Source organism: Flagellimonas iocasae (assembly GCF_042682725.1).
In the GTDB taxonomy this organism is placed as follows: Bacteria; Bacteroidota; Bacteroidia; order Flavobacteriales; family Flavobacteriaceae; genus Flagellimonas; species Flagellimonas iocasae.
Genome location: NZ_JBHUHU010000005.1, coordinates 1 through 57,671, shown reverse-complemented (window position 1 = coordinate 57,671; position 57,671 = coordinate 1). Strand labels below are relative to the sequence as shown.

Below are 57,671 nucleotides of genomic sequence, written 5' to 3'. Positions count from 1 at the left end.
CGGAACTTTGCCATTTTTGCCCCGACCGGGGAGGGGAAATCCTTTTTGGCCAATAATATTCTACGTCAATACTTTGAGGCCGATGTACGACTGGTCATTATCGATCTAGGGGGTTCCTATGCCAAATTTGCCCAATTGTATCCCGATGATCATATCATATTGCGATACGAACAGGGGAAGAATCTGGGCATCAATCCCTTTTACATTTCAGAACAGTCCGATTTGAATCCCGAACGCTTGGAAGATCTGGCCCTGTTCCTTTTGGAGCTCTTGGCGGAAAGCCATGTGACCAAATCCAAGGAAGTGGCCTTGAAAAAAGTGTTGTTGCACTATTATAATAAGATCATGGAGGGGCATTCCTTGGCTTCCCTATATCAGTTCGTTGATAGGAACAAAGATACTTTGATCGAGGATACACGGGTTCAGGAATCGGATTTCAATGTCTATGGATTTTTGCACATCCTTTCCGAATATGTGGACGGGGGACTGTACAGTTTTCTGTTTCATATGGCAGAAGATCAGACCTATAAAATTGAGGACAAGCGTTTAATTGTCTTTGAGTTGGACGAGGTGCGCGACAATAGGGAAATCCTGTCCGTAATGCTCAAATTGATCAAGTCGGCCATCCAACGCACCATTTGGCGAAACCGTTCGGAAAGGGGCATTATTCTTTTCGATGAGTTTGCCAAGCAGCTCAAGTTTCCCAATGTCCTGGAGAGTGTGGAGTTCTATTACCAGGCCATCCGAAAACAGAACGGGGCCATTGGGATCATCCTGCAATCCATCAACCAGTTACCTGAAAATGCCACTTCGGCAAGTATCCTGGAGAATACCCAAGTAATTTATAGCCTGCGGAACGAGAAGGGCTATCATGAATTGGTTAGACGGTTGCACCTCTCCAACCATGATCTCAATCAATTAAAGTCCCTTAGAAACAATCTTACCGGGGTGCGCAAATACACCGAGATCTTTATCAAGATCGGGAAGGAAAGCAATGTCTTTCGCTTGGAGGTACCCCCAGAGGTCTATGCGGCCTATCTCACCGATGGGATGGAACATGGTCAGATCATGGAACTCTTTGCACAGTTCGGGGATATGGAACGGGCCATTACGGAATTTATAAATCAACAAAAGAAAATGATATGAAAATAGATTGGAAACAAACCTTATGGAACAATCCCCGATTGTGGATCTTGGCGCTGATCTTGGCCATTTCCTTGTCCGGCCGTGCTACGGCCCAGGGGATGCCGGTGTATGACAACACGAACTTTATCAGTATGACGAAGTCCTTGTTGGAATCGGCCAAACAGACCTCTGAACTGCTAAAGACCGTGGAGTTTTTAAAGGAACAGAAGGACAATATTGTCAAGGTCAATAACACCATCAAACAACTGAAGGCGCTTCGGGAATTGGCACGTAACAACGAGATTTTATTTCGAACGGTACAGAACGATCTTCGTGATATTCTGAACTCCCCCTATATCAAGGCGGGGGAAGTGGAACAGGTATCCAAAGCCTTTGAGCAGATCATGGATACGGCCATTGATGACCTGGATTTTGTCAACCAGATCTTGTCCAGTGATTTTTTGAAGATGACCGATGCGGAGCGTACCGCCATTTTGATGGAAAAGAAAGTCCAGTCCCAGGAAATGGTGGCCGAGCTTGAGGTCAAGACCCGTCGCTATCGAGAGATCATCTCCTTTCGGAGGATGCAGGATATTATCAATAATCGGGAAACGGAATACTGATGGCGGGATACTTTTTGGGCATAGGATTGGAATATGTGGATGCGGTCTTTCAGACCATCAAGGACAGTGATTTCTCCCAATATACCATTGTGGGGATGAAGACCTTGGCCGTCCTGTTCTTTTTGATAAATATATTGAAGAAATACAATGAGGGCATCGCCACCATCGATGGCCATACCTGGGGATTGACCCCAACGGAACTGGCCAAGAATTTTTTGGTGGTGCTGCTGGTCATTTTCTCCACAGAGGTATTGGGAGTCTTCGATGGCATTTTGGTGGCCATTGAGGTCCAATACCGGGACACGGCTCCGGCACTCCTCCCATTGCAGCTGCAGGATGTAGATCTGGAACGGGATGTGGGTGCCTTGGAAGCCGCCAAAAAGGCCATGGCACTGTTGTATGAGGCCCTGGTGACCCCTTTGTACGGTTTGAAGGTCTTGGCCTTTATCATCGGGGTCATTCTTTGGTTGATGGACCTGTTCATCTATCCTTTGTTCCTTGCGGAGCGGTATTTCCTGTTGGGAATCCTACAGGCCTTTTTTCCCTTGGTCATCAGTTTGGCCGTCTTTGAGAAATTCAGGCCCTTGGCCTATCAGTTTTTTAAGTTGTATGCAGCTGTATATATGCTGGTGCCCGCCTTCTTTTTGGTCAATGTCTTCGTCAACAACCTTTATACGGAGATCAGTACCAACTTCTGGGGGAACCTCTTTGGTTTTGATTTTGGGCGTGAATTCTTTGCCCCGATCATTGAACTCGGGACCATTGGCTTTATTGTCTTGCTCAAATTTAAATTGTACCGAAGGGCGACCAGTTTTACCCTTCGATTGTTCACCGGTTAAATTGAAGTCTATGAAAACACCTTTTAAAAGTATTGTTCATGTGCTGCGGCTCAACCGTTTTGTGGTTCTTGCCGTGGTTATCGCCTCGGTTTTGGTCTGTATGGTTGCTATGGTCCTAGTGGGCAGGATATACCGTGAATCGTTGAACGGGGCCTTCGTGGTCAATGGGGAAGGGGAGGTCATACCGCTTTCCTGGGCCGAACAACGGGATCATCTGGAAGTGGAGGCCCTGGCCCATTTGGAACAGTTTCATAGGTGGTTTTATGGGGTGGATGCCGGCAGTTATGAGAAGAACATGGAGAAGGCCCTTTGGTTGGGCAATGCCTCCGTTGGTGCTGTCTTTCAACAGAAAAAGGCAGACGGTTTCTATAACCGGTTGTTGCAATATTCCCTTGTGCAAGAGGTCATCCGAATCGATACAGAGCTGGATTGGGATGGGTCTTCCTTTGCGTTTAGGACCCAATTGCATATACGGATCAATCGGGGAACCGTCACCGATACCTATGAACTGGTGACCTCGGGACATTTGATCCAGGTGGAACGGAATTTTCCCCATAATCCTCATGGATTGTTGATCACTGATTTTTTTGAAAACTCACTTCGTAAACTAGAAACTCATGAAAACACAGAAGAATAAAATAGTTTTTGTGCTGGTACTGGCATGTATGGTACTCTTTATCACCATATATAGCATCGTCACTTTTGGTAAGCCAAAAAAGGAAAGCCTTGATGTAGGGAGGATCCCCATGCCGGATCTGGAGGACACTTCGGTGGAGTTTGAAACCAAACTGGAAGCCGTGGAAGCCATCAAGGTGGAAAAACAATCCACGGCACCCCAAGTGTATCCCGACCACATGGTGGATGATAAAGGGTATTTCAATCCCGATTATATGGAATATGAAAAGCAGCGTATCATAGACAGCGTCTATGATATCAATGCCTTTACTGCAAAAAAAAATTCTGTATCGGATGCAGGTGTAATGCCCAAGTTGGGGACTGTAAAGAAGGTAAAGGTAGACGATGAAAAGTTGACAATGGGTTCCCCAAGGACGGAAACGGAGCTAGGATTGGTACATCAACTGTTCTTTGCCTCCAATCCAAAAAGGAACCGTTCCGATGGAAATTTACCAACTACTGCTGTGGCCAAGGTGTATGTGGATGGGGACCAGACCCTTCGGGATGGACAACGATTGGACTTGCGACTCGCCCATGACTATGTTGTGGATGGGAAAAGGATGCCAGGAGGTACCCGCCTCTATGGCTTTGTAAAGATAAGGCCCAACCGGGTGATGGTGGAACTTACCCGATTGGGGACAACCCTTATGGATATGCAAGCCTATGATGCCCAGGATGGGCAGGAAGGGATTTATGTGAAGAACCATCTGCGGGGTGAAGTGGTGGATCGGTCTTTGGATGAGGGCCTTGGAGAGATCAATGTGCCGGGTGTGCCCCAGTTCAATGGGATCAAACGCATATTTCAGCGTGATCAACGTACCGTTAAAGTTCAGATTTCCGACCATTATCAATTTTTCTTAATACCTAGATCATGAAAACACTAAACGTCATCATTGCAGTAATGCTAATGGCCTATGGGCACACCGTATCGGGCCAAAAGGTTTTGGACACCATCCAAGCCAATTCACAAATGAACGTGGCCCTCTTTTTTCCCAGTCCCATCAAACAGGCTATAACGGGAAACACTAAAGCGATCTTTACCTATAACCGGGAAGAAGCTCAATATTTTGGGCTATTGCAGTCCACAGCCAACACCATTACCAACCTTTTGGTGGTCACCATGGACGGACAAGCATATGAATTTAAGGTGGCCTATAGGGAAAACGTTGCCCAAACCCATTTTTTTGTGGACAAGGCGCATAGCATTGGTCCAGTACAGCCATTACCTGGTAAAAAAGGGGATTCCTTGGCTTCCCACACAGCTCGATTTGCTTTTTTAAGTGGATTGCCATCAAGTGATGGGAATGGTGCCTTGGCATCGGTGCGAAGAAAGGGAATCCGATTGCTGTTGAAAAGGTTGGTCTACCGAAACGCTCAAGTATTTATGGTTGTAGAGGTGCGCAACCGATCAGGCATTGATTTTGAAGTAGGCACCCTTGAGGCCCTAAGGATAAATGGCAGCTTGAAACGGAGATCCTCGTATCAAGAAACCAGGTTGGAACCCCACTATATCTTTGAACGACCCAAAATTATTAAAACCGGGACTTCCCAACGATTTGTACTTGTGCTACCCAAATTTGTCCTATCCCATAAGGAGCATCTAAGACTGATTCTCTTGGAAAGCCGTGGAGGCAGAAGGTTGGAGCTCAACTATTGACCTATCGATAAAGAGAAGTGGAATCCCTTATAGGGTATATAATTTAACATGAAAACAAAATTTTGCCATAACAAAGGTTATAGTGTTGGCCAAGAAAGGAAATGAAATAGGAATGGTACACCTCAGGAAAAATGGAACTGGCTTCCAGCTGTATTAAAAGCATTGGCACATCAGCATATCATTGTCATCCAACCGTCCGATTCAAGTCATGGATAGTTTGTTAGTGAAGGAATGAAAGGGACATCAGTCGCAACAACCTGATCCATTGCTGGAAGTGTAGATGGCGACTTTAGAATTCCTAAAGATTTGAGATCTATTTTTATACCATAAATTTATGGTATGAAGATCCTTATTGCAGAAGACGAGACCGAACTCCAGAAATCCATTGCCACCTATTTGGAAAGGGATGGCAATGTCTGTGAAATGGCTTCAGACTACCACGAGGCCCTCTATAAGATTGACCTCTATGAATATGATCTGTTGGTCCTGGACATCAACCTGATCACCGGTAGTGGATTGGATATCCTAAAACTGTTGAAGCGCAACCGTTCGGAGACCCCGACCATCATCATCTCCGCCAACAATTCCTTGGACGATAAACTGGAAGGATTGGATCTGGGTGCCGATGACTATTTGACCAAACCCTTTCATTTGGCCGAACTCAATTCGAGGATAAAGGCGGTTTTGAGAAGGGGCAAGTTTGGGGGCAATGACCGTTTGGAGTTCCACGAGATTTCCATTGATACGCGCTCTAGGACCGCTTATGTCAATGAGCAAGCCCTTTCCTTGACCCGTAAGGAATTCGATCTCTTGCTTTTTTTTGTCACCAATAAGGGACGGGTGCTTTCCAAAGAGATCATCGCCGAACATTTATGGGGGGATCATAGCGATCTTGCGGATAATTTTGATTTTATTTATGTCCATATCAACAACCTGCGCAAAAAATTGACCGAAGCAGGGGCCAAGTATATCAAAACGGCCTACGGAAGTGGGTATAAGTTCGTGGAAGAGTGATCTATGGGGGATACCTTGAAAAAAATACGATTGATCAGAAAGACCTCCAAAACTTTTTTGGGGATCAGTGCCCTGTTGATGTTGGTCAGTACGGTGGCCCTTTATTTCTATCTGAGGAACCTGCTCCAGTCTGAAGTGGAGGAAGAGCTCCGTTCGACAGAGGCACGGATCGAAAGTTCCCTGATCGAAAATCCGGAGCCTTTTCAATTGTCCCCGGTGGTCGAGATCCAAAAGGTATCCCGGTTGGGCAATGAGGTGCTAAAGGATACCATCATCTATGATCCCTCACAAGATGAAATGGAAGAGTTCAGGGAACTGTCCACCTTCTCCGCCATCAATGGTGAAAATTATAGGATCACGGTCCGCGCACTTGTGGTGGAATCGGAGAATATCCTGATCGCCGTGGTCATTTCCTATTTGGTGATCATCCTTTTGGTATTCCTGTTCCTGTTTTATGTGAATCGTTCGAGGAACCAAAAACTGTGGACCCCTTTTTTCCACAACCTGGAGCAAATGAAACGGTTTTCGCTCAGCTCCGATGCTCCCATCGCCCTGATGGACAGTGGAATCCTGGAGTTCTCCGAATTGAATTCAGAGATCAAGATCTTGACCAATAAGGTCCGTTCGGATTATCGGAACCTGAAACAATATACGGAGGATGTATCCCATGAGATGCAGACCCCCTTGGCCATTATACAGGCAAAGATCGAGAACGTGATCAATATGGAGGAACCATTGGACGACCAGCAGTTCGAACAACTCACTTCCATCCAAAGGGATATACAGCGACTCTCCCAAATGACCAAGCGCTTGACCTTGTTGACCAAGATCGAGAACAACCAGTTCGCCAATATCGAGCAACTGGAAACCCAGATCCAAGGGGTGGTCATCAGTAGTATAATTGAAAGGGAGCAGGTAGTGAATATCCGGTTGGTATTTCCCGGCACCAACACCAATTCGGTTTCCGATATCCAACAAATGACCCTGCAATTGCCCAGTGGGGATATTGTACCCTTACAAAAAGTGGCGAAAATTGAAATAGGGAAGGGAGTGGCAGAGATCAATCGGGAAAACCAAAAATCCATAGGGGTCGTTACGGCTCGCTTGAACAACAGGGACCTTGGGTCTACCTTGACCGATATCCGAAACAATCTGTCCACGAAGATCAGCCTTCCCCCGGGGTATCATATTGAATATGGAGGGGAATACCAGCAACAACAACAGGCTTTTAAGGAATTGATGCTCATTTTGATTGCCGCGGTACTGTTGGTCTTTACCGTCATATTGTTTCTGTTCAGAAAGATCAAGATTGCTCTTGCCATCATATTCATTGCCATTTTAGGGGTTGCAGGTTGTCTGTTGAGTCTATTATTGACAGGAACACCTTTGAATGTAGGAAGTTACACAGGTATCATTATGATAGTTGGGATTATCGGGGAGAATGCCATTTTTACCTATCAACAGTACCAAGAATGTGATGTTTCGTTATCACACCCACAAAAGATCGAATATTCCATAGCGCAACGATTGCGGCCCAAATTAATGACAGCCACTGCCGCAATCATGGCCTTGATCCCCTTGGCCCTGGGTATCGGAGCAGGGGCCCAGTTGCACCAGCCCTTGGCGATTGCCGTCATCGGAGGGTTGGTCTTCGCATTGCCATTGTTATTGGTGGTACTTCCAATTATACTTAAATTGTTGAAGGAGTAAAAACAATTTAAAAGATGCCATTGATTGGAATTGCTTTGTCAGGAGGAGGTGCAAGGGGAGCTGCCCATATAGGGGTCCTTCAGGCCCTTAACGACCACGGGATATTTCCGGAAGATGTTTCCGGATCCAGTGCGGGAAGTATCATCGCGGCATTGTACTGGTTTGGATATACCCCGTTGGAGATTCTAGACCTGTCGCACAAAAAGGAGTTTTTGAAGATCTTTAAATTGGGAATCTTCAATAAGAGATTCACTTTACTGAAGTAACACAAATATGATTTATGTTTTTGTATTAATAGTTATTCTTCTATTTTTTGTTTATAACTATAGAAAGTCGCAACGGCGTAAACCTCGGCCTTTTCCTGGTCACTGGCATGAGCTGGCAATGGCTTATGTGGTTTACTACCGAAATCTTCCTGGAAACAAGCAAATGCTATTTCAACGCAGAATGATGGAATTTCTAAGTGAAGTCTACATTGAAGGTGTGCGATTGGAATTACAAGATCTTGATAAGGTTTTGATTGCGGCAAGTGCAATTATACCTGTTTTTGGATTTGAAGAGTGGCATTATACCAATTTAAGTGGAATCTTGTTATATCCCGATTACTTCAATGCGGACATGCAATTCAATGGTAAGGCAAAAACACGGAATATTGGTGGAATTGTTGGTAACGGACGTTTTGAAAAACAGATGATATTATCAAAAAAGGCATTATACCATGGTTTTGTGAACCAAAGTGATAAAAGCAATACCGGCATACACGAATTTGTACACCTTTTAGATAAGCTTGATGATTTTGCAGATGGTATTCCGGAAAGATTATTAGAGCATCAATATACCATACCTTGGATAAATTTGATCCATAAGGAAATGGAAGCGATAAACAGTGACCATTCTGATATTCGAAAATATGGTGGAACAAACGCTGTTGAATTTTTTGCAGTTGCTTCAGAGTATTTTTTTGAACGTCCAGATTTACTCAAAAAAAAACATCCAGAACTTTATAACATGTTGGTTGTGTGCTTTATGCAGAATCCTGAGGCCTGAATTCATAATTGAATTATATCATTTGCAATTGATCAATTTTAAAAGCTGATTCGTAGATGCCCCAATCTTTTTATGCTTACCTCCCAAACCAGGATCGTTTAATAGTATAATAACCTTAATTTTAAGCAGCAAGGGCAAATGTGATTAACAGTTAAGAGTGATTTCTCTAAATTTTGCGTGAATTTGGGTTCTGTTTGTGGTTATGAATCCTTTCAGGAGATAATAGGTCAGATTTGGTGTCGGGATCCAATATAATGTTCCGATCTATTGCTTTAGGGTCATTAAAATGTCCCAGAATGGTTTTGCCACAATACGCCGTGAGCTTAATTTTCTTCAATTATTAGATTAGAGATTACTTAGACCTTAAAAATCGTATTCCAATTTTAAACGAATTTTGGCCTTGTTTAATTTTTTTTAACCACGTTAAAATCTTTTCGTTTCTCATTTCGGAATCCTATGATTCAAAAAGATGGTCTCTTTTTGAAATCTATCTTTTATTTTTTTCTTCTTTTACCCGACATTTCTAGTATTTTGATTTGAAAGACGACTGGAATGCCATTAGCAGATGATTTACTGGAAAATTCATTGATGAACCCTACCTCTCTGTTTTCTTTTCTACGGATAATGTCCTTCACGCCTTCGGTGAATAGATGTAATTTTTGTTTGGCACTACTGCCTCGAATTTCTTCGAATGTACCTTGTAACATGACCGATTCCCAATTGGATATGGATTGCACTTGTTCGACTTGAACGGCAACCGATTTGTTGGCTCGCATCGCATCGATTTTATGGCCTTCCGAGGTATAGCTAATGATCGTATTGTCCGTAGGGTCAAAATAATAGGTAAAGGGAATCACATGGGGCTTCCCTTGCCATAGATAGGCCAAGTGGCCGAGGTAATTGTTCCTGAGTATGCGTTCGATCGCGTTTGGTGTTAAATCTGTCATTATTAATGTATTTCAATATTACTAATCGTTTTATATGTATGGTGCCTAGCGCAGTTACAGTTTGCATTCCGCCACTGATTGTATATTTCCTTATTTTAGGTTCTTGTGCCGTATGGTTTGCTGCTCGGGTCGTAAAGACAGATAAACGAGCCCAACCATTTAACCACTTGCCAACATATTATAACCTATAATTTTTCAAAAACCTTAAATGCGGAAGAAAGGTCAGAAAAAGCATAATCGTTCGTACCATTTGGTAAAAAATCCAATTACCCAACTTATTGAATATACCGGCTCTTTGTCTTAGACTCCCCTTTGTAATTTCGCTACACTCGCTTATAACTATTTCAAAGTCAGCCCGAAGGTTTTCGGCAAATTCTACTGAGTGAACCTCTACGTTCATTTCAATGCTGCCATAGCAACTAAGACTGTTCAAGTTAAATGAACCTACGGTAGACCATTTGTTATCAACCACCGCAGCTTTACCGTGTACTACGGATTTGTTCCACTCATAGATTCTCATATGGTCGTCTAGAAAAGAGGAGTACAAATGTTCGGTTGCCCTACGCACCAAAGGCACATCGCTAATACCCGCTAAGATCACCGTTGTTTTTATTCCTCTTTTACACGCCTTTTTCAAAGCCTTTGCCAATCTGTTTCCAGGTAAAAAATACGAGCCCACGATTACAATTTCCTTTTCGGCATGAATGAAGGCGTTCGTGTAGGTATCACAGACTTCCGTTTTTTGCTGTAGCCAGTCGTTTTGTAAAATACCCACGAGTGCACTACCGGCCGAATGTAAAACTGGTGGTATTTTTTTTGAACTCCCTTTTTTGAAAAAATAATCGCTACACAATATTTGTAGATTCTTGGCTGCTGGGCAGTTTAACTGAACGGCATAGTCCAACCAAGGTTCCGAACCTGTGGTTCCGTGGTACTTATCGGCAATATTGATTCCGCCTATCAATGCCATTTTTTCATCGGCGACCACAATTTTATGGTGCATCCGCCTGCCGATATAAAAATTGTTCAGAGAGAATAAAGGTGAAAAAAAACGAAGTAAAATACCATGCTGCACCAAATCCTGGGCAAAACTATTGGGTAATGCAGCGCTACCATAGGCGTCCAATAAGACATATACCTTTACCTTTCGTTGAGCGGCTTTCTTCAAACAGGAGGCTATACGGTTTCCCGTATCATCGTTTTCAAAAATATAGGTCTGTATATGGATTTCTTTTTCTGCCTTATCGATTAACTTTTCCAGCCTTAAAAAATAGTCTTCTCCCGAACGAACCAATTCAACATATTTCGAATTGTCAGCAGCATTTTGAAGTGCTGTTTTACTACATTTTCTATGATCCATCCCTAAAGTTTTTTATGCTTAAGGGCCCGTCAATCCCTTTATTTGGTCGCTTCAAAAAGTAAACCAGTCCCATAGCACCAAAAATGGTTGCACCGGCAATAATAAAAGGGTAATAAAACCCACCAGCTATCAGCCAAGTCCCCAGTACCGGGCCCAAAATCTGTCCGATACTGTTCGTGGAACTTTGAATGGATATATTCCTTCCCGTATTATCCCGGGAAATCAAAGAAATTGCCGAAAGCAGGTTTGGTGTCACCATGGCTCCCCCAGCTGCGAAAATTATTATGGTACCGTAAATGTATAGTTCACCGCTCACAAAGGGGAAGACAATTAACGAAACACCGGATATTAATAACCCTAATGTTATTTGCTGTTTTGAGGTCAGCATTTTTTCGCCATAGGTCGCGAACACAGGCTGCAAAATGGCCATTACCGAACCACAGAGCATAAAACCGATACCCACCTGATTGGTTGTAAATGCCAACTCATCCTTCCCATAAATTGAAAACACGGTCTCAAACAGGGTAACCACAAACTGTATCGCAAAGGATAGGAGCAACAAAATGATAAAATAGTTACTCAGGGAAAAACTGAATTTGACCGCCTCAGAAACAATACGTTTTTTTATTTCGGTATTCTTCAGCCATTTTATGATTATCAGCAATACCACAAAGCCCAAAAGAGCAGCCAAAATAAAGGGAACCGAAAAACCGTCTAAGTGGAACACCCCAAAAGAGTATGTATAATGTAGGTTCGTTTGCGACAGAAATCCCCCCAGAACAGGGCCAAATATCACCCCGGAACTGATAGCGACCCCAGACCAGGCCATTATTTTGGTCCTTCGCTTTTCAGAGGTAATATCACTTAAATAGGCATTACTGACCGGAGTGACCGCTGACGTAAAGATGCCCCCTATGATACGGGCTATATATAGCATCGACAGAGAAGTGGAAAGACCGGTTAGCAAGTTCATCACGACAAAACCTACAAGCCCCAATAGTATTATAGGTTTACGGCCGTGTTTATCGGAAAGCTTGCCCCAGACGATAACGAACAAGAGTTGGAACAACGGATAAATACTGGTCAACATTCCGATATGGAAGTTGATAAGGTCCGTATCCAGATTGTCTTTTAAAGCCAGTTTTTCGGTATAATATGGGAGGGTAGGCAATAAAATGCCGTAGCCCAACATCACTACGAACAAACTCAATAAAACTAGAAATATTCTACCGAGTTTTTCTTTCCTGTTCATCAGTTGCTTCCGATTTTTCTTTTTAACAATTGAGCGTTTATGGCAACAATGATGGTACTCAAGCTCATAAATACGGCACCTACTGCTGGCCCCAACACAAATCCAGAAGAATATAAAACCCCAGCCGCCAACGGTATGGCCACAACGTTGTAGCCTGTTGCCCACACCAAATTCTGGATCATTTTGTTATAGGTGGCTTTACCGAACAATATCAGATTGGCGATATCTTTTGGGTTACTGTTTACCAAAATGATATCGGCGGTTTCCGCGGCAACATCGGTACCGGAACCAACAGCAATTCCTACATCAGCTTTTGCCAATGCAGGTGCGTCATTGACCCCATCTCCCGTCATGGCCACAAACTCTCCTTTGCTTTCCAGTTCTTTTACGATTTCCACTTTTTGATGGGGTAGCACCTCGGCATAATACCCATCCAAACCAAGTTTGTCACTCACAGCCTTTGCTGTTTTTTCATTATCGCCCGTAGCCATTAAGACTTTGATGTTATTCTTTTTGAATACTTTGATGGCATCGGCAGATTCTGGCCGTATTTCATCGGCCAGCGCAATATATCCTGCTAATTTTCCATCTATCAGAACAAAAACTACGGTCTCTGCGGCATCACTAAAGGCATCTTCGGTAATTTGGATTTTTTCATCCCGAAGATATCCCGGACTTACTACCTTGACCTTCTTACCCTCTACGATTGCCTCTACACCCTTGCCCGTTATGGCGTTGAAGTTTTTGGTCTTTGGAATCTCGATGTCCTTTTCTTTGACCTTTTTGATGATCCCCACGGCGATGGGGTGTTCGGAGCTTAGTTCTAGAGCACTGGATAACCTCAGAATTTCATCTCTGGTGTACAATTCGTTCACTGATTCAATTCGGGTCACCCCAAAATCACCTTTGGTCAATGTTCCCGTTTTATCAAACAATAAAGCCGATATTTTTCGGGATTCTTCAAAGGCCGTTCTGTTTCGGATCAATAAACCATTTTGGGCAGATACCGCTGTAGATATAGCGACAACCAACGGAATGGCAAGACCGAGCGCGTGTGGACAGGCAATGACCATGACCGTTACCATTCTTTCCAATGCAAAAACAAATGGGAAACCTAAAATCAGCCAAACCGCGAGTGTCCCAAAGCCAATGGCCAATGCAATATAGGTCAGCCATTTGGCCGCCCGATCTGAAAGGTTCTGCATCTTCGATTTCGTGCGCTGTGCCTCATCGACCATCTTGATCACCTTGTTCAGGTAACTGTCCTTTCCAGTATGCTCTACCTTTACCCTTAAGGTACTATTGCCATTTATGGAACCTCCGATGACCTTATCCTGTACTTCTTTTTTTACCGGTTTTGACTCGCCTGTCAGCATCGACTCGTTCAGGTAGCTAGATCCTTCGGTGATGATGCCATCCGCGGGTACTTTCTCGCCGGGTTTAACCAATATGATGTCATCTTTTAATAAATCCTCTAGTTTTACATCTTGAATTTTATCACCCACAACTTTATGGGCCTCAGCGGGCAGCATACTGACCAAAAGTTGGAGTGCCTTGGATGCGCCCAGCACCGATTTCATTTCCAACCAATGTCCCAACAGCATGATGACAATCAAGGTGCTCAGTTCCCAGAAAAAGTCCTCCCCAGGGAGTCCGAAAACTGTAGCGGCACTATAGAAATAGGCCACACTTATAGCCATTGAGATTAGGGCCATCATGCCCGGACCCTTGGATTTTATTTCATTATAAAATCCCTTTAAAAATGGCCAGCCGCCCCAGAAATAGACAAATGTTGATAGTGCAAATAGGATATACGGATTTCCGGGGAGCAATAGGTCATACCCAAAAAACTCCTGTATCATTGGCGATAAGAACAATATTGGGATGGTAACGATTAAAGATATCCAAAACCGTTTTCTAAAATCCTTGACCATCATTTTATGGTGGTCGTGCCCCATTTGTCCGTGAGCGGGGTTATGGCCCGAATGGTCTCCACTTCCGTGATCCATTTTAGAATGGTCTTCTCTTTGGTGTTGCTTTTTGGAGGAGTCCATCTTAGCATGGTCATGGTTACTGTGATCCATTTTTGAGTGATCCATCTTAGAATGGTCCATTTTTTTGTCCTTGTGCTCTTTGTGATTGTCCATAGTGTTCTATTTTTAGGTATTTGGATATGTTAAATTATGTTTTTTAAGGTGTTCCAATACTATTTTGGCAACGCAATAGTTGCGGTACCAACGTTTGTCGGCTGCAATAATGTGCCATTGAGGGTCGTTGCAGTTGTTCATTAACATATTATAAGCCTCTCTGTAAACTTCCCATTGGCTGGCCGCTTTTTCGTCTTCGGCACTATATTTCCAGCGTTTATAAGGTTTGGTCTGTCTTTCTTTGATACGTTCTTTCTGTTCTTCTTTGGAGATATGAAGAAAAAATTTGAGTACATGAATGTTATTTTGCCTAAGATGCTGTTCCATATATTTTAATAGCTTGCAACGGTGTTCAAGTATTTCTTCTTCGAGGGAATTGGTAACCTTGGGTACCAGGATATCTTCATAATACGAGCGGTTAAAAACTTGTATCATGCCCTTTTGGGGAAAGTGCGGATAGACCCTCCACAGAAAGTCGTGCCTGAGCTCCTCTTCGGTCGGCTTTTTGAATGATTTTACATGAACACCCTGTGGATTCATGCCCTTAAGCGCATTACGAATCGTACCGTCTTTTCCAGAAGTATCCATTCCCTGCAAAATAATCAACAAGCCAAAGCGCCCATCGGCATAAAATTTGTTCTGAAGCTCAAAAAGTTCTTCCCGTATCCCTAACAATCTTTTTTTGGATTGTTTTTTTGAGCTACCTGCGGGAGGAAGGGTTGAAATTGTATTTAAGTCTATCATAGGTTACAGTTTTATCGTAATTTTCTTCGCATTGCTTCCGAGATATTTTCAGCATAGACCCCATAGGCATCTACCAAAAGCCCCTTTATACCATCTTTTGATGAAATGGCATAAAGAACACTGTTATCGTCTGTACTGCTCATACCTTCAAAACGATGGGTTTCATCCACATCAAAATCTTCGGGCTGAATTTCCATTTTCAGTGAGGCACATTGCAAGCATTCTGGTTTCAAGTTGAAATCATAGGTATATCCCCTGATCTGTAAATCATTAATTGCTTCTGATAGGGTGTCATAGTTTCTCATAATTTATGGTTTGTATGTCATCGTAAAATAGCTGCCGTCTTTCTCGGTAAATTTCTGGAATGATAACAAGTTCTCATTTGTAAGTTTTTCACTTGCAACATAGTCCAATTGTTTAATTCGTATACCAATGGCGTAGGCTTTAATATTGATTTTGGATTTGATTGTTTTCCCATTACCATTGGATTCCAACACCCGGTCATAAATTTTTATTTTGCTGTTAGAACCAAAGAAATTCAACAATCCGGAGTCGAAACTCATTTCGAGTTCGACACTATCCAAGTTCGACAGATCATAGAGTTCCTTGAAATTTTCAGAGGTCGTACTGATTTCGGTTTCCTTGGATTTTGGGTTCGAAAACGGAAAGGCCATTACCATTATACTGGCTTCATCGGGCTTGCAGCGATACGTCATGGTGTATTTGTCAGTAGATTTTTTGTCCTTGTCAAACAGTTCGGCAACCACTTCAACCTCATAATATCCATCGACTTCTTTTAGCTTTCCCGCCTTAAAGGTCTGCTTGTTCAGAAAGTCTCCATTTTTATTAAAACTTTCCCGTTCCACCCATCTATCGGACAATTGTCCGATCAACATTTTATTCTGTGCATATGCAGAAACGACCATAAAAATGAATACTGTAAAGTGCAATCCTATTTTCATTGATGGTGCATCAGTTCGTTTACTTCCTTGGCTATGGTATCGCTTAAATCAATTTTATTTGACTGATGTGGAATTGTATTGCAGGTAATGATATCCTTGACATGGGCATCCCAGAGATCTTGATAGGCATTCCCTGAAAATACGGCATGAATGCCAATGCATATTGCAGGTTTCATTCCCGTACTCTTCAAATGCTCCGTAGTATCTATCATGGTACGGGCCGTAGAGATGATATCGTCCACCAAAACAGGGGTCGCGTCCTTAAATTTGTCAACTTCAGGCACGGAGACTTCAACATCACGGTCACCATGGCGAGTCTTTTGTAAGACCGTGAAAGGTGCTCCCGCTTTTTTTGCCACATCTGCAACCCACTGCTCGCTTTCCGAATCGGGCCCGATCAGTACCGGATTATGGATATTTTCCTTGATGTATTTTGAGATTTCGTCAGCGGCATGGATGACTCTGTTCGGAATTCTATATACTTCGCCCAACGAATGTATCCGATGCAAATGGGGATCAATGGTGGTGATGCTATCTGCGAAACCCGAAATCAATTTCCCAAAAAAACCAGAAGTTACACCTTCACCTTCATTAAAAATCTTGTCTTGCCGCATATAGGCAAGATAGGGTGCTACCAAACAGGTACACATCGCACCAAGTGATTTTGCTGTTTGGCTTAAAAAATAGAGCGGTAATAGTTTTTCATCTGGTTCGTGTAAGGTACAGACCAAAACTACACATTTATCTTTTACATCGGAAAGTATGCGTGTATAGGATTCACCGTCCGGAAATTTTCTTATGTTGCATTCCCCGATTTCCGCTTTCATTTTTTTAGCCAACAACTCGGTGAGTTCCTGATTTCCGGGAAGACTGAATAATATAGTTTTCATTTTGTTTTTTATTTAATGGTTATGATATCGTTATGGCGATTTTTGTATTCTAAAGCATAGTTTAGCTCACCTTGTGATTCTGCAAAAAGCGTGTATAGTAAGCCGTCTTTTTCAACTTTATCATTTAAATGGACATTCAATGAAATTCCCGCAGATTTAGATTGGGGTGCACCTGAAAGTTTTGCGAGCTTCGCTATCTTTCTATTGTCAATACGCTTCAAAATCCCCGAAGTCTCCGCTCTGATTTCTGTTTTAAAAGGTGCCAAAACAGGTTGTGTAAAACGCCCCTGGGCTTTACAAATGGCAAGAAATTTTTCGTAGGCCTTACCAGATATAAGTACCTCTTTGGCGGTTTCCATTCCTTTTTCTTTTTCGACCTTTCCTGAAAGTTCTAACAGTTCTCCAGCCAACAGCACAACACGTTCCTTTAAGTCTTTGGGTGCATCTTCTTCATTTTTTAGCACATTCAATATGTCGATAGCTTCCAATGTTGGGCCGATGCCATAGCCTACAGGTTGAGAGCCATCTGTTATGATTGCTTTTACCTTCAGGCCGACAGCCTTACCGACATTTTCCAAATGATTTTTCAGCTTTTCAGCCATTTCCATACTACGAACTTTGGCAGTTTCACCTACAGGGATATCGATAACAACGTGAGTAGAACCAGCTGCAGCTTTTTTTGATAGTACGGAAGCTATTAGCTGCCCTTCACTGTCAATATCCAATGCTTTTTCAATTTTAATGAGCACATCATCTGCGGGACTTAGTTGGGCAGTACCGCCCCAAACAAAACAACCACCTTCTTGATTTACTACGTTCTCTATCTCGTCAGCAGAAAGCGCAACGTTGGTGAGAACTTCCATTGTGTCCGCCGTACCTGCTGGTGATGTAATGGCTCGGGACGATGTTTTGGGCATTGTAAGCCCGTAAGCGGCAACTATAGCCACTACCAAGGGGGTGGTTCGGTTTCCAGGCAATCCACCAATACAATGTTTATCCACAACTATTTCTTTGTTCCAGTTTAGTTGCTTTCCTGAAGCAATCATCGCTTTTGTTAGGTCGGATATTTCATCAATATCCATTCGGTCTCCTGCACAGGCTGTGATAAATGCTGAAAGATGGATATTTGAATAATCTCCCTCCACGATGTCTTTTATGATCTGATTATAGGCATCGTAATTGAGCTTTTGATTATAAATTTTTGCCCTTACGTGACTCAACGATTCAATAGGTTCCAAATGGGAAACATACAGCATATCATTTGGGGAAACATTCAGTTTTTTTGCAGCAGCGTCTGATAGACCTATCTCATTGGGCAACAGAATATCTGAATTTATGACGTTGAGGCTTGCCACTATTGAACGGGTTACTTTAGCAACCCTTATCCTTGTGAGTGCCTCAAACCCTTCCGAAATACACACGAGGCAATCATCACGCATATATACCACATTTTCGTTTTGGGTATAGATACCAAGATGTTTATATTTTAAAATATTTGAATGTTGTTCCATGGCCTATACTATTTCTTCAATGCTGTATAATTGCGGTATTTCTGCTTTCCAGCTATAAGTTCTCTCAATGTCGTTTTTCAATGCCTTTGCACCTTCATTTTCACCGTGTACAATAAAAATCCGTTCAGGCGTGTTCTGTATCTTACTCATCCAACCCAAAAGTTCTTTATGGTCTGCATGCGCTGAAAGCCCTTCAATTTCAACAACTTCCATGTTAAAAGGAACCCATTTTCCATAAACTTTGAGTTCCTTGTCACCTTCCAGTAACTTCCTGCCACGTGTACCTTCGGCCTGATAACCTACAAATAGAAGGGTATTATTGGAGTTTTGAGCTTGGGTTTCAAGATAGTTAAGCATTCTTCCTCCAGTAAGCATTCCGCTTCCGGCAATGACAATTTTTGGTTTATTATCAGTCCGCAATTCCATAGTTTCACGATAACTGCTTACAACGGTAAAGTGCGAGCACATTTCATCACATTCATTGTCTTCTAATCTGTGCCAATCCCTTGTGCGGTGGAATAGTTCTAGTACATTAGTCCCCATAGGGCTGTCCATTATCATTTGCACTTTTGGTATTTTATTTTCCTTGAGCAATCTCCAAAAAATAAGCATCATAAGTTGGGCACGTTCTACCGAAAAGCTTGGGACAAATAGACTGCCACCTCTATCAAGGGTGTCATTGACCAGTTTTTCAATCTGTGGAATGGCTTCTTCTTCCTCTGGATGAAATCTTCCGCCATAAGTGGATTCAATAAACAGTACATCGGCCTTTTTCGGGTTTAATGGTGGGTATAACAGTAAATCATGGGTTCTACCTATATCTCCTGAAAAGACATAGCGTTTTCCATGTACATCCAAATCGATATAAGTTGCTCCCAAAATATGTCCATTGTATTGGAAACGGGCTTTTACGCCATCAAACAATGGAATCCATTGTGATTGCGGAACGCCCTTAAAATGTGGAACGGTTTTTTCAACATCCTTTAAGTCGTATAGTGGCTCTGCTGGGCTGTGCTTGGAATAACCTTCTTTATTGGCACGTTCGGCTTCCTGTTCCTGTATTTTAGCACTATCGTTCAGAATGATTTTGGCAATATCCAAGGTTGGATTTGTACCGTAAATAAAACCATTAAATCCTTGTTTGACCAATCTTGGTAGATAGCCTGTGTGGTCCATATGGCCGTGTGTGAGCAAAACCACATCAATCTCTGAAACGTTCACAGGGAGATATTCCCAGTTTTTGAGACGTAACTCTTTTAAGCCTTGAAACAATCCACAGTCAATCAGTATTTTTTTGTTTCCAGTATCCACTAAATATTTGGAACCGGTTACTGTACCAACCGCTCCCAAAAAATGGATGTTTATTTTATTATTTTTCATTTTTATAATATTTTTTTAGTGGCCACCACAGCAAGAAGGTGTGTTACTTTTGTCTTGAGTCGATTTGTACAACTCTACTATTTCATTATAAAGATTTCGCGAATCCTCTTTGATAAAAAGGGCTAACTTTTTAATGGATAAAGGTTCAAAGTTTACCATTTCCAATAGTATTTCCAAGGCTTCTTCAAGCAGTTTTGGGTCATCTTCCAATGCTTCGTAAAATGGTTCTAAATCAATACTCTTTTGTTTCTTTAATTCTTCTGTTTTCATGATAGTTATTTTTAAGATTTTATTTTTTTAATGGTTTTTGCACAGTGCTTCGGAATCCTCCAAAATCTTTTTGTGCCTTGTTTTATCTATTCCGATTTCATTTAGCAAAGTAGGTGTTTCGTGAAGCTCTTTGCAGAGCACAATGCCTTTATCCAATAATTTGGATTTCTCGGCCTTCGTCAAGGTTGTTAAAGAGGTTAAGGGATGTAGGCCGGATTTGTCTATGCGTTCTTTCAGACCGTTTCCTTCCGGATAATCCCAACTTGTAAGCATCAGCCCAACACAGGTGCCATATTGTATAGCATCAGTTGTAAAACGGGTGTTGGTGTACACTCCACCCTGATGAAACTTTGTTTTGTGGCCTTGCTGTTTTTCCCATTGTTTTTCGACATCCAAAAATCTTGAATGTATATATAGTGGAATCTTGACATTGCAAAACCTGCCTTGGTCGCTATGGTATTTGCATTCAATCATATAATGTTTCTTATCCTTTTGGGCAATGACATCTACTTCATGGGTCACACAGCTTCCCTGTATGATGCTACTGACTTGTGTCTGAAATCCTTCGTGTTCCAGCAATTTGCCGACAAACTTTTCAAAGGGGTAGCCTGAAGGCCCCAGTTCCATCAGCGCTTTTTTGAGTTTGTATTTTGATGCGCTTACCCGAGATTTCCTTTTCAACATCTTAAAGGCCATTTGATATATCTTCTTGGTGGTCATTCCGTCGAAAACGATGTCCTCAATATTTTTGACAATCTCATTAATTGTTATTTCATTCGCACCGGCCCGTTCCAATGACCGCCTTACTTTTTCCATTTGAAAAGGTGCCTTCTCGCCGCTTGCTTTTATAATTGTTATCTTATCCATTAATGTGTATTTTTTTAATATTGGCCAAAGCAAAGACGACCAAGAAAAAGCTTAGGAATATTTCGAGCATGACAACAAATCTGGCTACGTCTGAAGTAGGAACAATATCGCCGTAGCCCACCGTTGAAAATGTGATCACACTGAAATAAAAAAAGTGATACAAATTGTAGAGATACGAGTTCGAATAATCAGGAACGCCTTCAAATGTGGTATGGTTAAATTGGAAAAGACAAGCATAGTCGGTCGCATAGGAGAAAATGCTAATGATGATAATCAATCCAAAAACCCAAAGCAATCTCTCCAATGAATGACAGATCTTGATCAATTTTGACAAGCGTTTCAGGGTAGTTGCCGTTATCACAATGGTCTTTCCAAGTGCTGCCGCAACGATAATTATGTGGAATGGAAAAGAGGGGTGGTCTATCATCGACATCAAAACGACATACAGGATGCCTATTCCCAAAATGGTAACCAGGGGCAATACCGTTCTGTCCAACAATAATTTGTAGAAGGCTATTTCTCGTATTTGACCTAAGCTATCGGACATAGTGTTATACTTTTCAAATTTTGATAGTCATTACCGGCAGTGATGAATGGTTTGCAACCCCTTCAGCTATACTTTTTGAGAACAAACTCAAAAAACCTGTATTGCCATGTGTGCGCATGGCGATCAGGTCAGCTTTGTTTTGCTTCAAATAAGTGTTGATGCCCGTCTCCACCGTCATTTCGTTATAGACGTTCATAGAGAAATTCTTGAGTTTGGGAAAACCCTCCAAAAACTTTCGAATAGGGTCTAGGCCGAGGGCAATACTGTTACGGTCCGATTCTGTATTGATGCGCAAAAGGTGAATTTTTGCATTGCATTTTACTGCGATGGATAGTACCTCTTTAAAGGCATTGCCCACATCCTCCACAAAATCTGAAACGAAGACGATATCCTTGAAAGGAAACCTTACATCATCTTCTTTTACCACAATGACCGGAACATCAGATCTTCTTACCAAACGTTCGACGTTGCTTCCCAAAAGTTCCCGTACAATGCCCTTGGTGCCACTACTGCCCGCAATAATGAAATCATGGTCATAATGGCCAGAATGTTTCAGTATGTTTTCCTGGTCCACCTGAAATTGCAAAAAGGTCTGACATTTCAGGTTTTCTTGTTCGGCCTTTTTTTCCAATGCACGTAATGAGGCTTTTGCTGCCCCAATTTTTTTGAGGGTCTCCGGATATCGCTTTTCTTTTTGCTTATCCAATTTTACCCAATCCACCGGTGTTTTCAGCAAATGGAAAAAATGGATTTCTGCCTCGAAGAGCTTGGCCATCTTGATTCCAAACTCCGCCGCCTTATTGCAGTTCTCTGAAAAGTCTGTGGGTACCAATATGTTTTTCATCTTAACTATGATTTTATGGGTTGTTTCACTTCGTTTTTATTTCATTTCCTGAAACGGTTCCATTTTCGAAACAATCAATGTTATAAATGGTGGTTTCAGCAATGTTGGTCAAAGCCGTATTGGTCAAAAAAGCCTGGTGACTGGTAATCAAGACATTGGGAAAGGTCATTAATCGGGCAATTACATCATCTTGTAAAATCTCGTCGGAGTGGTCTTCAAAGAACAGCCCTTCTTCCTCTTCATACACATCAATACCGAAATAGCCGATTTTCCTTGATTTCAGTCCCTCTATGACCGCTTTGGTATCGACCAGCGCGCCCCTGCTCGTATTGATAAGCATTACCCCTTTTTTCATGCGTTCGATTTGTTCGGCACTGATGATATGCCTCGTTTCGGGGGTTAAGGGAACGTGGAGGCTTATGATGTCCGATTCGCTGCAGAGTGTTTGGCAGTCAGTGAATCGTACACCATACATTTCTTTCAATTCCTTATCCTCCTCTAGGTCGTATGCCAGTATCTTACAGCCAAAACCATATAGTATTTTGACCAGGACCGCACCAATTTTTCCCGTGCCCAATACCCCGACCGTTTTGCCGTTCAGGTCGAACCCTGTGAGTCCGTTCAGCGAGAAATTCATATCCCTGACCCTATTGTGGGCCCTAACCAGTTTTCTGTTCAATGCAAGTATCAACGCTATGGTGTGTTCGGCAATGGCATATGGGGAATAGGCAGGAACCCTAGCTACTTTTATGTCCAATTCGGTAACTGCTGCCAAATCAACATGATTAAAACCAGCCGAACGCAATGCGATATTTTCTACGCCAATGGCTTTTAGTTTTTTTAGTACATTCTTTGAGGCATCATCACCTGTAAATAAGCTAACTGTTTTAGAACCTTTAGCTAGAACAGCCGTTTCTTCTGTCAATCGAACATCAAGTAGTATTAATTGATGTTTATTATTATTTGCTTGAATTAGATAATGTTCTTCAAACTTGTGTGTGCTATATACTGTTGTGTTCATTTTGGTTTCTGCTATTAAAATCTCAATTTATCCAAGAATTAAGTACAATATAAAGGATGCCAAGAAGGACGACCGCCCCAAAGGCATAGCCCACTAGTCGCCCTGTTTTTTGAGAGCCTTTGAAAAAGGCAATGCCCAATTTCACGGTCATATTGCTCAGGGTCGCTGCAATGATGACATTCGATGCCAAAATCAGCTTTTCATTCTGCAAGGCAAATTTTGCCATACTGATGGTTATGGCATCGGTATCGGCCAAACCTGCTATCAATGCCGAATAATAAAGACCACTTTCGCCAAAAAATTTGTTTCCATAAAAAACCGAGAACAGGATGGCCACATAGATGCCGCCAAAACCGATCGCATTCCAGATGTTAAGTGGATTTCCCAAATTGATGTCGGTGTTCGGCTGATCGTCATCCTTCCGTATCAAAAGCAGGGAAGCTACGAGACAGACCACCGTAAGCAGGGCAAAGGGAATTGTAAGATAGTTCAGGATAGCAATATTGAAAATATAGGCAAGAGCCGCAAGTCTAGGGAACATAATCGCCGATGCTATAATGATACCCGCTGCGTATTTTTTTGAAAGCTCGGGAGACTCCTTACTTCTGGAGGCATAGATCCAAGCTACCGCCGTACTCGATATTAAACCGCCCAGAATAGCCGTCAACAAGATTCCCTTTTTTGATCCAACATATTTGACCAAAAAGTAGCCGATAAAGTTCAAAAAGGAAACAATGACTATAATAGCCCCTATCTCAAAAGGGTTCAGAAGGCCCTCTGGCCCATAATCCTTATCGGGCAGAAACGGTAATATCAAAAGTGCAATGATTGAGAATTTGATAAAGGCAAACAGTTCTTCGGATGTGATATTCTTTATGAACGAGCGGAAGGTGGTCTTTAGCGATAACAACGTAACCACAATTACGGCCGTGGCAATAGACTCTTTGTACAAATGGCCCGAAACCATAACACCAAGAATAAATGTGGCAATCAAAGCGAGATTTGTGGTATTACCGGTCATGGAATGTTTCTGCACAATGGACAAATGGCTGATGGCAAAGAACAAAATAATGGTCGCCAAACTAACAATGACAAGCCAAGAGGTATAAGTCTCGTTCAAACTGCCCAACATAAAACCGATTATGGCCGTTATCGGAAATGTTCGAATACCGGCAAACCCCTGCTCATCCTTTAGCTTGTCATATTCCCTTTCCAGTCCAAGGATAAGACCTATACCCGTGCTTAGGAGTACCCCCAGAATGTAGGGGCTTAATAGCTCACTTATGTTTTGATGTGTTTGCATTATTTTTTTCTTTCCCTTGTAACTATTATCATTTCATTAATTCCTTTCAGGGTCACAATTCCTTTCAGCTGCCCGTCATCCAAGACCGTGGCAAACTGGGAATTGTTAGACATGAGCTTTTCGTACACCTGCTGTAGGGGCATATTTGTGTCTACTGTTACAAAATCTTTTCTCATAAGATCGGATACATAGGAATCATTGCCATATGAGGAAAGCCCCTTGATCAGGTCCTTTCGTGTCAGCACGCCATGCACATGATTATTTTCTGTGACCAAAAAAACCTCTTCTTGGGTACTTTGCAATATCTGCACCAGGTTTCCCAAGGTTTCCGTGGGCGATAAACAGGTATATTGTGCAATCAAAACATCCTTTACGGTAAATCCGACCAGAGCAGATTTGCCACTTTCGTGCATTTGCTCGACTCCGGCACCTAGATAGATGAACAGGCCAATAAAAACCAACCAGAAATTAGAGAAAAAACCAAGAAAAACGAATACTATGGCTAAAAACTGGCCTACCCGTGCGGCAATGGTCGTTGCTTTCAGCTTATCTAACCTGAATGCCAATAGTGCCCTCAACACTCTTCCACCGTCCATTGGAAAAGCTGGTATCAAATTAAAGACCGCTAGGATCAAATTCGCAGCCATGATGTTAAACCAGAAATCTTCACCGCTCATGTGGTCTATTTTCGAAATTGGCAACAGTTCATCGTTAACGTAGAGAAGAACAAAAAGGGTCCCGGCAATCACAATATTTACTACAGGGCCGGCCAGTGCCACCACCAGTTCCTGGGCAGGTTTATCCGGCATTCTATTGAGACTGGCGACGCCACCAATGGGATAGAGCGTAATATCACGCGTTGGGATATTATATTTTTTGGCCGCGAGCGCATGGCCAAATTCGTGTAGGACAACGCAGGCAAAGAGAACGATGATGAAAAATGCTCCCTTTATGCCTTCTGTCCAACCATGGCCCATTTCAAAATGCATCATGAATATCCATCCGACAATGATCCAAAACGTCCAGTGGACGAAGACCTTGATGCCCGCATAGCTTCCAATAAAGAGGGACCATTTTTTCATGTGTTCTGTATTTTAAGGGTTTTTGATCTGTACGCCAGCACTATCACCAAACCGTATCCTAACAGGGCAAGAAGGAATACAAATCTATAACCGTAAAGGATGGAAATGACAACGGCAAAGATCGAGGCGGCAACGCCTGCCACGCTTGATATACCCAATAAATAGGGAATGCTTTTCTTCTCTTTCAGGGAGGAGGCCTTTTTCAGCAATACCGGAAAAGGGATTCCTATAAAGAAAGACGGAAGCAGCAAAAATAGGGCGATCCAGAATTCAGATAGTTGTTTATACCATATAGGGAGCAGTACGTAAACGGTTAGTAAGGAAACCAAAATAACCAAGACCGTGTATGTGATGAGCTTTCGGGAAAGATTTTTTTTGAAAGCCCCCGTCACAAGGCTGCCCAAGCCATTGCCCAACAAAAATGTAAAAAGCAGCAATGAAAAAGACTGTGATGGATTGGAAAGTTTTAAGTTGAGTACCTGAAAAAGATATCCCTGTACGAGGATATATGAGAACCCCAACAAAAAGGAAACGAGTGCCCAGGCCCTAAATTTTCTTCGTATATATAAAGAGGTGCTTTCTGAAAAAGAGACCGATTTCCATCCGTTCATATGATTGAAAATGAACCACCCGATGATGAACAGACCAAGCCATAAAGGGGTGGTCATGGCATCGGGTAGGCCATTGTTGTAATTAAAAAAATAGGGGGAATCATCGGAAACCGGACTCAAGTTTATGGAAGCGGCTTTCCAAAGTTCATCATACGCATAAGATCCGTTGGAGATATCGTACAACAGTTTGTCGAACATGAACCATTGATAGTTTACGTTCTGCACGATGGTGTCCAAACTTTCCTGTCTGATATACGGAAAATAAAACGGCTCCTTGTCCAATCCATAATAGTGTGCGGTATTATGTGCCTCCTCCATTGTTTTTTGTTCAAAAGGGTTCTTTTTAATGACCAATACAGGGTTCATTTCGTCGGAATAGATATACACCTTTTTTAACGCCTCTATTTGATTGACCCCCATCCGATCCTGGAGCTCCAAAAAGTTCGCCAACATTTTATATACCTCCTGCCTTCCGTGCATCGTAAAATAGATGGCCCCGTCTTCCGTTAAACCATCCAAATAATCGGCAAGTGCCTCCATGGTGAACAGATAGTTCTCGGTAAGTCCATAAAAATCGGTGCCCCTTGAACTTTTGGTCACCGGAATGGTCAATATGATGGCATCAAATTTTCCCTTGTTCTCAATTATGAAATTTCTTCCTTCGTTCACATGTACCTTTATGTTCTCCTTATCGAGGAAGGTAGAGGGATTGTATTTTTCCATCAATGCTACAAAGGAAGGGTTGACCTCTGCTGCCTCGATATATTTAAAGCCCATGAAGTATGTTGTGGCAATATCTATTCCACCACCGGGACCTATTATCAGCACCGAATCCTTTTCCTTTTCGCTTAAAAAGTTCAAAGCAAATACGGCCGGAAATCCGGATAATACTTTTCTCATTTTAACAGTATCCTTTGCAAGTTCATCGATATCGATAACTTTGGTTCCCGCAGCAGCATCTATAAACATTGATTTGGACACGGTACCATCAGGATATGTGAACTTTACAAGATCCGTCTGACCAAAAGCACTCCAGCGGCTTTCGATTTTTTCGCTTTTAAAAGCGGGGTTGGCCATCAATCGGTACAAATCCTTGGACGGGTCTTTGGCAACGGGTATAGTGAAGTTCAGGGCATCTTTTGCAAATCCCATTAGAAAAATAACGCCAAGCACTAAGGGGGCCAGTATTTTTGAATAACGGTTCTTGTGTGCTATCAAGGCTACTACCAGGGCCAGCAGCAGTAACCCTATAGCAATCGCCACCACCTGTGCCAAGCCAAACGTGTTGAGCAAAAAAACGGAGGTGAGTGCACCTGTGGCCGCCCCTATAAGGTCTAAGGCATATAAGGTTGACAAGTGCCGATTATCCGTTTCAAAAATATGGGCATAGACTATTCCGATGGCCATGAACGGAATAGTTGACAAGAATATAAAAATGGGCAGGCCAAAATCAGTGGACGACGAAACGCCCAGTTGTGAAAGGCTGAGCAAAAGGGCAAAACTGAGAAACATCGTGACGGACGGTAGTGCCATCCACCAAAGCCATGAATGATTAATCATCTTGGAATATTTGGCATACGTGATCTGGCCAATACCCAAACCCAGTATGGAAAATGCAATGATAATGAGGACGAAATGAAAACTAAGAAGGTACGAGAACAGTCTTGACAGACTTATCTCGAAGACTATGGTAGCCGCAGTCAGCAAGAAAATAATCGCTATGTTGGTCGACGCTCTTTTCATTGTAATTTTAGCTTCCGAAAATTTTCAAGAGACTCCGCAGTTCATCGTTCACTTGATGTTCCTTTACCACTTGGTCAAACGGGGTAAGGCTCAGTTGGTTGTTCAAGATTCCCGCCATGACATTCTTTCTTCCATGTAAAAGTGCCTCTACGGCAGCAGTGCCGAGCCGTATGCCCAACATTCGATCAAATGCCGAGGCGTTTCCACCGCGTTGTACATGGCCCAGTTTGGCAATGCGCAAGTCCACTTCAGGGTTTATTTCCTTTATCTTTTTGGCTGCCGGCTCGACCCCTAGTTCATCCCCTTCTGAAACAATCACAACAAAGGCCTCTTCACGATCGTAGCTTCCCGCCTTTTCCAACAATTGAGTAAAGTCATGCCCACTTTCAGGTATCAAAATGGCATCTGCACCCGTACCCAATCCGGAATGGATGGCAATATACCCGCAGTCCCTGCCCATTACCTCTATCAGAAATATTCGATTATGGGACTCCGCCGTATCCCTGATCTTATCAATGTTTTCAATTGCGGTGTTCACTGCAGAATCGAAACCGAGTGTAAAATCGGTACCTGCCAGATCATTATCGATGGTGCCGGGAATGCCCAAGAACGGCAGGTCACAGATTTCTGAAAATGCCAATAGCCCTTTGAAGGTGCCATCACCACCAATAGCAATCAGGGCATCGACCTTGTTCGTTTCAAGAATTTGCATAGCTCGTTGTCTTCCCTCCAGCGTCAAAAACCGCTTGCTCCTTGCTGTTTTCAACAATGTGCCGCCTCTGTGAACGTTCTTTTTCAGTTGACTGGAATCCAACTGTACTAGGTCACCGTCGATTAGGCCTTCGTAACCTTTTTTAAAACCGCTGAGCCTTAGGTTGTTCATCTCAGCCGTTTTGGCCACCCCGTGCAAGGCGGCGTTCATTCCCGGGGAATCGCCCCCAGATGTGAATACGCCTATGTGTTTAATAGTCTTCATACTCTTATTCTTCATAATTTTTTACAGGTATATTACAAGAAAATCACCCAGCCCGGTTTTCAACGCTTCGTTCTGACAAACGGATATTTAGCACCGGACCGGAACAGGGAAACCGGAATATTCTTTTTACCCATCCCATATGGTGAATTTGTCAATATTTTTTCGAGTGGAAACCCTTGGCCTTTTTTGCCCTCCCCTCTTTTGGGGTGAAATTACTTTATCATAACTTTTATCTTTAAAATATTGATTGGCCAAGCTCTCTGCAATAACCAATTCTTCATCGGCATGAATTACCATGACCAGCACTTTACTTTGCTCTTTAGAGATTTTAGATGAATTTTTTCTGTTTTGTCCCTCATCGAGCCCAATACCTAAAAAGTCAAGTCCTTGACAAATCCTGGATCGTATTATTGGGGAATTTTCACCGATGTCACCCGAGAAAACCAGCACATCCAAACCGCCCAAGACAGCGGTAAACGCCCCGATCCACTTTCTTACTTGATAGCAGAAGGAAGTTACAGCTTCCGCTGCCCTTCGGTCAACATCTTCTTTTAAAAGTAAATCAAGCATATTCGTACTTGTTTCGGAGATTTTTGGCGAACCGCCCTCATCATCTGTTAAGCTGTTGGGCTGTTTTGACCCCATCCGTTCTTTTTTCAGTAAATGCGCAAAATCGCCAAGATCTAAATCTCCGCTTCTTGTACCCATGACGAACCCCCCCAGTGGTGTAAACCCCATGCCGGCATCTATGCTCTTGCCCTCCTTGACGGCAGTTATACTGGCCTCTTTGCCAAGATGTGCAAGAATGAGCCTTCCATCGGCTTTTTGAATACCTATCCTTTTTTTAAGTTCCATCATGATATGGGAAAACGATTGCCCATGAAAGCCATGCCCGTGCGTGCGTGCCCGTTCAAAATGCCTTGGAATGAAAGGGGGTATCTTGGCAGCCTTGGGCAGGTTCACCAGAAAACTGGTATCAAAAAAAGCTACCTGCTGTAATGCCGGAAATCGCATTGTGAACGTTTCAACAATCTCAATCTCAGTTGAAAGACAGTTAGGAATATTATAGTCGGCAATCTGTTTCAGTTCGTTCAATAGGGCGGTATCGATTACTTTCGGCCCAGGATAGTTCAATCCATATGTTATCTTGTGTCCTATGTAACCAATACGATCGAAGCCGGGTTGGTTTTTTAGCCAACCTATTAAAAAAACGGTCGCTTGATAAAAGCCAGGAGCGTATATCCGTGAATTTTCCCTTTCATTGCCTTTAACATGGGTAACCCTGAAAACCTCTTTGCCGGATCCGAGGTGACGAATATCACCAAAAAGTTCCTTCACGGGATTTTCTGCCATTTCATACATTGTGAACCTAATATTTGATGGTCCGGCACTGATTGTTAAAAGGAGTGGGTTTTGCAGGTACATTTTAACTTGTGATTTTATTGGTTATCGTTATCTTCAAAAGCACAGCTCTTGTTTTCCATAAATTCGGCGGCCATCTTTTTGTATTCCTCGCCAAGGTGCTCTCCGCACCATTCAAGAAGGGCCGGCTGTTCGAAAGACGTGGTATTGCGGACCGCCTTTTTCAGTTCCATCCTCAACAACCTCTTGTCGAAGCTGACTTTTTTTAATATGGTTTCGTGATATTCCAGTGTTTTCATTTGTCCGATTATTTGAAATTTGATTTAATGCTGCCATAATATCAAGTTATTCTCCAACGGTACGGATACACCTTCGTAGTTCGGTGCAATACGAACCGTGTAGTGATCAATTGGCCGGTCAGTAATTACCTGTGCGTAAAAGTTATGTTCCCCTTCTTCGCCCATCCAATCAAATTTCATCGTGTTTCTTTCGGGCGTTTTGCCGTTAACACCTTCTGCGAAAAGTTCTACCTGAATATGCTTGGGGTCAATACCATTCAGCCAAATGGGTGCTCTAACATGATGTTTATGGCGCTCACTTTCAATCTGAACTTTTCCGAATTTTATGGTATCCCATCTTTTCATAAGTTCGTTTTGCGTGTCTAAAATCCTTTTTCCAGCAGCTCCCTTTTTTGCCGCACGCCTCTTGTATTTTTCTGCTGCAGGCAGATAAAATTGTTCTGTGTACTCCCTTACCGTTCGATTGGTCGAAAAACGGGGCGTTAGGGTCGCCATACTTTTTCGCATTCTCCCTACCCACTGTTCAGGGATGCCTTTTTTGTTACGTGAATAAAATTCGGGTACTATTTGTTGCTCCAGAATTTCATATAAAGCTATCGCCTCGGCAGCATCCAAAGCAGGGTCATCACCATGTTCTTGTCCATCACCCAATGCCCAGCCCACTTCTGGGGTGAATGCCTCGGCCCACCAACCGTCCAGTTCCGATAAGTTGAGGCCACCGTTTACAAGTACTTTCATGCCACTGGTACCACTGGCTTCCCAGGGCCGTCTCGGGGTATTGAGCCATACATCAACGCCCTGGACCAAATTTTCCGTCAACAGCATGTCATAATCACTTAGAAAAAGGACATGCCTGTACAAATTATGTTGTTGGATGAACTGCGCCCACTTTTGTATCAACCCTTTTCCCGCTTCATCAAATGGGGGCGCTTTGCCGGCCAAAACCAATTGTAACGGATGTTCCGAATTGGTCAGAATTCGGACCAAACGTTCGGGATCGTACAATAAGAGATCCGGTCTTTTGTAAGGCACAAACCGGCGGGCAAAGCCCAAGGTCAATGTGTCCGGGTCAAGAACTTGGTCGGCGATTTCGACCACTTCAGATGGTAGGCCCGAGACTATTGCCTGTCTCTCAAACCTTTCCCTTATAAAATCGACAAGACGATTTCTGGATTGGTTCCTAAACTCCCAAAGTTTTCCGTCGGATAGCTTAGAAATATGTGCCGAATGGTCATCGAGTTCGCCCCGCCAGCGATCTTTTCCGCAGGCTGCTGTCCATACCTTGTCCGCATATTCAGAATCCCAAGAGGGCATATGAACCCCGTTGGTGACATGGCCAACAGGTATTTCTTGTATCGGCCATCGCTTAAAGAGATTTCGAAAAAGATTTCTGCTAACCTCGCCGTGTAAACGACTGACGCCGTTCACCGCACCGCTACCGCGAATGGCCAGATAGGCCATGTTGAAGCTCTCCCAATGATTATTGGAATCTGCCCTGCCCAAGGCCATCAGGTCATTGAAATCGATACCCAATTCGTTTTTGGCGTATTGGCCAAGAAACTGTTCCATTAGCATTGGACTGAAATGATCAAAACCGGCAGCAACCGCTGTATGGGTGGTAAACAGGTTGCCTGCCCGGGTAACGGCAAGTGCCCGTTCAAAAGAAGTTCCATTCATCTTCATAAAATCGCTGGCACGTTCCAGCACGAGAAAGGCTGCATGGCCTTCGTTCATATGGCACACTTCTGGCTGGATATTCAGGGCCTTAAGTAATTTGTAGCCCCCGATACCCAGAACAATCTCTTGTTTTATGCGATGGTCGGGGCCACCTCCATATAGCTCGTCGGTAATACCACGATGGAGGGGCAAATTGGCGGCATCGTTGCTATCCAATAGATATAGCTTTGACCTTCCTACCTGTACCTGCCATGTCCTTAGCCATAGCGGGTGACCGGGCAACGATACCTTTATGCGAAGCCACTCCCCGTTGGGTAGGCGTAAGGGCGTAACGGGCAATTGCCCTGGGTCATTGTGCGGGAACAAGGCATTTTGTGAGCCAAATTTGTCGATTTCCTGACGGAAATACCCTTTGGCATAGAGTAGCCCCACGGCCACGACCGGTACGCCCAGGTCACTTGCCGATTTCAACTGATCTCCGGCCACGTTGCCCAGGCCGCCTGCATAAATGGGCAGTGCCTCGCTCAGCATATACTCCATGCTGAAATAGGCAACACACTTAAGCTGGGTCTTGGCATAGTTTTGTTGAAACCAGTTCGGGGCCGATAGTGCTTTTTCGTTCTCATTCAAAAGGCTTTTGATTTTCGCCCGGAATTCTGGATCGTTCAAATGCCCCTCAAGCCGGTCGCGTGAAACGGTCTGCAAGATTACCCATGGATTTTGGGTAAGTTTCCAAAGTTCGGGGTCTAATTGTTGCCATAGTTTATCCGAGGCATGGTTCCATGACCAGCGAATGTTCAGGGCAAGTTCCAAAAGGTCATCGATTCCCTCGACATCAGTGTGTATCAATCCGTAGAGTTGATCAATATGATTTTTTTGTTCTTTCATTTTCATTTTGTCCTTACATTTCTTCCAATATTGTTCATTGCGGTTAATGATCAAAAAAATCGCTTATCGCTTTCCAAACCTTAAAGGGCTCTTTTAGAAAGAGTTGGTGGTCACCATTCTCCACACGCATTAACTTACTCTTGGTAAATAGACTTGCAAAATTCTCTACATTTACGTAGGGTGCCAATTTATCGACTGTGCCTTGGATAAAGAGGATCTTCCGGTCACGTATGTTTTTGGCAAGTACAAATAAATTTGTGTTGAGAATTACTTCGTTCAACGAATTGTAATAGCTCTGCCAAGTATGTTTTTTTGAGTCCTTAAAAACGTCATCGGTCAGATTTTCGGGCTTGAACCATTTAACAATGTATAAGGGGTGTAGCATACAGAACAATTTTCCATATCGGCCTACGGCGAGCGTATCAAAATAAGAACCATCGGGCATCTGTTCCAAAAATTGATCCCTGCTTTCAAAGACGGGAAAGCCGATTACGGTCGCTCCCTTAAACCAGTTAGGATGTTTTTCGAATAATGCCAGCGATATTATGGCTCCCATGGAATGACCGACAATAAGGCTCCCTCCTTTGTCAAACCCCTCTGCCGAGATGACCTTTTCAAGGGCCGTAAGTTGAATTTCGAGGGTATATTCGCTTTGGGGCTTGGGAGAGTCGCCAAAGCCCAACAAATCGACCAAAAGAAGTCTATGCGTTCCGGTAATTTGTTCTAAACCCCTTTTCCAATAGTTTTTTGAACCTGCCAGACCATGGATCAAGACCATGTTTTTATCTCCCGAACCCACTATTTCATAGTTCAAGGGCATGGTTTCTGGATCATATTCAGGAGCTACGGCGACCGTAAGGTATTGGTATCCCGCTACCGACATGATGAGTGCCACAATCGCCAATACTGCCCAAAAGGTCTTTTTCGCTATTTTCATCATTGCATGTTTCATTATCCTATGTCGAACCCGACCTCGTTTTTTCTTACACCCAATTGTTCTTGAAGATCAAAAACTCCATGGGTCTTAGTTTTACCTTGATGAAAAGGCGATCGGTTTCTAAAGCTGTGTTTTTTTCGATTTTGACTTTTTTCTTGTTCCCATAGATACATTCCATTAGAAGATTTTCTTTGTTGATAGCGTTATCTATGGTTACGTATCCTTCTTTGGTATTCTTTGGAGAAGAATTATAGACGACAAGTATCTCGCCCTGATAAAGGATCCTTGAAAATGCCAAAAGACATTGTTCACAATCTGGAAACCGAAAATCGAGCCCATTTTCTGAAGTTTCCCTAAAATACATTCTACCGAATTTTAGAATGGCTTCCCTTTGCCTAAGATGTGCCAAGAACGAAATTCTCTTGAATAGCCATGACCCTTGGTTCAATACGTTGGTCTCCTTATCATCGGGATTGAACATGCCCTCCCTGATATACCGATCATCAGTACCGTTGCCCTCAAAACCTTGTTCGGTACCGTAATAAATACATGGAGCGCCAAGGGCACAAATGAGAAAGCCCATGCCCGCAACAATTTGCTCGGGAGCGGCATTGTGGCCAAAGCGGTGCTTAAAATCCATCCCAACCTGGTCGTGGTCGTCGATATAGGTCACCAGAAATTCGCCATACTCGCCACGGTGAAGGGCATTCTTTCGCAGTTCTTCATAGCGCCGTATCAATAGGTTCGGTGATGAATTGCCCTTTATCACTTCCGCCAGGACACTGTGCAGGGGGTGATCTAAGATAGAATCAAGCCCATAATAGATGTTACGGTCTTCAGGCAGTACTTTAGGGCCTATATAGGGATTGCTCATTTCATCGTTGCCGATAATTTCACCGAACAGGAAAAAGTTTCTTTTGCCCAAAGAGTAAGCATATTCCCGAATCCTCGAACAAAAACGGCTGGTATCCTGCCCTTTCATATGTTTGACAGCATCCAAACGAAAACCATCAACATCCACCTCACGTATCCAGTAACAATGGATTTTGGCCAGTAGCTCCTGTAAGTCTTCACTGGCGGGGGAACCATCGTTCCGAAATGTTTTTAAGGTAAAGAAGTCGCCTTCCTGGGTCTCGGGATACGCATCGAAATTCTTGATCTGCCCTTTACGGTTATACATTTCGGGATTTCTCAGTTCAAGGGGTATCGGTCTGTCCTTTTCTCGCCAATCACCCAACGGAAAACGCTCTCCTTTGAAATAATAATAGCTGTAATCAAAGGGATAGGACCAATTATCGCCAGAATGATGCAGAACGATATCCAAAAAGACCCGTATATCAAGCCCGTGTGCCTTGTCAACGAGTTTTTCCAAGTCTTTCTTTGTGCCCAAGCGTTTGTCCACATCCATATAATTCTGAATGGCATAGCCATGGTAGGACTCTGGATTGTTTTCAAACACGGGGCTTAGCCAGATGGCCGTACAGCCCAAGTTTTTGATATAGTCAATGTTGTTGATGATCCCCTTAAGAGTACCGCCAAAGGGCTTTCGCAATTGATCTTCATTCCCGAAACCAGGGTGCCGGATATCGAAATTCTTTGAGTGCCGTGCATTGCTATCATGAAACCGGTCAACCATAAGAAAGTAAATGATCTCCTCACGCCATTCCCTATGGCAGTTTACCCAATATTTCTTGTCTGGGCGTGGTGAAAGTTCTATTTCCTCAATTGATTTTAACATCATCTCGTTTTTAAACATTCACATTGGAATATGGTGTATTTGTAGTTATATCTACCTCTTTGCTTTCTTGTGATCTTGCTCCATAAAAACGGTTGAAAACCATACAGGCCGTTAGGTCACCGGTAACATTGACCGCAGTTCTGAACATGCCGAGCAAGCGCTCCACCCCTATAATTATGATAATGCCTTCAGCCGGTATTCCGGCACTTGACAAAACGGAAGCCAAAATCACCACACCGCCACCGGGTATGGCAGGGGTGCCGATGGAGGCGGCAACTATGGTGACCACGACAACAATAATATTCAGAAGGCCCATTTCAAGGCCATAAGCCTGAGCGATGAACAAAGTCGTTATGGTTTGGTAAAGTGCTGTTCCATCCATGTTCACGGTAGCCCCTATCGGAATAATGAAATTGCTGATGGAGCCGTTCACTTTGAGCTCTTCTTCCGCTGTTTTTAAGGAAAGGGGCATTACTGCGGCAGAACTCGTGGTCGAGAATGCCAATAGTTGAACATCCGTGATCTTTTTCAAAAATTTAAACGGATTGCTCTGGCCCAATAGACTTACCAATAACAGGTAAACACCGACCAAAAGGAATAACCCTATCAGTACCACGAGCACATAAAAGCCCAAACCTGAAAGGGAGTTTAGACCAACACTGGATGTAAGTTGCGCCATTAAACCAAATACTGCGATGGGTACCAACAACATGGCCCATTTGACCACGGTCATGCAGATTTCCTGTACGGCACCCAAGAGCAGCTTGACAGGTTTGAGCAAATCGTCAGGCAGCGACAATACGGCAACCCCGATTATAATGGTAAAAATCACAATGCTCAACATTTCACCACTGACCATCGAGGCCAATGGGTTTTCAGGCAGTAGATCGGTAATGACATTCGGTATATCGTTTATTCCAAACGACAGTTCCGTACTTTCGTCCGTATTGGCCAAAGCATTTGCATGATCGACTTCCGCCTGTTGGTGGAGAAACTTTCCCGGTCTAAAGATCAAGGCCAGAACCGTACCTATGGTTACCGATATAATCGTTGTCGATATAAAATATAAGAGTACGCCCCCGCCCAATCTTTTCAGATTTTCCTTGTCGTTACTCGCTATGCCGGTGATGATGGAGGCCACAATCAGTGGTATCATGATCATCTGGACCAATTTCAAAAAGAGCATGCCCGGCAGGGCCAGCCAATTCCCCAGAACATCGGCGGTGCTTTTGGTGATCCAACCGTTTTGGGGACTTAACAACAGGCCTACTCCAACACCAAGAAACAAAGCAATGATAACTTTGAGCCAAAGCCGGTTCTCAACCAACCTTTGTAGGTAGTGGTTTAATGATTTTAATGATTTTATTTCCGTATCCAGCATTCTTTTATCAGATGACTTATGCTATTGTTATTCTTTCTTCAAGGTAAACGCCCTGCACGGCATGCAATAATTCCACACCGTCCTTAAAAGGTCTTTGAAAGGCCTTTCTCCCTAAGATCAATCCTGCTCCGCCTGCCCTTTTGTTGATGACCGCAGTTCTGACCGCATCCGACATATCTGACTCGCCTTGTGAACCGCCACCTGAGTTTATCAAACCTATTTTGCCCATGTAGCAATTGGCCACCTGCAACCGGCATAGATCTATGGGGTGCTCCGTGGTCAGTGTTTCGTACATGGCATCATCAAACTTGCCGAATTTCAGGTTCTTGAAACCAAAATTGGTCGTGGGCAACTTCTGTTTGATGATATCGGCCTGTATCGTTACCCCTAAATGGTTGGCCTGACCCGTTAAATCCGCGGCGGTGTGATAGTCCTCTTTGTCTGTTTTGAAAGCATCGTTGCGGGTGTAGCACCACAAAATTGTGGCCATACCAAGGCTATGGGCCTCGGCAAAGGCTTCCGCAATCTCCCTTATCTGTCGATTGCTTTCCTGGGACCCAAAATAAATGGTAGCCCCGATTGCAACCGCGCCCATGTTCCACGCTTCCCTGACTTTTCCGAACAGGTTCTGGTCATAAGTGTTGGGATAGGACAATAATTCATTGTGGTTTATCTTGACAATGAAGGGGACTTTATGCGCATATTTCCGAGAACAAAGGCCCAACACCCCAAAAGTGGAGGCCACACCGTTGCAACCGGCTTCGATGGCGAGCTTTACAATGTTCTCGGGATCAAAATAATCGGGGTTCTTGTAAAAAGAAAATAAGGCACTGTGCTCGATTCCCTGATCTACCGGTAAAATGCTGAGATACCCCGTACCTCCCAGATTACCATGGCCATATAATTGCGAAAGGCTTCGGAGTACTTGTTGATTTCGATTACTATTGACGAATACGTTGTCCACAATATTCTTATCGGGCAACTGCAGTTCATCTTTGGTGACCTTCTGGCTTACATGATCTAAATAGAAAGATGCTTTGTCCCCTAAATGCGCGACTATGTTATCATAAGTTTTCATAATGAAATTTTATCCGATTCCTAAACTTGCATTGGTTTTTTCGATGGATCTGTGTGCATCGGTCTCAATACCCGTGAGGGCCCGAATGGCATCAATGGTCTCAGGGATTACAATCGCTTGGTTATCGACCACGTAGGCATAAAAAAGTTCATCGCCCACAACCTTGAGCATGTCTTCCCATAGGGCCACCTCGTACATATCGCCCCAAGGCCTACCCATATCCAAAAACATTTCTTTGATGGTATTGTTGGAGACCAAGCCTTGATCATAGTGAATGAACTTGATTCTACTTGAGGTTTTGAGGGCGTTCAACACCTCTTCCTTTGAGGCTTTTTTTCGTAGCTTAACGTTCCAGTAATGCATATGGCTCAAAGTCTCGGGAACTTTGACCGCAGAAGTAATGACATCCAAATCCGGATCGACACTTTGCGCGTCGGGACCTTGATGGCTCGGGATGTCCTTTTCCGGCACCATGGTGTTCATGATGCCGCCCAAGTGGCTTTCCCATGGGTCGGTCGCCCTTCTTAATAATGTTCCCCGTGCATAATCCAATAGATCTGCCTTTTTTAAAGCGGTCAATGTCCTTAAGATAGATGTGGTGTTACAGGAAACCACCCGGGTAGCATCTAGATTTACCGCAGTGCTATAATTGTTCTCGGCACTAAAGGAGTGGCCTGTGGTCTTGTGTTTTTCACCTCCCTGTACGATAAACTTGATCCCTTGCCCTTTGTATATTTCCACATTTTTCGCGGCGATGTTCTTTGGCGTACAGTCCACTACAAGATCTACTTTTTCTAAAATGTCTTGCATACTTCCTTCAATGGCAATATTGGCTGCTTTCATTTCTTTTTCGGCTTCGGGTGTGGCCGCATAAACTGCATACCCTTTTCGCACCGCATTTTGTATGCGCCAATCGCTGATGACATCACAAACCCCAATAAGGCTCATATCATCTTGTACATTAATGGCATCGGCCACTCTTTTCCCGATAACTCCGTATCCTACTACTGCAATGTTTTTCATGTTCTTTTATGTTTAACTGTTCTTAATTGTTTTCTGTTTCTGTATAATAATAGAGCACCCATTACCCCCGCTGTCAATGAAGCGAATAGGATGCTTACCTTGGCCGTAAATATTAGGGACTCGTCCGTAAAAGCCAGTTCGGTTATAAACAACGACATGGTAAAACCGATACCGCCAAGAAAACCTATACCATAAATCATTTTCCAATTCACGTTTTCCGGAAGCTTGGCGAGTTTAAATGCAACGAGTAGTCTTGAAAAAGCAGTAATACCGATAAACTTGCCAAAAATGAGACCTAGACCAATCCCCAAGCTAACCGGGCTGGATAGTACTTTCAGCAAATCTCCATGAAGATGTATTCCTGCATTTGCCAAAGCGAACAAGGGAAGAATTACAAAGCCCACTATTGGGTTTAAAGTCCTTTCCAATTTTTGGAGTGGAGTTTCGGCCTCGGAACTTGCAGTCTTTATATCCTCCAATATCTCCAATTGCGTTTTTGAGATAAGCGTCCCCTTTATGGACTTGGTTTCTTGAAATCTCTTATGTAAACGGTCTAAACGCTCTAAAAAGGTAGTCTCCTTAATTTTTACCCTACCAGGAATGGCAAATGCGGTCAGAATCCCGGCAATGGTTGGATGTACCCCTGAAAAAAAGAAGGTCAACCAAACACCACCGATGCCAATAATGGCATAGAACCATGTGCTTCTTACTCCCGCATAATTACCAATTATCAAAGCCGCGAAGAACAATAGTCCATGGAGTAGATCCATCTGCGAGATACCTGAGGTATAAAAGAGGGCAATGACCAAGACACCACCTAGATCATCCACAATAGCCAGTGTAATAAGAAAAACCCTCAAGGTCGAAGGAAGTCTTTTTCCGACAAGGGCCAGAACCCCTAATGAAAATGCAATATCCGTGGCCATGGGAATGCCCCAACCATTGGAAGCCTCGCCCGAGTTGTTGAACATAAAATAAATAAGGGCAGGGAGCACCATACCACCTATTGCTGCACCGATGGGCAGTATTGCATCCTTTGGGGACGACAGTTTACCACCGATTATTTCACGTTTCAGCTCTAGACCGACTTGCATAAAAAATAGTGCCATTAAGCCATCGTTGATCCATAACAGTAGCGACTCAGATAGCTGAAATGTACCCACACTAAAGGCAAATTCGGTTTGCATTAGGCCGACATAATATCCCTTCCATGGCGAGTTGGCCCACACCATAGCAATAACAACAGTGATAAAGAGCACAATGCCATAGTTGTGCAGTCTTTTGATCGAGCTGCCGAAGAATTTCATAATACTGTTATTTGAATAATGGCTAGGCATCAATGCTGGATTTTTTGGGATTTACATCCTTTTCCCATTCATTATTGGAACTATATTTTAAGGAGGCTTTCATATAAGCATCACGTTTGAAACTTCTTATGATTACCCGGTTGCTTTTTTCGTAGGTAAAATAACTGATGGCCCAATTGAAGCCCACCAAAAATTTGTTTCGAAACCCGCTGATGGAAAGCAAGTGAACCACGGACCATAAAAGCCAGGCAGCATACCCGCCGAAGTGGAGCTTTCCTAAATCAGCGACCGCTTTTCTTTTACCAACTGTGGCCAATGAACCTTTATCTTTATACCTAAATGGTTTGGAAGGCATTGATTGAACGGTGTTCAATAGCACTTTGGCCAAATGACCGCCCTGTTGAATGGCGGTTTGGGCTACCTGTGGATGGCCCTTAGGGGTCTCGTCGGTGATTACCCCGGCAATGTCCCCAATGGCAAAAACATTATCCATGCCTTCCACTTTTAGATGGGTATCCGTTTTTAGACGGTTCCCATTAATTATATGTTTTTGATTGATGCCCGCTGGAACCTGGCCTGTTACACCTGCCGTCCAAATCAGGTTTTTCGCCATGATTTTCCTTCCACTTTTGGTAGATACCACATTACCGTCGTAACCGCTCACGGCCTCGTTCAACAACACTTGCACATTTAGATTTTTTAGATACCGAAGTGTTTTTGTCGAGGCTTTGTTGGACATTGAGGCTAATAGTTCGTCCGATGCTTCGATCAGGTAGATGTTCATTATGCTATTCGGATACTCGGGATAGTCTTTTGGAAGGATGTACTTACAGAATTCCGCCAAGGCACCTGCCATTTCGACACCGGCCGGGCCACCGCCCACAATCACAAAATTGGTCAGCGCATCGCGTTCTTCATCATCACAGGTTATGGCTGCCTGCTCCAAGTTTTGCAACATCATATGACGTATGTTTAGCGAGTCCTTGATGTCTTTCATACCAAGACTGTTTTGTTCCACCTCTTTCATGCCGAAGAAATTGGTCTTGGTTCCGGTGGCCAAGACCAGATAATCGTAGGTGAGCTTGCCTTTGTCTGTTACAACTGTGTTGGAAGCGGGTTCGATTTGCGTCACTTCGGCAAACCTAAAGCTCACATTACCATAGCCCTTGAACTGTTTTCTGAAGGGAAATACGATACTGTCCGGTTCAAGACCGCTGGTGGCCACTTGATAGAACAAGGGCTGAAATTGATGGAAGTTGTTACGGTCTATCAGCACGACCTGTACCTCCTTGTTTTTAAGGCCTTCTACCAGGGCCAGCCCTGCAAAGCCACCACCCACAACCACTATACGCGGCAAAAATGTTTTGGGCAAACAAACAGACTCCATCACTTCACAGTTGGCATCGGTATTGTTCTTTGATATGCAGGTATTCTGATTTCCCATGATCTGCTTTTTTATTTTTCTACGGACAAAATTTATCCTGTCACATTGTAAGTGGCCATATTTTATTTTTGATGTTTTTTTCTGACAATCAAAACAGAACAATGCGCGTGCATGGCAATGGATTGGGCGACCGAACCAAGCAAAAAGCGCGAGAATGCGCCATGGCCTTGTGATCCCAATACGATAAGATCCACCTCCAAATCAGTTGCCTTTTCCAAGATTGCATTTTTGGGAAACCCTTCTACAATATTGGTCGTTATCGACAACTTGCCGTTCTTTTGTTTTAACGACTTTGCAGCATTGTTAACGATGGTTTCAGCCGATTTTTTCGCATTTGACATGGCTTCTTCTTTATAATGGCCGATACCACTTAAGGGGAAAGCCCCTGGTACAGTTAACATTGGATTTTCATAAACATTTAGAACATGTATTTTAACTAATTTTGGCAGCGACATTGCCGCTAGTTCATCGATGGCATCTTTGCTGAATTCAGAGCCGTCAATTGCGAGTAATACTTTCATCTTCTTCGTTTTTATTTATAGACTTAACTTAAAAATTTTGATTCAAAACAATTGGGTTGATTAATTTTCTCCAATACAAATGCTCATAGAGGCCTGACCAATACATGCCAAAAGTGAAAGCGAACAAAAGCTCTTCGATTGGTATGCCGGCCACTAGAATATCACTCAGGTTTTCCAGATTCCAAAACAATGTTACGTAGTCGGGGTAAAACGGGAGAATACTTCCAAAATAAACAAAGTACAATGCCGTGAACAGAAATCCACTTATCCAGATTTTGGTCTTAAGGTCTGGGCGGCAGTATAACGTGGCCATTCCACCCAAGAACATGGCCAATATTCCACAGTAAATATGGTTCATGGGAGTGAAAAGGGCCAATATCAAAAACACGACCGCCGGTACGAAAAGGATATATAGATGCAACCTATGTCTATAATGGTTACGCTCGGTATGCGGTATTTTAACATACCTTCGCTTGAAAATAAGATTGTAAAGTACGGTGCCAATACCCCCGATGGCAAAAGAGAAAATGATGCTTTCAATATCGAACCCGGTCTTTATCGCCAAATCGAAGAGCGATGGCGGGTGCCAATATTCGGGAACGAACAGCGGCTCGGTTAGCCCAAAGGGCATGGTTATCCAACTCATCCTCAACATTTCTTTACGGGAATCCTTCTTCAAAAGATAGACCACGCCCCAAAGGGCCAGTATGATAAGGGACCATATAAACCAAACGTATTGCATAAGATTATAATTTTCTGGTTTCTAAATAATCAACCGCTTCCTTGACCGTCAAGGGGTAGGTGGCATTCCCCGTTCTGACATAAAAGGTTGTATTTTCGGTATCGCTGACATAGATTGGTTTTTTAGAAGGTTCGACAGCTATTACGCACACATCTTCACCATTTAATTTGTAAAATGAAATGTGATTGCTAAAACAAGCCTCGTGACCTAACTGTGTTGAAATTATCCTGAAAATTTCACGCTCATATCCATCTTTGTTCTTGTGCTTTAGGGTCTTGAAATCTTTTTCAAGGCCCACAATGTTGCCATCATCGTCAACGCCAATGATCAATTTTCCACCTTTTGCATTCATAAAACCAGTGATGGTCTTGGCAATGACTAGTTCCAGTTCGCGGTTCGTGGTTTTCCTAAAATAATCGTAACGAATAGATGACTTGAATTCTACCCGTTCATTCTCACCCGCCTCTATCAATTCTTCTAAATCACGCAGTAACAACTGCTGTTGTGTGCCTATAAGCTTGTTCTTTCGCCTGAGGGTTATGAAAAATAGACCGGAAACTATCCCTAGGAAAATGCCAAGGATTGTAAGCGAGACGCTCATCCCTCTCATATCAAATGTGAAAGATTCTAAAAACTGCGACTTTAAGACGTCCCAAAACAGGGAAAATGAAAATGGTGTATTGCTAAATTCAAACCAATAGAGCACCATGGTAAAAGGATGGACAAGGAAATAGAAAATGCCCCCCCATATTGCCGTTTGGGTGAAAATTGTTTTGATATTTCTTGCAGTACTATTCACTTATTCTACTTTATATGGTTGTACTCTAGGTTCAATTCCGGGATTCTATTGTCAATTGCTCAGTTCTTTGGCACTTTCCGCCAACAAATTGCCTGTGGTCGATGCGACACCGGTTCCTAAAAAGTCTCTCCGATCTTTTGTTCAGATTATCTACTCTTAATCTGTGTGTTGTAAAATGCTGCAATCAGGGCACCTGTGAGCCAAGCAATGATAAATGTCTGGACAATGCCAATAAGTGCCTCCCAAATTGGCACGTCTACCCGTATTATACTGGTAGTGTCCAAGCCGTGCAGCAGGCTGTTGAAAAAGGTTATGCTTCCTTCTTGTCCTGCTGTCGCCAAAACAATCATGCAGCCGGCGTAGAGGATTGCAGCGGTCAGCCCCATGGCAAAACCGAATTTTTTTACATTGATACGATTCATGATTCTTGTTTTAATGTTTATTGTTGTTATTATTCATTTATGAGTTTGTTCATGTGCAAAAACCAAAGTTGGAGTCAATGGTTGCGCTCAAGGCTCTTTTTGTATTCCATTTTATTGTGCATGGCCTTGGCGAGATCCTCGTGTTCTAACGTGTGATCACAAAAAGAATCGGTCAAAAGGCTGTCCGAAGCAATGACCGGCATAAAATGGTGGGTGGTCAGTAGCATAAGGTCAGGATATCTAGTAATCATATCGCTCAATTTGTTCGCTAGTATGGTATCCTTTGCTGCTGCTTTTACGAGTTCGTCCACCATCATTCCCATGGCATGGTCGTTATCCATCATGTTGGCAATGTATTTTTTGCCCAGATCGTGATTTTCGACAAGTGCGGACAATACCTCTTCTTGCTGAGAGTGGTCCTCGAGCATATCCTTTACAGAACTACCCTGTTTTTGTGAGCAGGCCGAAATGAGTAAAGTAGCCAATACCATTATGCCTGTCTTATAAACTTTTATCTTCATTTTGACTTTTTTTAGTAATTAATATTTGCCCTACATTCCTTAATTTGATTTCAAGATCTTTTTTGATTCTTCATATTCCTCCTTAGAGATTTCGCCATTGGCGAAGCGCTTTTTTAGAACTGAAAGTGGGTCTTCCTTCTTTGATTTTCTGTAAGGGATGTCATATGGCACCAAGAATATCCATATCAAGAGGATCAACCATATGACCCACCAGATGACGTGCATGCCGCCCCAATGTCCGTCGAAAAAATGCATAGTTTTAGTTTTAAAGGTTATACATTACTTGTTTTCGGACTATTTGTCCGATTGTAAAAGTTTCTTAGATTGCTCGTATTCTTCTTTGGAAATCTCGCCCTTCGCGAAGCGGATTTTGAGCAACATTAGTGGGTCATCTCCCTCAATCTCTTCATAGGAGGAACTGGTTGGGGCAAAGAAAATCCAGCCCAATGCCACAATCCAAATGGCCCACCAGATCAGGTGCATGCCCCAAAAAAATCCATCTTTGTAAAACATATTTTTAATTTGAAGGTTTTTATGATTTTAACTAATCTCTGCTATGGTATAGCCCTCAAGTTTGTTGAGTTGCCCTTGCAGTTCTTCTACCGTAAGCTTCTTGTTCATTGTTACAATGGTTGCGCCCATAGGCTGTAAAAAAACTTCTACTTGCTCTACTTCAGGATGTTCTTCCAAGGTCTTCTTGATTCTTGTGATACAGCCACCGCAGCTTATTCCGTTAATTTGATATCTGTACTTCATTTCGAAAGTATATTTTAATGGTGCCGATGCCCCCGGTGATCTTCTTGGGTCTCAGTGGAATCTTGCTCTTTGTCATGATCATGGTATTTACTGTTATCAGATTTTCCATGATCACCATGCCCGTGACCACCGTGAGGTATGAAAAGGTGTATCAAAAACATCACGATGATAAAGGAAAAAAGCCCATTGTACCCTGTAATGCCAAATGCAGGCGCAAAAAAAATCAACAATAGCGGGAGACCACAACCGATGACCATCCAAATCCAATGTCCTTTCATGATTTTTATTTTTTCGTTACCTATTATGTGTTAATGGTGCTCAGAATGGTCATCTCCTTTTGATTTCATTGTACCATCATCCATCATTCCCATTCCTTCCATATCCATTCCCTTTTCCTTCATCATATTCATGCACGACTCCATACAATCATTGCTCATCATCCCTTTGTCTTGCATCATTTGTATCATTTCGCCCATCATCTCGCCATCCTTTATCATTCCGTTCATCATGGAATGCATCATTTGTCTGTTGCCCATCATTTGGTTCATTATGGTGCTGTCGCCCATCATCATTTGCATGCCTTGTCCCTTCATCATGGTGCCCATCATTTTTTTGTTTCCCTGCATCATTTGCATGGCATGGTCGCTCCCTTGCATCTGTTCCATGAATTCCATCATATAATCATGGTTTTGTACCAGATCTTTAAGGATCTCGCTTCTGGTTTCCTCGTTTTGAAGCAAGGTTTGTACATCGGTTGATTGTTTGCAACCGTTCAAGGACAAAAGCCCTATCACAGAAAAAATAATTACTAAATTTCTCATTGTATATGAATTAAGGATTAATCGTCAATTGGCTGATTTCAGAAAGGATTCGATTTTGGTGATCTCCTCTTCCGTCAGATTGGCCCTAACCCGCATGTGCAGGCTTATGGTTTCCCAATCGGTATCGTTGTAATCCGCGGGTGAAGGGGCAATATGACATCGGTTGCACACCTCGCCCCAGAGCTGCGCCCCGGATTTTTCAATTTTGAAATCCACTTCACTCCCCGCCACCTCGGTCGCGGTATCCGTCGCAATGGGTTTTTTATTGGAGGAGCAGGCGACCATGATCGATGCCATGACGGACAGGATTATTGCTGCTTTAAAATTCGTTGTTGTTTTCATTTCACTTTCTTTTTTTGATTTTAAAATCCAATGGCCCAATGCACAAACAATCCATTGGTACGGGTCGTGCCATCACTGTCATGACCACCTTCCATCTTGGTGGTTTGATAGCTGAATTTGACCACGGAACGCCAACTCAGCCAATAGTTCAAACCAAAAGCGTACTGCGTTGACTTCTCTTCCCACTCCGCTCCTTCAGGTGCGTTGAAATCGGAATATCGACCCACAAATTCAAGTTGTTTCATAAAGTCGCTTCCCGACATGATGGGGCGATAGCTCAATTGTGTATAAAAGGAGCTGCTTTGGTTGTCAAAGGAGTAAGGTTCGGAAATCCCATCTTCGATTTCATAGTAGGTGGCGGTATCCACATTGGAACTGTTGTACTGGGCCTTGATGTCCACAACCCCTTGTAAGGGGGTGATCGATTTTACATAGGAAAGATCCAGCGCCCAAAGAAAGGCACCCACATCCTTGTAATCGGAGTCCTCTGCACCGGTACTGTTGGTGGTATAGGCGGAAATCCCCCATTCCATGGATGAATCCGAGAGCGGGAGTAGGCCGATCCTGCCACCCAAGGCCTTGGCCAGGTTCACATCTTCATAATAACCGAAATCCAGCATACCCGCTTCTTCAGGCTCCTCACTTCCATCTTTGATGCGCGGACCGTTGGTCACATAAACCGCATAGTTCAGTTTGGGACCGCCCAGATCGAATGCCCCCCTGAGTTCGACGCCGATATCGGAGGCCGGTGCAATTCCGTCGTGACCAAATCCAAGGGGTCTGCTTGGAAGTCGGTTGATCCATGCAGGGTGCAAACGCTCCATAAAGGTTCCAAAGGGAAGCAGGAATTTACCGGCCCTTACGGTCATGTGCTTGTTGAGCACATACATCACATCGGCATATTCCAGTCCCGTTTTCAATTCATTTCCTTCGAGCTCAAACTCCAGTTCGGCCTCGAACATGAGCTTGTCGGAATGCTTGTAGAGGAATATAGGGGCGAATGTGGCCCCTAGAAAGGTGGATTCTTGTTCACCACCGGTATCCAAATATTCAAATCCGGTGTGTCCGTAACCACGCAGCATGAACTGCGTCTTACTGGGTTCAAAGGTGTTGTAGGTCTGGGCCAAAGCCGAAGATCCCAACCCTAAGATAATTAGGGTCATTAGTAGTTTTTTCATTTTTTCAAGGTTCTGATATAGTTGATCAATTCCCATCTCTTGTTTTCGGGAAGTGCGGTTTCATAGGAAGCCATAGGGGGCTTACCGTTGGTCAATTTCCAGAATAGGGCACCGTCCGATTGGGACTGTACCTTGGCACTGGTCAAGTCGGTGGGTTTTGGGGTCAATCCGGCTCCGCCCATGCCGTCTCCCTTACCCTTGGCCCCGTGGCAGATCACACAGAGCATTCTGAAGGTCCGTTTGCCGCTTTCTGTCGCCGTGGCATCATTTTTTAAGGGATTGTTCAAATTGTCCGCACTGGCCGGGGCTTCCCATTGGGTCTGTGCTCTGGTCGCCTGTAGGGCCAAAAGGGTCATTAGGAACGTTAGCATTATGGGTATTGATTTTTTTTGTGTAAGTTTCATTTTATTATTTGTTAGGTTGTTGCGTTAAAACTACTGTTTGACCTGACAGGCCATCTTCATAATATTCCTGGATTTTTATATTATTTCGTCAAGAAAATCCCTTTGCCACATTTGTCCGTTTTTGTAATCCGTCATGCTCATCCCCATAATTTCCTTGAACTGTGCGGACAAATGGTTGACGCTGCTGTAATCGAGCATATAGGCGATATCGGAAAATGAATATTGTCCCAGTTGGATAAGCTCCTTTACCTTTTCGATCTTGAGCTTGATAAAGTACTTTTCGATCGTGATGTTTTCATTTCTGGAAAAAACCTTGCTCAGTACTTTGTAATCGCGATGCAATAAATCGACAAGGTAGTCCGAGGTGTTCCCTTTGTGGTTAATCGGGACGTTGGTCACTAAGGAAATCAAGCCTATCTTGATTTTCTCAACGATCATTTCCTCTTCGCTTTTGGCTATTTCAAAGCCATTGGAATGTAGGACGTCCACGACTTTTTGGTCAACTTCGGCAATCCCTATTTCCGGGGCATTTACCGTAAGTTTCCCCAGTTCAAGGGATAGAACCTCAATGCCCAGGTCATGCAATTCTTGTCTTATGACCTTGAGGCATCGCCTACAGACCATATGCTTTATCCAGTATTCCTTTTTGGAATCCATGGTGTCTGAGTTATTGTTAAGCGTAAATAATATCGGGTCAAAACCCGATAGGAGAATCGATCAGGATATGCCGTCGTGGAGATAGCACACGACAAAAAAGGTCATTTAGTGGCCATGACCAATGTGAAGAGCGAACGATTGCATTGACGTTCCGCCAGTGTAAAAATCAAATTAGGAAAGTTTCATGAAGGACAAGGAGATCCTGTTCGATCCACGGGGGATCGTAGTCTTTAAAAGGGATTATGTTTTCCTGTAGCCCTTCGAAACGATCGATATGGTAAAAAATAAAGGCATTTAGAAATACAAGTGTGCCGAAATCAAGGTCAAAGGAATCCAGCATCAGGTCATCCTTGCCAATATTGGCATAGGTATCGGTGCTGCAGCAATCCTTTTGTTCCAAAGAGCACTTCCTTGAGGTGTTTTTGGGATTTTGAAGCTTTTGGTCGCAGGGTTTTGCTTTGCCGGTCACAGAAAAACTGACCAACTTGTTACAGCAAAAATGGGCATTCGATGCAAAGGAAGTGGTACTGATCAATACAGAACAGGCCAGAAACAGGGACAATATTTTCGATGTGGTTTGCTTCACTTCCTAAAGTTACTAAATTTTGTTTAACTCGCTAAAAATCAAACTGTAATCAATTATGCAGTTATCCATATGATTACTGTTTGTGTGTGATTTCAGCAGGATTTGGTTCCAAATGTAAGGTATGGGATTCGGAAAAAACATGACAAATATCAGGTTTACCAAAAGTACTGGCATTGGGCCACCACAAGGATCACAATACTATACTGGTATACAATATGTGGGGAAAGGAATGACCGTCAGCTGTCCAACGATCGGATTCGGTATCGAGGAACTTTAAGGTCTGTTATGGTTCGATTGAAGACAAGGGTTCCACCTTTAATCGGGTTGAAAATACAATGCTATTGGTCAGGGTTCCATCCGTTGCCAGTAAGGAGGGCCTTCGAACCACGATGTGCTTTATACCGTCCCGGATCAGATACGATGGTCGTATAAATGATTGATGGTCAAAAGTATGGGGTGCCATGGTCGGTACTTTGAAAAGCAGGGGCTTTATGCGGAATCCTTGTATAAATTGTGTTAAATTTAATGAGGTTGTTAAAATTTTTGTAGTTTTGTAACCGCTTATGAGAATATTTTGGTTCAAAATATTATCTTGTTTTATGGCACTCAACGTGCTGGCATCCACCTTTTCCTTTGCGGTGGCACAACACTATTGTGGGGAAGATCTTGTTGATTTTTCCTTCTTCGGTAAAGCGGAATCCTGTGGAATGGATATGCAGCAGCCATCGGATTCACACCAGCACAAGCTGCAGAAAAAACAGTGTTGCGATGACGAAACGCTTTCCGTACAAGGAAATGGGGATCTATTGCTTTCCGTTGAAAATTTAAGTGTTGGGGAGCATCAGTTCCTGGTTGCCTTCACGTACAGTTACATCAATCTTTTTGAGGGATTACAGGAAAATATAGTTTCTGTCGTACATTACCCTCCGCCCCTTTTGGTCAAGGATATTCAGATTCTTGATCAAACTTTCCTTATTTAAGAGCATATCGATGACGTTTGGCCGTGCTATGGTTTTTGGCATGGCCCTAGGTATTTATTGCCTTTGGAACATTTTCACTATTTCCAACACAATAAACTCATGATATGCTTAATAAAATCATAAAATACTTTTTAGAGAACAAACTGGTGACCGTTCTCGTTTTAATAACGTTGGTTACCTGGGGGATTGTCACTTCCCCCTTCAATTGGAATACGGGCTTTCTCCCAAAAGACCCGGTGCCCGTGGATGCCATTCCCGATATTGGGGAAAACCAGCAAATTGTTTTCACGCAATGGCCCGGGCGATCGCCACAAGATATCGAGGATCAGATTTCTTATCCAATGACGACCTATTTACTTGGAATTCCAGGGGTGAAAACGATCCGTAGTTCATCCATCTTTGGATTTTCCAGTATCTATATCATTTTTAATGATGATGTGGAATTTTATTGGTCGCGCTCCCGGATCCTTGAAAAATTGAATTCACTTCCCGCAGGGCTGTTGCCCGATGGGGTAACCCCGACTTTGGGTCCTGACGCCACGGCATTGGGACAGGTATATTGGTATACCCTGGAAGGAAGGGACAAGGATGGGAACCCTACAGGAGGATGGGATCTGCACGAAATACGGACTGCCCAGGATTTTTATGTGAAATACGGGTTGAATGCCGTGGACGGGGTGTCCGAAGTGGCTTCGATCGGTGGTTTCGTCCAAGAATATCAAGTGGATGTAAATCCAGATGCCCTGAAAGCCTATAATATTCCTTTATACAAGGTCATGGAGGCCGTACGGAAGTCGAACAGGGATGTGGGCGCCAAGACCATTGAAGTCAATCAAGCAGAATATTTGGTCAGGGGCTTGGGATATGTCAAAAATACGGAAGACATAGAAAAGGCCGTGGTTGCCGTCTTTGACAATGTCCCGGTTCGGGTCAAGGATATTGGGGTGGTCAGCTTGGGACCGGCCACACGAAGGGGCGTGCTCGATAAAGGGGGCGCCGAAGTGGTAGGTGGCGTCGTGGTCGCCCGTTATGGTTCCAATCCTTTGGCGGTCATCAATAATGTGAAGGACAAGATCAAGGAAATCGCACCCGGTTTGCCCAAAAAGACATTGGCCAATGGTGTGGAAAGCCAATTGACCGTGGTCCCGTTTTATGACCGGACACAGCTCATCCACGAGACCATAGGTACTTTGGAAAATGCCCTGTCCCACGAAATACTGATCAGCATCATCGTTGTACTGGTACTTGTCCTCAACCTGAGGGCCTCTGTGATCATATCCAGTCTATTGCCTGTCGGGGTCCTAATGACCTTTATTGTCATGCAATATGCCGGGGTAGATGCCAATGTGGTGGCCCTTTCCGGGATAGCCATTGCCATAGGGGTGATGGTGGACGTGGGGATCGTGTTCGTCGAGAACATTATCCGTCATTTGGAAATGCCCGAGAACCATGGTGCCAAGGGCAAGGAACTCATTCAGGTAATATATAAGGCCACCGTGGAAGTGGCCTCGGCAATTACGACCGCATTGGCGACCACCGTCGTGAGCTTTGTGCCTGTCTTTGCCATGCAATCGGCAGAAGGGAAGCTATTTAGGCCCTTGGCCTTTACCAAGACCTTTGCCCTGTTGAGCGCCTTTGTGCTGGGAATCGTTGTGCTTCCGGCATTGGCCCATTTTGTAATGGGGGTGGATTATGACAAGAAACGGGTGCGACGGTTTTGGTCCATTCTATTGATATCCACCGGGCTTATTTTTGCATTTTATGCCCAGATGTGGTTGCCATTGGTCATTTCACTCATTGGGTTGAACAATTTGATGGAACCCAAATGGCCGGAGCATTATAAATCGTTTCCCAACTATATCAATTTGGGACTGACCGTTTTTATCGCTTCCTTCTTCCTGACCGAGGAATGGATGCCCTTGGGACCCCAAAACGGTATTGTGGTCAACTACTTTTTTGTGTTGTTCCTAGTGGGCATTATCCTGGCCGCTTTGATGGGAATCGTACATTTCTATACCCCGGTCCTAAAGTGGTGTCTGGAAAACAAAGGAAAGTTCATGCTCATCCCATTCGTGACCCTGTTTTTTGGGGTATTGGTTTGGCTGGGGTTCGATAGCACCTTTGGAATCGTGGCCAAAGGCTTTGAATCGGTAGGTTGGAAAAGTGTCAGACAGACCTCGGGATGGCAGGCAGCTTCCAAGAGATTCCCGGGAATAGGATCCGAGTTCATGCCATCGCTCAATGAAGGTTCGTTCCTGTTGATGCCGACATCCATGCCGCATTCAGGGGTGGAATACAACAAAAGGGTGGTTGGACAGTTGGATATGCTCTTGGGAAGCATACCCGAAGTGGACTTGGTTGTCGGTAAACTCGGTCGCGTTGAATCCGCACTGGACCCTGCACCCATTTCCATGTATGAGAACATCATCAACTATAAACCTGAATTCATTGTGAATGAAGACGGACATAGGGTCCGTTATAAAGTAGATCGAAAGGACAGGTTCATTACCCAGCATAAAGACACTTTGACCAATGAGGAGGCCTTGCAGTTAGGGATTGCCGAGAAGGACCTGATCGTGGATGAGGACGGTGAGTTTTTCCGAAACTGGAGGCCTCATATCAAATCCCCCAACGATATCTGGGATGAGATCGTAAAGGTCACCAAGATCCCGGGCATAACCTCTGCTCCCAAATTACAGCCCATAGAAACCCGGTTGGTGATGTTGCAGACCGGAATGCGCGCTCCCATGGGGATCAAGGTTTTTGGTCCCGATCTGAAGACCATCGAGGATTTTGGGATGCAATTGGAAGGTATCTTGAAGGAAGTGCCCTCGGTCAAGGCAGAAGCCGTATTCGCCGATAGAATAGTGGGCAAACCTTATTTGCACCTCAATATCAACAGGGACGGGATATCCCGATATGGTTTGAACATTGAAGATGTGCAGCAAAGCATCGAAACAGCGATCGGTGGGATGAAAATCACCTCCACCGTTGAAGGTAGGGAACGTTTTCCCGTGCGGGTGCGCTACCCGAGGGAATTGAGGGACGACCCGGAATCGTTGAAGAAAATTTTGATTCCCACACCGGTAGGGGCGCAAATTCCCTTATCCCAAGTGGTGGATTTTGAATATGTCCGCGGGCCTCAGGCCATCAAGAGCGAAAACACCTTTTTGGTGGGCTATGTGCTTTTTGATAAACGGGACGGTTTTGCGGAAGTCGATGTGGTGAACGATGCCCAGGAAGCCATCCAGAAAAAAATCGATGCAGGGGAATTAACGGTTCCCGCCGGAATAAGCTATAAGTTTTCTGGGAGTTATGAGAACCAAATCAGGGCAGTGAAAAGACTGTCCATTGTCATACCGATCAGTTTGATTGTGATTTTCTTGCTCCTGTTTTTTCAGTTCAAGACGGTCATCGCATCCTCCATCCATTTTTCCGGAGTTTTTGTTGCTTTTGCGGGAGGTTTCATAATGCTCTGGCTCTATGGTCAGGATTGGTTCATGAATTTTGCCATTTCAGGGGTCAACATGCGGGATCTGTTCCAAATGCACACGATCAATTTAAGCGTTGCGGTTTGGGTTGGTTTTATCGCACTTTTCGGTATTGCCACCGATGATGGTGTCATCATGGGTACGTACATCCACCAGGTTTTTGAGGAAAAGAACCCTCAAACCGTACCGGATGTAAGAGCGGCGGTTTTGGAGGCAGGGAAAAAAAGGGTCCGTCCCGCCATGATGACGGCCGCCGTGGCCATCATCGCCCTTTTGCCCGTGCTGACCTCTACCGGAAAAGGGGCCGACATTATGATTCCCATGGCCATCCCGACTTTTGGGGGAATGGCCATTCAGATCATGACCATGTTCGTGGTCCCGGTACTCCAAGCCTATTGGAGGGAAACAGTCATTATAAATCGCAACAAAGCATTGAAAAAAATACAGTAAAATGAAAAATGTATTGACCATCATATTTGTCTTGACAAGTATCCTTTCCAACGGCCAGACCTTGGAGGATTACTTTAAGGTAGCGGCTGAGAACAATCCAGGGTTGCTTTCACAGTACAAAGATTTTGAGGCGGCGTTACAAAAAGTACCGCAGGTGAAGGCTTTACCAGATCCAAACCTGTCCTTTGGGTACTTCATCTCCCCGGTCGAAACCCGGGTAGGGCCCCAAAAGGCAAGGTTTTCACTGACTCAGATGTTTCCTTGGTTTGGAACCTTAAAGGCCCAAGGTGATGCCGCTGCACTTATGGCAGAGGCCAAGTACCAGTCTTTTTTGGATGCCAGGAACAAACTTTATTACGAGGTTTCAGCAGCTTATTTTCCATTGTACGAACTTAAGGAGTGGGTACGGATCGAAGAGGACAACATTGCCATTCTGGAATCCTACAGGACGGTTTCCAATACGAAATTCAAAAATGGCTTGGGATCATTGGTCGATGTCTTAAGGGTGGACGTGCTTTTAAAGGAAGCCCGGACGAATCTGGGTATCCTTAAACATAAGGAAATCCCCCTTTTGGCGTCCTTCAATAAACTATTGGACCGTAAGGAAGATGAACAAATAAACATCCCTGAGACCTTTGGGGTCAATGTACTGCCCATTGATTATGTCAAAGATTCCTTGGTAGTGGACCATCCGCTCTTGAATTCCCTGGAATTAAAGGTCAAGGCTGCAGCGGCATCCGAAAGGGCAGCCCTTAAACAAGGCCTGCCAAAAGTGGGGGTCGGACTGGACTATGTAATGGTTGATAAGCGTACCGACATGGTGGTTCCCGATAATGGCAAGGATGTATTGATGCCCATGGTTACCTTGAGCCTGCCCCTATTCAGGGGTAAGTACAGGGCAGCCGAAAAGGAGGCCCAATTGATGCAGGAAAGTTATGCACTGCAAAAAAAGGAAGTCACCAATACATTGAAGACCAATTATGAAATGGCCGTTTTTGACATAAGGCAGCAGACGGATTTGATTTCCCTCTTTGATGAACAGATCATGGAATCGGAACAAGCACTCAATCTGTTGTTCACAGCCTATGGGAATTCCGGGAAGGACTTCGAGGAGGTGTTACGAATGCAGCAACAATTGTTGAAGTATACTAAATTGAAAATAAGCGCATTGACGCAATATGAAATAGCGTTGGCCAAGTTTAACTATATCACGGCAAAAAAATAATCAGATGAAATCAGAAACACAAAAAATAGTAAAAATAGCCTTGTCCACCTTGGTTCTTGGACTTTTGCTGGGATGGCTATTGTTCGGGGGCTCCAAGGGCAATGCCACAGAGGAACACCAACATACTTCGGAAGTATCGGGAGAAACCATTTGGACCTGCTCCATGCATCCCCAGATCAGACAGACGGAACCGGGAGATTGTCCCATTTGTGGGATGGACTTGATCCCTTTGGAAAATGACAACGGTTCGGAACTGGACCCCATGGCCGTTAGCATGTCGAAAACCGCCATGCAGCTTGCCAATGTCACTACGGAAATCGTGGGCAAGACCGCCCCGGTCAAATTGATCGATCTTAATGGCAAGGTGGAAGCGGATGAACGATCGATCTATTCCCAATCTTCCCATATTCCCGGCAGGGTGGAACGGCTAATGGTGAATTTTACAGGGGAGTATATCAAGCAGGGGCAGATCATCGCCTATATTTATTCCCCTGACCTGGTCACTGCACAAGAGGAACTTTTTGAAGCAAGAAAGGTGGCGGACACCCAACCGCAGTTTTTTAATGCCGCCAAGGAAAAATTAAAAAACTGGAAGCTTTCCGACAACCAAATCGCACAGATACTTCAATCCGGGACCGTTAAGGAGGAATTGCCGATACATGCCGATGTTTCAGGCTACGTTACCGAAAAAATGGTAAACCTTGGCGACTATGTCAACAAGGGCAAGGCATTATATCAAATTGCCAACCTGAACAGCGTTTGGGTACTGTTCGATATTTATGAGTCCGACATGCCCTGGGTAAGAAAAGGCGATGAAGTGGTCTTTACCATACCCTCGCTCCCGGGCGAAAACTTCAAAGGCAGGATTTCCTATATCGACCCGGTGATCAATCCCATGACAAGGGTTGCCAAGGCCAGAATCGAGATCGGGAACACCGGTTTAAGGTTAAAGCCGGAAATGTTCGCTTCCGGAACCGTGAAAGCAAAACAGCCCATTGCATCAGAAGCGATAACCATTCCTAAGTCGGCAGTGATGTGGACCGGGGAACGTTCTGTGGTATACATCAAGAATACCACGTCCAATGGGGTGAATTTTGTGTTGCGCGATGTCACCTTGGGACCATCGTTGGGAAATGGTTTCATTGTCAAGGAGGGTCTGCAAGAAGGGGATGAGATCGCGGTAAACGGGACCTTTAGTATCGACGCGGCGGCCCAATTGGCCGGGAAACCGAGCATGATGAATCCTGAAGGTGGGCCCGCCATGACGGGACATAACCACGGAGGAATGAAGATGGGGGATGACAAGGGTACAGGCGGTAGCGATCATTCGGATATGGATATGGGCGATGTCAAACAGGAAAGTAAAACGGACCATTCCGACATGGACCAGCGAATAGCGGCGACAGGGATATTTCAGAACCAATTGAAACAGGTGTTGAGCGCCTACTTGGAGTTAAAGGATGCGCTTGTCAATGATAATGCCGCCAAGTCCAAT

At 43.7% G+C, this 57,671-nt stretch carries 58 protein-coding genes (1 of these 58 running past the window's edge); 14 read left to right on the top strand and 44 right to left on the bottom strand.

Translation table 11 applies throughout. The features are described 5' to 3' along the window. The 10 genes from ACFSJE_RS14325 to ACFSJE_RS14280 form a co-directional block, all read left to right on the top strand. On the top strand, positions 1-1,146 hold the final stretch of the coding sequence (locus ACFSJE_RS14325; protein WP_379831583.1) for a TraG family conjugative transposon ATPase. Its footprint begins 1,266 nt before the window's first position; the window shows 1,146 of its 2,412 coding nt (coding positions 1,267-2,412); its start codon lies beyond the left edge, outside the window; the stop codon is at positions 1,144-1,146. After that, the gene (locus tag ACFSJE_RS14320) at positions 1,143-1,748 is read left to right on the top strand and encodes a conjugal transfer protein (protein WP_379831582.1); all 606 of its coding nucleotides are present in this window, start codon (positions 1,143-1,145) and stop codon (positions 1,746-1,748) included. Before ACFSJE_RS14325 ends, ACFSJE_RS14320 begins: the two co-directional genes overlap by 4 nt. After that, a complete protein-coding gene (locus ACFSJE_RS14315) occupies positions 1,748-2,587 on the top strand; it encodes a hypothetical protein (RefSeq protein WP_379831581.1) in 840 nt (279 codons plus the stop codon). The genes ACFSJE_RS14320 and ACFSJE_RS14315 overlap by 1 nt, the downstream gene beginning before the upstream one ends. 10 nt (positions 2,588-2,597) lie before the next feature. After that, positions 2,598-3,224, top strand: coding sequence for a conjugal transfer protein TraK (locus tag ACFSJE_RS14310; protein WP_119618902.1), 627 nt, complete (start codon positions 2,598-2,600; stop codon positions 3,222-3,224). Beyond that, positions 3,205-4,137 (top strand): conjugative transposon protein TraM, encoded by a 933-nt coding sequence (gene traM, locus ACFSJE_RS14305; protein WP_036379001.1) that lies wholly within the window; start codon positions 3,205-3,207, stop codon positions 4,135-4,137. Before ACFSJE_RS14310 ends, traM begins: the two co-directional genes overlap by 20 nt. Continuing rightward, positions 4,134-4,919, top strand: coding sequence for a DUF4138 domain-containing protein (locus ACFSJE_RS14300; RefSeq protein WP_163636519.1), 786 nt, complete (start codon positions 4,134-4,136; stop codon positions 4,917-4,919). The genes traM and ACFSJE_RS14300 overlap by 4 nt, the downstream gene beginning before the upstream one ends. 339 nt (positions 4,920-5,258) lie before the next feature. Beyond that, the gene (locus ACFSJE_RS14295) at positions 5,259-5,933 is read left to right on the top strand and encodes a response regulator transcription factor (protein WP_036378998.1); all 675 of its coding nucleotides are present in this window, start codon (positions 5,259-5,261) and stop codon (positions 5,931-5,933) included. A gap of 30 nt (positions 5,934-5,963) precedes the next feature. Beyond that, positions 5,964-7,643, top strand: coding sequence for an efflux RND transporter permease subunit (locus ACFSJE_RS14290; RefSeq protein WP_226789937.1), 1,680 nt, complete (start codon positions 5,964-5,966; stop codon positions 7,641-7,643). 14 nt (positions 7,644-7,657) lie between these two features. Further along, positions 7,658-7,909, top strand: coding sequence for a patatin-like phospholipase family protein (locus tag ACFSJE_RS14285; RefSeq protein WP_081894152.1), 252 nt, complete (start codon positions 7,658-7,660; stop codon positions 7,907-7,909). Between the two features lie 7 nt (positions 7,910-7,916). After that, positions 7,917-8,690 (top strand): M90 family metallopeptidase, encoded by a 774-nt coding sequence (locus ACFSJE_RS14280; protein WP_036378992.1) that lies wholly within the window; start codon positions 7,917-7,919, stop codon positions 8,688-8,690. 494 nt (positions 8,691-9,184) lie between these two features. Here ACFSJE_RS14280 and ACFSJE_RS14275 read toward each other — a convergent pair whose 3' ends face one another. From ACFSJE_RS14275 to ACFSJE_RS14060, 44 genes are all read right to left on the bottom strand, one after another. Next, entirely contained in the window at positions 9,185-9,637 is a 453-nt protein-coding gene (locus ACFSJE_RS14275) for a pyridoxamine 5'-phosphate oxidase family protein (protein ID WP_036378982.1), read from the bottom strand. Positions 9,638-9,815: 178 nt separating this feature from the next. Beyond that, a complete protein-coding gene (locus ACFSJE_RS14270) occupies positions 9,816-10,997 on the bottom strand; it encodes a phospholipase D-like domain-containing protein (protein WP_119647138.1) in 1,182 nt (393 codons plus the stop codon). Then, a complete protein-coding gene (locus tag ACFSJE_RS14265; RefSeq protein ID WP_119647139.1) occupies positions 10,987-12,249 on the bottom strand; it encodes an MFS transporter in 1,263 nt (420 codons plus the stop codon). The genes ACFSJE_RS14270 and ACFSJE_RS14265 overlap by 11 nt, the downstream gene beginning before the upstream one ends. Next, the gene (locus ACFSJE_RS14260; RefSeq protein WP_036378979.1) at positions 12,249-14,396 is read right to left on the bottom strand and encodes a copper-translocating P-type ATPase; all 2,148 of its coding nucleotides are present in this window, start codon (positions 14,394-14,396) and stop codon (positions 12,249-12,251) included. The genes ACFSJE_RS14265 and ACFSJE_RS14260 overlap by 1 nt, the downstream gene beginning before the upstream one ends. Before the next feature lie 12 nt (positions 14,397-14,408). Further along, positions 14,409-15,140, bottom strand: a complete 732-nt coding sequence (locus tag ACFSJE_RS14255) for a PPK2 family polyphosphate kinase (protein ID WP_036378977.1) — start codon at positions 15,138-15,140, stop codon at positions 14,409-14,411. A gap of 11 nt (positions 15,141-15,151) precedes the next feature. After that, positions 15,152-15,445 (bottom strand): hypothetical protein, encoded by a 294-nt coding sequence (locus ACFSJE_RS14250; protein ID WP_036378974.1) that lies wholly within the window; start codon positions 15,443-15,445, stop codon positions 15,152-15,154. 3 nt (positions 15,446-15,448) lie between these two features. Further along, complete coding sequence (locus tag ACFSJE_RS14245) at positions 15,449-16,102, bottom strand: hypothetical protein (RefSeq protein WP_051947118.1); 654 nt, start codon at positions 16,100-16,102, stop codon at positions 15,449-15,451. Next, the gene (locus ACFSJE_RS14240; RefSeq protein WP_036378972.1) at positions 16,099-16,992 is read right to left on the bottom strand and encodes a ribose-phosphate pyrophosphokinase; all 894 of its coding nucleotides are present in this window, start codon (positions 16,990-16,992) and stop codon (positions 16,099-16,101) included. The genes ACFSJE_RS14245 and ACFSJE_RS14240 overlap by 4 nt, the downstream gene beginning before the upstream one ends. A gap of 8 nt (positions 16,993-17,000) precedes the next feature. Further along, positions 17,001-18,503: a thymidine phosphorylase family protein gene (locus ACFSJE_RS14235; RefSeq protein ID WP_036378969.1), complete on the bottom strand. Its 1,503-nt coding sequence runs from the start codon at positions 18,501-18,503 to the stop codon at positions 17,001-17,003. A 3-nt stretch (positions 18,504-18,506) separates the two neighbouring features. Further along, positions 18,507-19,883, bottom strand: coding sequence for an MBL fold metallo-hydrolase RNA specificity domain-containing protein (locus tag ACFSJE_RS14230; protein WP_036378967.1), 1,377 nt, complete (start codon positions 19,881-19,883; stop codon positions 18,507-18,509). A 15-nt stretch (positions 19,884-19,898) separates the two neighbouring features. Next, entirely contained in the window at positions 19,899-20,153 is a 255-nt protein-coding gene (locus ACFSJE_RS14225; protein WP_036378966.1) for a hypothetical protein, read from the bottom strand. Positions 20,154-20,180: 27 nt separating this feature from the next. Beyond that, the gene (locus ACFSJE_RS14220) at positions 20,181-21,020 is read right to left on the bottom strand and encodes an ATP cone domain-containing protein (protein WP_036378964.1); all 840 of its coding nucleotides are present in this window, start codon (positions 21,018-21,020) and stop codon (positions 20,181-20,183) included. Further along, a complete protein-coding gene (locus tag ACFSJE_RS14215; protein ID WP_051947117.1) occupies positions 21,013-21,567 on the bottom strand; it encodes a potassium channel family protein in 555 nt (184 codons plus the stop codon). Before ACFSJE_RS14215 ends, ACFSJE_RS14220 begins: the two co-directional genes overlap by 8 nt. Before the next feature lie 13 nt (positions 21,568-21,580). Next, positions 21,581-22,411 carry a universal stress protein gene (locus ACFSJE_RS14210; RefSeq protein ID WP_036378961.1) on the bottom strand — a complete coding sequence of 277 codons (831 nt, stop codon included), beginning with the start codon at positions 22,409-22,411 and terminating at the stop codon, positions 21,581-21,583. A 25-nt stretch (positions 22,412-22,436) separates the two neighbouring features. Beyond that, the gene (locus tag ACFSJE_RS14205) at positions 22,437-23,432 is read right to left on the bottom strand and encodes a 2-hydroxyacid dehydrogenase (RefSeq protein ID WP_119647140.1); all 996 of its coding nucleotides are present in this window, start codon (positions 23,430-23,432) and stop codon (positions 22,437-22,439) included. A gap of 22 nt (positions 23,433-23,454) precedes the next feature. Further along, positions 23,455-24,735, bottom strand: coding sequence for an MgtC/SapB family protein (locus tag ACFSJE_RS14200; protein ID WP_036378956.1), 1,281 nt, complete (start codon positions 24,733-24,735; stop codon positions 23,455-23,457). Then, entirely contained in the window at positions 24,735-25,817 is a 1,083-nt protein-coding gene (locus ACFSJE_RS14195) for a site-2 protease family protein (RefSeq protein WP_036378954.1), read from the bottom strand. The genes ACFSJE_RS14200 and ACFSJE_RS14195 overlap by 1 nt, the downstream gene beginning before the upstream one ends. Beyond that, positions 25,814-28,171: a hypothetical protein gene (locus ACFSJE_RS14190; RefSeq protein WP_147378302.1), complete on the bottom strand. Its 2,358-nt coding sequence runs from the start codon at positions 28,169-28,171 to the stop codon at positions 25,814-25,816. Before ACFSJE_RS14190 ends, ACFSJE_RS14195 begins: the two co-directional genes overlap by 4 nt. Before the next feature lie 7 nt (positions 28,172-28,178). Beyond that, positions 28,179-29,147 (bottom strand): 6-phosphofructokinase, encoded by a 969-nt coding sequence (locus ACFSJE_RS14185; protein ID WP_036385910.1) that lies wholly within the window; start codon positions 29,145-29,147, stop codon positions 28,179-28,181. Positions 29,148-29,273: 126 nt separating this feature from the next. Beyond that, positions 29,274-30,572, bottom strand: coding sequence for an acetate/propionate family kinase (locus tag ACFSJE_RS14180; protein ID WP_051947116.1), 1,299 nt, complete (start codon positions 30,570-30,572; stop codon positions 29,274-29,276). Between the two features lie 14 nt (positions 30,573-30,586). Beyond that, positions 30,587-30,808, bottom strand: a complete 222-nt coding sequence (locus ACFSJE_RS14175; protein WP_036378951.1) for a hypothetical protein — start codon at positions 30,806-30,808, stop codon at positions 30,587-30,589. Between the two features lie 24 nt (positions 30,809-30,832). Then, positions 30,833-33,373 carry an alpha-glucan family phosphorylase gene (glgP, locus tag ACFSJE_RS14170; protein ID WP_036385906.1) on the bottom strand — a complete coding sequence of 847 codons (2,541 nt, stop codon included), beginning with the start codon at positions 33,371-33,373 and terminating at the stop codon, positions 30,833-30,835. A 43-nt stretch (positions 33,374-33,416) separates the two neighbouring features. Beyond that, the gene (locus ACFSJE_RS14165) at positions 33,417-34,310 is read right to left on the bottom strand and encodes an alpha/beta fold hydrolase (RefSeq protein ID WP_036385904.1); all 894 of its coding nucleotides are present in this window, start codon (positions 34,308-34,310) and stop codon (positions 33,417-33,419) included. Positions 34,311-34,356: 46 nt separating this feature from the next. Next, on the bottom strand, positions 34,357-36,048 hold the full coding sequence (locus ACFSJE_RS14160; protein ID WP_036385900.1) for an alpha-amylase family glycosyl hydrolase: 1,692 nt from the start codon (positions 36,046-36,048) through the stop codon (positions 34,357-34,359). A 10-nt stretch (positions 36,049-36,058) separates the two neighbouring features. Further along, the gene (locus ACFSJE_RS14155; RefSeq protein WP_036378947.1) at positions 36,059-37,429 is read right to left on the bottom strand and encodes a dicarboxylate/amino acid:cation symporter; all 1,371 of its coding nucleotides are present in this window, start codon (positions 37,427-37,429) and stop codon (positions 36,059-36,061) included. A 16-nt stretch (positions 37,430-37,445) separates the two neighbouring features. Then, positions 37,446-38,507, bottom strand: a complete 1,062-nt coding sequence (locus tag ACFSJE_RS14150; protein ID WP_036378945.1) for a class I fructose-bisphosphate aldolase — start codon at positions 38,505-38,507, stop codon at positions 37,446-37,448. Between the two features lie 9 nt (positions 38,508-38,516). Continuing rightward, positions 38,517-39,530: a type II glyceraldehyde-3-phosphate dehydrogenase gene (locus tag ACFSJE_RS14145; protein WP_036378943.1), complete on the bottom strand. Its 1,014-nt coding sequence runs from the start codon at positions 39,528-39,530 to the stop codon at positions 38,517-38,519. Beyond that, positions 39,527-40,837, bottom strand: coding sequence for a Na+/H+ antiporter NhaA (gene nhaA, locus ACFSJE_RS14140; protein ID WP_231562577.1), 1,311 nt, complete (start codon positions 40,835-40,837; stop codon positions 39,527-39,529). Before nhaA ends, ACFSJE_RS14145 begins: the two co-directional genes overlap by 4 nt. 22 nt (positions 40,838-40,859) lie before the next feature. After that, positions 40,860-42,224: an NAD(P)/FAD-dependent oxidoreductase gene (locus tag ACFSJE_RS14135; protein WP_051947539.1), complete on the bottom strand. Its 1,365-nt coding sequence runs from the start codon at positions 42,222-42,224 to the stop codon at positions 40,860-40,862. A 119-nt stretch (positions 42,225-42,343) separates the two neighbouring features. Beyond that, the gene (locus ACFSJE_RS14130; RefSeq protein ID WP_036378941.1) at positions 42,344-42,802 is read right to left on the bottom strand and encodes a universal stress protein; all 459 of its coding nucleotides are present in this window, start codon (positions 42,800-42,802) and stop codon (positions 42,344-42,346) included. Positions 42,803-42,830: 28 nt separating this feature from the next. Further along, positions 42,831-43,544 carry a lycopene cyclase domain-containing protein gene (locus ACFSJE_RS14125; protein ID WP_036378939.1) on the bottom strand — a complete coding sequence of 238 codons (714 nt, stop codon included), beginning with the start codon at positions 43,542-43,544 and terminating at the stop codon, positions 42,831-42,833. A gap of 4 nt (positions 43,545-43,548) precedes the next feature. After that, positions 43,549-44,145 (bottom strand): AlbA family DNA-binding domain-containing protein, encoded by a 597-nt coding sequence (locus ACFSJE_RS14120; protein WP_235932920.1) that lies wholly within the window; start codon positions 44,143-44,145, stop codon positions 43,549-43,551. A gap of 344 nt (positions 44,146-44,489) precedes the next feature. Further along, on the bottom strand, positions 44,490-44,765 hold the full coding sequence (locus ACFSJE_RS14115; RefSeq protein ID WP_036378938.1) for a DUF5676 family membrane protein: 276 nt from the start codon (positions 44,763-44,765) through the stop codon (positions 44,490-44,492). 74 nt (positions 44,766-44,839) lie between these two features. Further along, positions 44,840-45,286 carry a hypothetical protein gene (locus ACFSJE_RS14110; RefSeq protein WP_036385892.1) on the bottom strand — a complete coding sequence of 149 codons (447 nt, stop codon included), beginning with the start codon at positions 45,284-45,286 and terminating at the stop codon, positions 44,840-44,842. Between the two features lie 39 nt (positions 45,287-45,325). Then, entirely contained in the window at positions 45,326-45,541 is a 216-nt protein-coding gene (locus tag ACFSJE_RS14105; RefSeq protein WP_036385890.1) for an SHOCT domain-containing protein, read from the bottom strand. 39 nt (positions 45,542-45,580) lie between these two features. Next, on the bottom strand, positions 45,581-45,799 hold the full coding sequence (locus tag ACFSJE_RS14100; RefSeq protein WP_036385889.1) for an SHOCT domain-containing protein: 219 nt from the start codon (positions 45,797-45,799) through the stop codon (positions 45,581-45,583). Between the two features lie 27 nt (positions 45,800-45,826). Further along, complete coding sequence (locus tag ACFSJE_RS14095) at positions 45,827-46,042, bottom strand: heavy-metal-associated domain-containing protein (RefSeq protein WP_036385886.1); 216 nt, start codon at positions 46,040-46,042, stop codon at positions 45,827-45,829. A gap of 14 nt (positions 46,043-46,056) precedes the next feature. Beyond that, the gene (locus ACFSJE_RS14090) at positions 46,057-46,320 is read right to left on the bottom strand and encodes a hypothetical protein (protein WP_081894146.1); all 264 of its coding nucleotides are present in this window, start codon (positions 46,318-46,320) and stop codon (positions 46,057-46,059) included. Positions 46,321-46,350: 30 nt separating this feature from the next. Continuing rightward, entirely contained in the window at positions 46,351-46,863 is a 513-nt protein-coding gene (locus ACFSJE_RS14085) for a hypothetical protein (RefSeq protein WP_119648631.1), read from the bottom strand. A 24-nt stretch (positions 46,864-46,887) separates the two neighbouring features. Beyond that, on the bottom strand, positions 46,888-47,160 hold the full coding sequence (locus ACFSJE_RS14080) for a cytochrome c (RefSeq protein WP_036385885.1): 273 nt from the start codon (positions 47,158-47,160) through the stop codon (positions 46,888-46,890). 65 nt (positions 47,161-47,225) lie between these two features. After that, positions 47,226-48,383, bottom strand: coding sequence for a hypothetical protein (locus ACFSJE_RS14075; RefSeq protein ID WP_036385884.1), 1,158 nt, complete (start codon positions 48,381-48,383; stop codon positions 47,226-47,228). After that, positions 48,380-48,754, bottom strand: coding sequence for a c-type cytochrome (locus ACFSJE_RS14070; protein ID WP_226789941.1), 375 nt, complete (start codon positions 48,752-48,754; stop codon positions 48,380-48,382). The genes ACFSJE_RS14075 and ACFSJE_RS14070 overlap by 4 nt, the downstream gene beginning before the upstream one ends. 108 nt (positions 48,755-48,862) lie before the next feature. After that, entirely contained in the window at positions 48,863-49,444 is a 582-nt protein-coding gene (locus ACFSJE_RS14065) for a helix-turn-helix domain-containing protein (protein ID WP_036385881.1), read from the bottom strand. 166 nt (positions 49,445-49,610) lie between these two features. Then, a complete protein-coding gene (locus ACFSJE_RS14060) occupies positions 49,611-50,030 on the bottom strand; it encodes an HYC_CC_PP family protein (RefSeq protein ID WP_036385880.1) in 420 nt (139 codons plus the stop codon). A 563-nt stretch (positions 50,031-50,593) separates the two neighbouring features. On the opposite strand from ACFSJE_RS14060, the gene ACFSJE_RS14055 reads away from it, so the two are divergent. The 4 genes from ACFSJE_RS14055 to ACFSJE_RS14040 form a co-directional block, all read left to right on the top strand. Further along, positions 50,594-51,010: an HYC_CC_PP family protein gene (locus tag ACFSJE_RS14055; RefSeq protein WP_036385878.1), complete on the top strand. Its 417-nt coding sequence runs from the start codon at positions 50,594-50,596 to the stop codon at positions 51,008-51,010. Positions 51,011-51,114: 104 nt separating this feature from the next. After that, on the top strand, positions 51,115-54,951 hold the full coding sequence (locus ACFSJE_RS14050) for an efflux RND transporter permease subunit (RefSeq protein ID WP_036385877.1): 3,837 nt from the start codon (positions 51,115-51,117) through the stop codon (positions 54,949-54,951). Position 54,952: 1 nt separating this feature from the next. Next, complete coding sequence (locus tag ACFSJE_RS14045; RefSeq protein WP_090294896.1) at positions 54,953-56,176, top strand: TolC family protein; 1,224 nt, start codon at positions 54,953-54,955, stop codon at positions 56,174-56,176. A gap of 4 nt (positions 56,177-56,180) precedes the next feature. Further along, on the top strand, positions 56,181-57,671 hold a 1,491-nt coding region (locus tag ACFSJE_RS14040), incomplete at its 3' end, for an efflux RND transporter periplasmic adaptor subunit (RefSeq protein WP_379831577.1).

Bases quoted from the DNA above. Each gene is read 5' to 3' on its own strand.
- ACFSJE_RS14165 (WP_036385904.1), bottom strand. From the start codon at position 34,310: ATGAAAATAGCGAAAAAGACCTTTTGGGCAGTATTGGCGATTGTGGCA.
- glgP (WP_036385906.1), bottom strand. From the start codon at position 33,373: ATGAAAGAACAAAAAAATCATATTGATCAACTCTACGGATTGATACAC.
- ACFSJE_RS14260 (WP_036378979.1), bottom strand. From the start codon at position 14,396: ATGGACAATCACAAAGAGCACAAGGACAAAAAAATGGACCATTCTAAG.
- ACFSJE_RS14095 (WP_036385886.1), bottom strand. From the start codon at position 46,042: ATGAAGTACAGATATCAAATTAACGGAATAAGCTGCGGTGGCTGTATC.
- ACFSJE_RS14295 (WP_036378998.1), top strand. From the start codon at position 5,259: ATGAAGATCCTTATTGCAGAAGACGAGACCGAACTCCAGAAATCCATT.
- ACFSJE_RS14055 (WP_036385878.1), top strand. From the start codon at position 50,594: ATGAGAATATTTTGGTTCAAAATATTATCTTGTTTTATGGCACTCAAC.
- ACFSJE_RS14225 (WP_036378966.1), bottom strand. From the start codon at position 20,153: ATGAAAACAGAAGAATTAAAGAAACAAAAGAGTATTGATTTAGAACCA.
- ACFSJE_RS14220 (WP_036378964.1), bottom strand. From the start codon at position 21,020: ATGGATAAGATAACAATTATAAAAGCAAGCGGCGAGAAGGCACCTTTT.
- ACFSJE_RS14045 (WP_090294896.1), top strand. From the start codon at position 54,953: ATGAAAAATGTATTGACCATCATATTTGTCTTGACAAGTATCCTTTCC.
- ACFSJE_RS14050 (WP_036385877.1), top strand. From the start codon at position 51,115: ATGCTTAATAAAATCATAAAATACTTTTTAGAGAACAAACTGGTGACC.
- ACFSJE_RS14080 (WP_036385885.1), bottom strand. From the start codon at position 47,160: ATGGCATCGATCATGGTCGCCTGCTCCTCCAATAAAAAACCCATTGCG.
- ACFSJE_RS14075 (WP_036385884.1), bottom strand. From the start codon at position 48,383: ATGAAAAAACTACTAATGACCCTAATTATCTTAGGGTTGGGATCTTCG.
- ACFSJE_RS14300 (WP_163636519.1), top strand. From the start codon at position 4,134: ATGAAAACACTAAACGTCATCATTGCAGTAATGCTAATGGCCTATGGG.
- ACFSJE_RS14070 (WP_226789941.1), bottom strand. From the start codon at position 48,754: ATGCTAACGTTCCTAATGACCCTTTTGGCCCTACAGGCGACCAGAGCA.
- ACFSJE_RS14190 (WP_147378302.1), bottom strand. From the start codon at position 28,171: ATGAAAAGAGCGTCGACCAACATAGCGATTATTTTCTTGCTGACTGCG.
- ACFSJE_RS14285 (WP_081894152.1), top strand. From the start codon at position 7,658: ATGCCATTGATTGGAATTGCTTTGTCAGGAGGAGGTGCAAGGGGAGCT.
- ACFSJE_RS14065 (WP_036385881.1), bottom strand. From the start codon at position 49,444: ATGGATTCCAAAAAGGAATACTGGATAAAGCATATGGTCTGTAGGCGA.
- ACFSJE_RS14280 (WP_036378992.1), top strand. From the start codon at position 7,917: ATGATTTATGTTTTTGTATTAATAGTTATTCTTCTATTTTTTGTTTAT.
- ACFSJE_RS14110 (WP_036385892.1), bottom strand. From the start codon at position 45,286: ATGAAGATAAAAGTTTATAAGACAGGCATAATGGTATTGGCTACTTTA.
- ACFSJE_RS14115 (WP_036378938.1), bottom strand. From the start codon at position 44,765: ATGAATCGTATCAATGTAAAAAAATTCGGTTTTGCCATGGGGCTGACC.
- ACFSJE_RS14195 (WP_036378954.1), bottom strand. From the start codon at position 25,817: ATGAAAAAATGGTCCCTCTTTATTGGAAGCTATGCGGGCATCAAGGTC.
- ACFSJE_RS14100 (WP_036385889.1), bottom strand. From the start codon at position 45,799: ATGTTTTACAAAGATGGATTTTTTTGGGGCATGCACCTGATCTGGTGG.
- ACFSJE_RS14270 (WP_119647138.1), bottom strand. From the start codon at position 10,997: ATGGATCATAGAAAATGTAGTAAAACAGCACTTCAAAATGCTGCTGAC.
- ACFSJE_RS14245 (WP_051947118.1), bottom strand. From the start codon at position 16,102: ATGAAAATAGGATTGCACTTTACAGTATTCATTTTTATGGTCGTTTCT.
- ACFSJE_RS14320 (WP_379831582.1), top strand. From the start codon at position 1,143: ATGAAAATAGATTGGAAACAAACCTTATGGAACAATCCCCGATTGTGG.
- ACFSJE_RS14160 (WP_036385900.1), bottom strand. From the start codon at position 36,048: ATGTTAAAATCAATTGAGGAAATAGAACTTTCACCACGCCCAGACAAG.
- traM (WP_036379001.1), top strand. From the start codon at position 3,205: ATGAAAACACAGAAGAATAAAATAGTTTTTGTGCTGGTACTGGCATGT.
- ACFSJE_RS14205 (WP_119647140.1), bottom strand. From the start codon at position 23,432: ATGAACACAACAGTATATAGCACACACAAGTTTGAAGAACATTATCTA.
- ACFSJE_RS14185 (WP_036385910.1), bottom strand. From the start codon at position 29,147: ATGAAGACTATTAAACACATAGGCGTATTCACATCTGGGGGCGATTCC.
- ACFSJE_RS14215 (WP_051947117.1), bottom strand. From the start codon at position 21,567: ATGTCCGATAGCTTAGGTCAAATACGAGAAATAGCCTTCTACAAATTA.
- ACFSJE_RS14120 (WP_235932920.1), bottom strand. From the start codon at position 44,145: ATGAGCGTCTCGCTTACAATCCTTGGCATTTTCCTAGGGATAGTTTCC.
- ACFSJE_RS14240 (WP_036378972.1), bottom strand. From the start codon at position 16,992: ATGAAAACTATATTATTCAGTCTTCCCGGAAATCAGGAACTCACCGAG.
- ACFSJE_RS14085 (WP_119648631.1), bottom strand. From the start codon at position 46,863: ATGAGAAATTTAGTAATTATTTTTTCTGTGATAGGGCTTTTGTCCTTG.
- ACFSJE_RS14315 (WP_379831581.1), top strand. From the start codon at position 1,748: ATGGCGGGATACTTTTTGGGCATAGGATTGGAATATGTGGATGCGGTC.
- ACFSJE_RS14255 (WP_036378977.1), bottom strand. From the start codon at position 15,140: ATGATAGACTTAAATACAATTTCAACCCTTCCTCCCGCAGGTAGCTCA.
- ACFSJE_RS14125 (WP_036378939.1), bottom strand. From the start codon at position 43,544: ATGCAATACGTTTGGTTTATATGGTCCCTTATCATACTGGCCCTTTGG.
- ACFSJE_RS14275 (WP_036378982.1), bottom strand. From the start codon at position 9,637: ATGACAGATTTAACACCAAACGCGATCGAACGCATACTCAGGAACAAT.
- ACFSJE_RS14230 (WP_036378967.1), bottom strand. From the start codon at position 19,883: ATGAAAAATAATAAAATAAACATCCATTTTTTGGGAGCGGTTGGTACA.
- ACFSJE_RS14265 (WP_119647139.1), bottom strand. From the start codon at position 12,249: ATGAACAGGAAAGAAAAACTCGGTAGAATATTTCTAGTTTTATTGAGT.
- ACFSJE_RS14175 (WP_036378951.1), bottom strand. From the start codon at position 30,808: ATGAAAACACTGGAATATCACGAAACCATATTAAAAAAAGTCAGCTTC.
- ACFSJE_RS14130 (WP_036378941.1), bottom strand. From the start codon at position 42,802: ATGAAAGTATTACTCGCAATTGACGGCTCTGAATTCAGCAAAGATGCC.
- ACFSJE_RS14155 (WP_036378947.1), bottom strand. From the start codon at position 37,429: ATGCTGGATACGGAAATAAAATCATTAAAATCATTAAACCACTACCTA.
- ACFSJE_RS14135 (WP_051947539.1), bottom strand. From the start codon at position 42,224: ATGGAGTCTGTTTGTTTGCCCAAAACATTTTTGCCGCGTATAGTGGTT.
- ACFSJE_RS14105 (WP_036385890.1), bottom strand. From the start codon at position 45,541: ATGCATTTTTTCGACGGACATTGGGGCGGCATGCACGTCATCTGGTGG.
- ACFSJE_RS14235 (WP_036378969.1), bottom strand. From the start codon at position 18,503: ATGGAACAACATTCAAATATTTTAAAATATAAACATCTTGGTATCTAT.
- ACFSJE_RS14200 (WP_036378956.1), bottom strand. From the start codon at position 24,735: ATGCAAACACATCAAAACATAAGTGAGCTATTAAGCCCCTACATTCTG.
- ACFSJE_RS14250 (WP_036378974.1), bottom strand. From the start codon at position 15,445: ATGAGAAACTATGACACCCTATCAGAAGCAATTAATGATTTACAGATC.
- ACFSJE_RS14090 (WP_081894146.1), bottom strand. From the start codon at position 46,320: ATGAAAGGACATTGGATTTGGATGGTCATCGGTTGTGGTCTCCCGCTA.
- ACFSJE_RS14145 (WP_036378943.1), bottom strand. From the start codon at position 39,530: ATGAAAAACATTGCAGTAGTAGGATACGGAGTTATCGGGAAAAGAGTG.
- nhaA (WP_231562577.1), bottom strand. From the start codon at position 40,837: ATGAAATTCTTCGGCAGCTCGATCAAAAGACTGCACAACTATGGCATT.
- ACFSJE_RS14310 (WP_119618902.1), top strand. From the start codon at position 2,598: ATGAAAACACCTTTTAAAAGTATTGTTCATGTGCTGCGGCTCAACCGT.
- ACFSJE_RS14180 (WP_051947116.1), bottom strand. From the start codon at position 30,572: ATGTACCTGCAAAACCCACTCCTTTTAACAATCAGTGCCGGACCATCA.
- ACFSJE_RS14150 (WP_036378945.1), bottom strand. From the start codon at position 38,507: ATGAAAACTTATGATAACATAGTCGCGCATTTAGGGGACAAAGCATCT.
- ACFSJE_RS14210 (WP_036378961.1), bottom strand. From the start codon at position 22,411: ATGAAAAACATATTGGTACCCACAGACTTTTCAGAGAACTGCAATAAG.